Origin of the sequence: Massilia haematophila, assembly GCF_042647645.1 — a bacterium.
Lineage (GTDB): Bacteria > Pseudomonadota > Gammaproteobacteria > Burkholderiales > Burkholderiaceae_D > Telluria > Telluria haematophila.
Genome location: NZ_JBHRVV010000001.1, coordinates 1,297,592 through 1,354,458 on the forward strand (window position 1 = coordinate 1,297,592; position 56,867 = coordinate 1,354,458).

Sequence of the window (56,867 nt, forward strand, 5' to 3'; positions counted from 1 at the left end):
CTGGCCGACCCGGCCGCCCACCTGTACGTGAATACGCGCCGCTGCGTGCTGAACAAGATGAACGTGGTGCTGGAGCCGGGCAGCGCCGAGGCCGGCGACGAAGTGGTGTTCCAGGTGGCCCAGGTGCCGACCGTGCCGCCCCGGGCGCGCGCATTCACGCTGGTGCGCTTCGCGCGCGCCGACCTGGGCTCGCCGCAGGGCATGCTGGACGAGGCGGCGCGCATGCTGGGGTGAAGGAAAGACCGGACCAGGGAAGCAGGAGGACATCATGCCCGGATTCAAGGAAATTCGCACCAAGATCAAGAGCGTCGAGAACACCCGCAAGATCACCAAGGCGATGGAAATGGTGGCGGTGTCGAAGATGCGCAAGGCGCAGGAGCGGATGCGCGCCTCGCGGCCCTATGCCGAGCGGGTGCGCAACATCGCCGGCCACCTGGCCGAAGCGAATCCCGACTACGTCCACCCGTTCATGGTGCGTCACGAAAGCTTGCGCCGCGCCGGCCTGGTCGTGATCTCCACCGACAAGGGCCTGTGCGGCGGCATGAACACCAACGTGCTGCGCCTGGTGACGAACCGGATGCGCGATTACGCGCGTGCCGGCGTCGCGGTCGACGTAGTCGCGGTCGGGGGCAAGGGCGCCGGCTTCCTGAACCGCTTCGGCGCCCACGTCGTCTCCCAGGTGGTCGCGCTGGGCGACACGCCGCACCTGGAGTCGCTGATCGGCCCGGTCAAGGTGCTGACCGACGCCTACCTGGCGGACGAGCTGGACGAAATCCGCATCTGCTACACGCGCTTCGTCAACACCATGGCCCAGGAGCCGGTCGAGGAACTCCTGATCCCGATGGGCAGCGAGACCCTGCGCGCCGACCGCGGCGCGCTGCTGCTCGACTACCTCTGCGAGCCGGACGCCCAGACCGTGATCGACGAACTGGTCGCGAACTACGTCGAGGCGCTGATCTACCGCGCGGTGGCCGAGAACATGGCGTCCGAACAGTCGGCGCGGCGGATGGCGATGAAGGCCGCCACCGACAACGCCGGCAACGTGATCGGCGAGCTGACCCTGCTGTACAACAAGTCGCGCCAGGCCTCGATCACCCAGGAGATCACCGAGATCGTTTCCGGGGCCGCTGCTGTCTGACATCGCGGGCGGTCCCATTTCCGCAGACTCGCCAGGAGAACGCCATGGCAGAACCGAAGACGCTGCAGGTCGACGTCGTATCCCCCGAGGAAGAGATCTTTTCCGGCGTGGCCGAGTTCGTCGCGCTGCCCGGCGAGATGGGCGAGCTCGGGATATTCCCCCTGCATACGCCGCTGCTGACCCGGATTCGGCCGGGGGCGGTGCGCATCAAGCTCGCCGGGCGCGACGAGGAAGAGCTGGTGTTCGTCGCCGGCGGCATCGTCGACGTCCACCCCGACGGGGTGACCGTGCTGGCCGACACCGCGATCCGCGGGCGCGACCTCGACGAGGCGCGCGCCAACGAAGCCAGGAAGCGGGCCCAGGAAATGCTGGACAACAGCACCGCCGAATTCGACCATGCGAAGGCCCAGTCCGAGCTGGCCGTCGCGATCGCCCAGCTGCATGCGCTGGCCCGCCTGCGCGAACGGCGCTAGGAGAATCATTATGATCAGTATCGTCGGGGTATACGACAAGTTCGCGCCCGCCCAGAGCGCGAAAAACGAATTGCTGGTGGCGGGGTTCACGTGGCGGCAGGTGCAGCTCACGCCCGACCACGAGGTCCAGCCCAGGCAGCGCAGCGACAACCGCCAGGCCGACGACCAGTCGATGAGCGCCACCATGGGCAACCTGTTGCGCGGCCTGTTCGGGGTCAACGACCGCGCCGCGCACAGCGACCTGTACGGCGCGCCGGTGCGGCACGGCGACTATGTCCTGATCGCCGATACCGACACCGACCAGCAGCGCGCCAGCGCGGAGGACATCATGCGCCGCTACCAGCCGGTCGACCTGAGCCTGCGCGAGACCTGAGCGTCGCGGCCCGGCGGCGCTGCCAGCTGGCCGCGGTCACGCTACGACCAAAGTCCAATACCTGCACGGTCCCGTTGGGATTAACTTGGTGCCAACCTTGGCCGCACCGGCGCGGTCCCCGCACCCGCGCTCGCCGTAGCCCGTGCGGCGACCCCGGTGGCCCGAAACGATGCGTGAAGGAGCCATCCATGAATCGTCGTCCGTTCCCGCCGCCGGCCGCCCTGGCCATCTGCGTCGCGCTGGCCGGCTGCTCGCGGGAGCAGCAGGCGCCGCCCACGCCGCCGCTGGAGGTGACCGCCGTCAGCGTGACGCCGCGCGACACCCCGGTCCAGTTCGAATTCGTGGCCCAGACCCAGAGTTCGCGCGAGGTCGAGATCCGCGCCCGGGTCGACGGCTTCCTCGACAAGCGGCTATACACCGAAGGTGACATGGTGCGGGCCGGGCAGCCGCTGTTCCAGATGGACCGCAAGCCCTTCGAGGCGACCCTGCAGTCGGCCGAAGGCCAGCTCGAGCAGCAGCGCGCCAAACTGGCAGTGGCCGAAGCGAACTTGCGCCGGGTGCGGCCGCTGGCGGCGCGCAATGCCGTCAGCAAGAAGGAGCTGGACGACGCGATCGGATTCGAACGTTCGTCGCGGGCGGCGGTGCTGGCGGCGGAAGGGGAAGTGCGCACGGCGCGCCTGAACCTGGGCTACACCACTATCGCCTCGCCGCTGCAGGGCCTGTCGAGCTTCGCCAAGAAGCAGGAGGGCAGCTACCTCACGTCCGGCGACCAGGGCTTGCTCACCACGGTATCCCAGGTCGATCCGATCTGGGTCAACTTCAGCATTTCCGAGAACGAGCTGCTCAGCTACCGCGACCAGATCGCCAAGGGTCGCCTGAAATTTCCACAAGGCAATAAGTTCGAGGTCGAGGTCATCCTGGCCGACGGCTCGGTGTTTCCGAAACGCGGGCGGATCAACTTCGCCGAGCCTTCGTTCAATTCGGAAACCGGCACCTTCCTGGTGCGCACCGAACTGCCCAATCCGAACGGACAGTTGCGCCCCGGGCAGTTCGTGCGCGCGCGGGTGTTCGGTGCGAGCCGGCCGGGCGCGATCGAGTTGCCGCAGCGCGCGGTGCAGCAGGGCGCGAAGGGGCATTACGTGTGGGTGATCGGCAATGACGGCAAGGCCAGGCAGCGCGTCGTGGAGGTCGGCGACTGGATCGGCGACGACTGGTTCATCAGCGACGGCCTGAAGGCGGGCGAACGGGTGGTGGTCGACGGCGCCGGCCGGGTCACGCCCACCGCGCCGCTACGCGTGGCCCAGCGCGCCCCGCAGCCGAAACTGGCCCAGGCCACGCAAGACACCGTGCCGCCTCCCGGCGCCGCGGGGCGCCAGGAGGCCCGGCCATGAACGTCTCGCGCTTCTGCATCGACCACCCGATCTTCGCGTCGGTGATCTCGATCGTGATCACGCTCGCCGGCGCGGTGGCGATGTTCAAGTCGCCGGTGGCGCAATACCCCGACATCACGCCGCCGCAGATCACGGTCAGCGCCACCTATCCCGGCGCCGACGCCAACGTGGTGGCCAACAACGTGGCCGCGCCGATCGAGCAGCAGGTCAACGGCGCCGACAACATGATCTACATGAACTCGTCGAGCTCGTCGACCGGCAACCTGACCCTGAACGTGTTCTTCGAGATCGGCACCGACCCCAACCTGGCCCAGGTCGACGTCCAGAACCGCGTCAACCTGGCGCTGCCGCAACTGCCGTCGGCGGTGTCCGCGCAAGGCGTGCAGGTGCAGAAGAAGTCGTCGGCCTTCATGATGGTGATCGCGGTGTACTCGCCGGGCGAGCGCTACGACCCGGTGTACGTCGCGAACTACACCAACATCTATATCCTGGACGCGCTCAAGCGAATCCCCGGCGCCAACCAGACCAGCATCTTCGGCACGCCCGACTACGCGATGCGGATCTGGCTCAAGCCCGACCGCATGGCCCAGCTGGGTGTGACCGCGAGCGAGGTCCAGCAGGCGGTGGCGGCACAGAACCAGCAGTACGCGGTGGGCCGCCTCGGGCAGTCGCCGACCGGGAAGCCGGTCGAGCAGTCGTTTCCGGTCACCACCTCGGGCCGCATGACCGAAGCTTCCGAATTCGACAACATCATCATCCGCGCCGCCAGCGGCGGCGCCGCCATCGTGCGCCTGAAGGACATCGGCCACGCCGCGCTGGGCCAGAAGGACTACTCGATCCGCGGCACCTACCAGGGCCGGCCCGCGACCATGCTGGCGGTCTACCAGCAGCCGGGCGCGAACGCGCTCGACGTCGCCAGGCAGGTGAAGGAGACGCTGGCGACGATGCAGAAGGAATTCCCGGAAGGCCTGGAATACAAGATCGTGATGGACACCACCAACTTCACGCGCGCGTCGATCACCGACGTCGTGCATACCTTCTTCGAGGCGGTGGCGCTGGTGGTGCTGGTGGTCTACCTGTTCCTGCAGAGCCTGCGCGCGACCCTGATCCCGGTGCTGGCGGTGCCGGTGTCGATCGTCGGCACCTTCATCGGCATGCAGGCGCTCGGGTTCTCGATCAACATGCTGACCCTGTTCGGCATGGTGCTGGCGATCGGCATCGTGGTCGACGACGCGATCGTGGTCATCGAGAACGTCGAGCGCAACATGACGGTGCACCACCTGCCGCCCAAGGAGGCGGCCAAGCGCGCCATGGACGAGGTGTCGGGGCCGGTGATCGCGATCGTGCTGGTGCTGTGCGCGGTGTTCGTGCCGGTGGCCTTCCTCGGCGGGATCACCGGCCAGCTGTACAAGCAGTTCGCGATCACCATCGCGATCTCGGTGGTGATCTCGGGGATCGTCGCGCTGACCCTGTCGCCGGCGCTGGCGGCGCTATTGCTGAAACCCGCCCACGGCAAGAAGAACCGTTTCTTCCGCTGGTTCGAGCGCAGCTTCGAGCGCATGACGGCCGGCTACACGCGCGGCGTGGCCCTGGCGATCAAGCGCGCCGGGGTTGCGTTGCTGCTGTTCGGGGGCATGATCGCGCTGTCGGTCGGCATGCTGAGCCGGGTACCGGGCGCCTTCCTGCCGCCCGAGGACCAGGGCTACCTGCTGGGCGCCGTGATCATGCCCGATTCGGCCAGCCTGGACCGCACGAGCGAGGTCGGCAAGCGCGTGACCGAGCATTTCGTCAAGCACCCGGCGGTCGAAGGGGTGGCCGTGATCGACGGCTACAGCCTGCTGGACAACCAGACCAAGAACAACGCCGGCACCTTCTTCGTCGGCTTCAAGGACTTCGACGAGCGCTATACCTCGGCCAACATCCGCACCCAGAATGCGCGCGCGGTGCTGCAGGACGCCGCCGCCAAGCTGGGCGACGACCCGCGTGCGCTGGTGTTGCCGGTCAATCCGCCCTCGATCCCGGGCCTGGGCACGACCGGCGGCCTCGAGGTCTGGATCCAGAGCAAGGGCGACAAGAACACCCAGCAGCTGGGCGCGGCGGTGGCCGACTACCTGGCGCAGCTGAAGAAGGCGCCCGAGATCGGGCGCGCCACGGCCACCTTCAACGCCAGCTCGCAGCAGCTGCTGGTCGACGTCGACCGCGACAAGGCCGAAACGCTCGGGGTGCCGGTGGAGGAAGTGTATGGCACGCTGCAAACCATGTTCGGCTCGCTCTACGTCTCGCAGTTCATCAAGTCGAGCCGGCTGTGGCAGGTGATCTTGCAGGCCGAGCCGAACTACCGCCTGAAGCCGGAAGACCTGGAGCGCCTGTACGTACGCAGCCGCGACAATGCCATGGTGCCGCTGTCGGCGGTGGTGACCAACCGTTACGTCACCGGACCCGACCTGATGACGCGCTTTAACAACTTCCCGGCGGTGAAGGTGACCGCGACCGCGGCGCCGGGCTACAGCTCGGGCCAGACCATCGCGGCACTCGAGCGCGTCGGCGCCCAGGCGCTGCCGTCGGACTTCGGCCTGGCCTGGAGCGGCGAAGCCTTCGAGGAGAAGAAGGCCGGCAGCACTTCGGCCTCGGTGTTCGCCTTCGGCCTGGTGATGGTGTTCCTGATCCTGGCGGCGCAGTACGAAAAATGGTCGCTGCCCTTCGGCGTGCTGCTGGCCGTGCCTTTCGCCCTGTTCGGCGCGGTGCTGGCGGTGGTGCTGCGCGGCCTGTCGAACGACATCTACTTCCAGATCGGCCTGACCATGCTGGTCGCGCTGGCGGCCAAGAACGCGATCCTGATCTTCGAGTTCGCCGTGCTCAACCGCGAGAACGGGGCCTCGTACTACGACGCGGCCATCACCGCCGCCCGCGAACGCCTGCGCCCGATCGTCATGACCTCGGTCGCCTTCATCCTCGGCTGCGTGCCGCTGGCGATCGCGACCGGCGCCTCGGCCAACAGCCGGATCTCGATCGGCACCGGCGTGATCGGCGGGATGCTGGCGGCCACCGTGATCGCCGTGTTCTGGATTCCGATGTTTTACTACGTGATCGAGACGATGGTGGAGCGCTTCGGCCGCCGCAAGGCGAAAGGGCAGCCAACGCCCGAGACCGGGCCGCAACTGCCGGCCAGCGGGGCCAGCGCCGGCCACGTGCCACGTTCGCGGCCACCGGGGGAGTGACATGATGCGTGAGATGAAACGGCTCCACAGCCTGCTGCTGGGCGCCGGCCTGCTGGCCGGTTGCACCGTCGGCCCCGACTACCAGCGCCCCGCGGTCGACACGCCGCAGTCGTTCCGCTTCCAGGGCAACGAAGCGCCCGCGCTGGCGAACAGCCTCTGGTGGGAGCAGTTCGGCGATCCCACCCTGAACGACCTGATCGCCGTCGCCCTGCGCGAAAACCAGGACGTGAAGATCGCCGCCAGCCGCATCGAACTCTTCCTCGGCCAGTACGCGAGCACGCGCGCGCTGGCCTTGCCCCAGGTGGGTGCGAACCTCGGTGGACGCCGCCAGCGCCAGCCCGAGGGCGAGATCGGCCAGGCGGTCGAGCCCATCCTCGAACAATACGAGGGTACGCTGTCGGTGAGCTGGGAGCTAGACCTGTTCGGCAGGCGCCGGCGCGAGACCGAGGCCGCGCGCGCCCAGGTGCTGTCGAGCGAGGAAGGGCGGCGCGCCACCGTGCTGACCCTGGTGTCGTCGGTGGCGCAGACCTACATCGACCTGCGCGAACTGGAGCGCCAGCTGCAGATCGCGCGCGACACGGCCAGCAGCCGGGAACGTTCCTACCTGTTGTTCAAGGACAGGTTCGAGGGCGGCACGGTATCGGAGCTGGAACTCGCCCAGACCCAGTCCCTGTTCGAGGCCTCGCTGGTCGAGATCCCGCGCCTGGAGGCGCTGATCGGCCAGCAGGAAAACGCGCTGTCGGTGCTGTTGGGACGCAATCCGGGACCGATCCGCGCCGGTCAGCCGCTGCAGGCGCTGGCGTTGCCGGTGGTGCCGTCCGGGCTGCCGTCCGAACTGCTGGAGCGCCGGCCCGACCTGCGCCAGGCCGAGCAGGACCTGATCGCCGCCAACGCCCTGATCGGCGCGGCGCGCGCGCAGTATTTTCCGACCATTTCGCTGACCGGGCTGTTCGGCTACATCAGCAAGGATTTTTCCAACCTGTTCTCCGGGCCGAGCAAGGTCTGGTCCTACGGGCTGGCGGCGTCGGCGCCGATCTTTACCGGCGGCGGCATTGCCGGCCAGGTCCAGCAGGCCGAGGCCCAGCAGCAGGAGGCGCTGGCGCGCTACCGGAAAGCGATCCAGGTGGCGTTCCAGGAAGTGTCGGACGCCCTGATCTCCCACACCAAGTCGCGCGAGCAGCTCGGCTTCCAGGACCGCCAGGTGGGTACGCTGCGCAACTACCTGGAGCTGGCGCGGCTGCGCTACGACGAGGGCTACACCAGCTACATCGAAGTGCTCGACGCCGAGCGCACCCTGTTCGAGGCCGAGGTGGCCTATGCCCAGACCCAGTCGCAGGTGTATGTATCGCTGGTAAACCTGTACAAGGCGATGGGGGGCGGCTGGGTCCTCGAGGCCGAACGCATGGCGACGCCGATGGCGGCGCGCTAGCGCTGGCCGCGACAGGGAAGCGCCAGGCAGGCGCCGCGGAGGATGAGCACATGAAAGCGAAGCGATTGTTGGCCTGCGTGCTGTCCGCGCAGTTGTCAGTGCTGGCAGGCCTGCCGGCGCAGGCCCAGGCCCAGGCACCGGCGCAGGACCCGGGCTGGCCGCGCGAACTCACGGTGGAGCGCGCCCGGCTGGTGTACTACGAGCCCCAGGTCGACGCCTGGAAGAATTTCCGCGAGCTCGATTTCCGGCTCGCCTTCGAGCTGACCCCGGCGGACGGCAAGCCAGCGGTCGGCATCGCCAAGATCCACGCCCGCACCGACGTCGACGTCGATACGCGCAACGCCGTGATCCGCAACCTGGACGTGGTCGAGACCCGCTTTCCCGCCGCCCAGCCGGAGGAACAGAAGCGGCTCGACGCGCTGTTCCGGCGCTTCGTGGCGAGCCGCGGCGATATTCCGATCGCGCTCGACCGGCTGGTGGCGCTCGCCGACAAGCCGCAGGCGGCACCGAAGGGCGTGGCGGTGCGTAACGACCCGCCCGCGATCTTCGTGGCCTACCAGCCGGCGGTCCTGCTGCAGACCGACGGCAAGCCGGTCACCGCCCGGACCGCGAAGGGCGACGTCGAATTCATCGTGAACGCCAACTGGCCGGTGCTGCGTCCGCCCGGCGACGGCAGCTACTACCTGTTCGACGATGTGCTGTGGCTGAGCGCCGCGCGGCTGGAGGGCCCCTGGCAACCGGCCGGCCAGCTGCCCGGGGCGCTGACCCAGGCGCTGGACGATCCGCAATGGGCCGACCTCAAGAAGGTATCCAGCAAGGCGCCGGCCAAGCCGAAGGTGGTGCCGGCCGTGTTCTTCAGCAGCGTGCCGGCCGAGGTCATCGTCTTCGACGGCAAGCCGACCTATGCACCGATTCCCGACACCGAACTGGTCTACGCGAAGAACACCGACGCCGACCTGTTCGTCCACACACGAACCAACACCTATTACTTCCTGGCTGCCGGACGCTGGTTCCGTGCCGCCAGCCTGGACGGGCCGTGGCGCTTCGCCTCAGCTGACCTGCCGCCGGATTTCGCCCGCATTCCGCTCGACAGCCCGGCCTCGCGCGTGCTGGTGTCGGTGCCCGGCAGCGAAGCCGCCAAGGACGCGGTGCTGCTGGCCCAGGTGCCGACCCGCGTCACGCTCGACCCGAAGCAGGCCGCCGCGCTGGTCGACGTGCGCTACGACGGCCCGCCCGAGTTCAAGCCGATCGAGGGCACCACGCTCTCGTACGCAGCCAATTCGCCGGACCGGGTGATCAAGGTGAACAACCAGTACTACCTGTGCGAGAACGGCGCCTGGTTCTACTCGAGCGCACCGACCGGGCCCTGGACCACGGCGCCCTCGGTGCCGAGCGAGATCTATACCATTCCGCCCAGCTCGCCGGTGTACAACGTCACCTACGTGACCCAGACCACGTCCCCCAGCGGCTACGTCGACGCCAGCTATACGGCGGGCTACTTCGGCACCTTCGTGCTGGGCCTGGCGGCCGGGGCCATCATCGCCGACGGCTCCGGCTACTGGTATCCACCGTACTACCATTATCCCGCCTACGGCTACCCGGTGTACCGCCCCTATGCCGCCACCTATGGCGTGGGCTCCTTCTACAATCCCTATACCGGGGCCTACGGCGCTTCGCGTGGCGTCTACGGTCCCTACGGCGGCATCACCGGCAGCGCCAGCTACAACCCCTATACCGGCACCTATGCCCGCGCCGGCTCGGCCTACGGACCCTATGGCAGCCGGGCCTCGGCCGCCGCCTACAATCCCTATACCGGTGCATCGGCGCGCGCCGGCGCGGTCTCCGGACCCGGCGGCAGCGCCGCCTGGGCCGGGGCGCGCAACCCGGCCACCGGCGCGGCGGCCGCGACGCGCCAGGCCAGCAGCGTCTACGGCTCCTGGGGCAGCTCGGTGGTACAGCGCGGCGGCACCACCACGGCGACGCGCCATGCCAGCACGGCGAGCGGCCGGGTCGGCGCCGCGCGCTCCTCCACTGGCGCGGCGGCCGTCGCCGGCCAGGGCGCGCGCGGGAGCGGCGGCGTGGCCCGCACCGCGAGCGGCGACCTGTACGCGGGCCGCGACGGCAACGTCTACCGCCGCAGCGAAGGCAGCTGGCAGCGCTACGAGAACGGCAGCTGGAGCAATACCGCGGCCCAGCCGCGCACGGAGGCGCGTACCCAGTCACGCGAAGCGGCCGGACGCGATCCGGTGGAATGGGCTTCGGCGGGGCGCGACGCGGCGGCACGCGATTCGGTGGGAAGGGATTCGGTGGGAAGGGATTCTGTGGGGCGGAGTTCGGCGGGCCGCGAATCGTTCGGCGATCGCGGCGGCGCCCAATCGCGCTCGTTCGAACGGTCCGGGAACCAGGGCGCATCGCTGCAGCAGAACCTGAACCGCGAGTGGCAGGGGCGGGAGCGCGGCGCGGCCCAGACCCAGCGCTATTCGAACTTCCGCAGCAGCGGCTTCAGCAGCCGCAGCAGCGGTGGCTTCCGGGGCGGCGGTATGCGCGGCGGGGGCTTTCGCGGCGGACGGGGGCGCTAGCGGCGCATGCCGTCCGGCAGACTCGCGCGGCGCAGTCGACCACTCAGTTGACCGTATAGCCTCGTCCGCTCATGCAGGCGGCGTAGGCACGATGATAGCCGTCCAGCTGCTGCGCCTGCGCCTGCTGGACGGACTCGTTGCGCGCGGCCTGGTTCTGGCGCGCACGGTGGCCGCCGGCCATGGTGCCCGCGACCGCGCCAATGCCCGCGCCCTGGCCGCTATCGCCGGCGATCGCGCCGATCGCGGCGCCGCCCAGTGCCCCGCGGGCGGCGCCGCGCAGGCGTTCCCCGCCGCCGATGGCCGGACCGCTTTCCCGTGGCGGCGGGCTGGAAGCCAGGGCCGCCGGATCGACCCCGGTCTTGTCCCTGGCCCAGGCCTGGCATTCGCCTTCGTCCCGGTCCTGCCTGGCCTCGCTCTGGCCCTCGGCCGGGTAGGCCACCGGGCGCTGGGCGGCAGCGCCCAGGGACAGGGCCGCCAGCAGCACGCCGGCGGCGGCGTATCGGATCGTTCGCATCGCTGGCTCCTCCGTCATCGGCGCTGTCCATCCGCCGCGGCCGGCGGCGGCGACACGCCGCGCAGCTGGTCGAGCCGTGCGCGGACGTTCCTGGCCCAGTAGTCGGTGATGGGTTGCAGCGACTCCCAGGTGATTTGCTCGCCCTGCGCCAGGCGTTGGTCGCCCTTGCGCGTCGCGGTGGCGGCGACCAGCCGCTTGCCGGCCGGATCCAGCACTTCGACCTCGGCCTGCATCTGCGCCACGCGCGGTCCGGCGCCGGCGGCTTCGCGCCCGACGTTGTAGAGCGCCTTGATCGGGACATAGTCCATGGCGCCGGCCTCGGGCTTCGCGGGCTGGATGCCGGTGATCGCGGTGCGCACCCGCAGCACGTCCGGTCCCGGGGCCATGACCAGCTGGTAGCCCGGCGCCAGTTCGCGCTGCAGCGACTGGTAGAACTGGCCGGCGAGCCGCTGCAGGACTTCCGGCGGCAGTTGCGCCTGGTCCGGCCCGGGCGTTACCAGCACTTGCACCGGATCGAACATCAGCTTGGTGTAGGGCCGCAGGTTGGCCCCCTGGTCGACGTAGAGCATGACGCCCTCGCGGTCGGGGGCCGGCTTCAACTGCGAATAGTCGCCCAGGAACCCGGCCTGGGGAGCCGGGGGCGGCGATAACGCGCACCCGGACAGCAACGCGGCCGTGACGAGCAGTGCGCCTGACGTGAATTTCATGATCGGCTCCTCGGCGGTATCTTCTTTCGCCATCCGCTTTCCGGGAATGCATGACCGGTACTCTGGGCCGGTATGGGCTTGCCTGCCATTGTCCTTTCGTCCCACAGGCGGATCGCCGCCCGGACAGATTTGATATGGCTCAGCAGGATCGGAGACCGAATCGTGCGCTGCCCGGGCGGCCAGTACAGTAGCGCTGTCCACTCCGAACCGACCCCAAGACACCGATGCCGCCACTTCGACGCCTGTTCGCGCTGCTGCTTGTCCTGACCATCGCGGGCGCCGCGGCCGGCACTGCGGGCGCGCAGCCGGCCGCTGCCCGCCCCGCTGCGTCTTCGGTGTCGCCGCCGCCACCCGGCCAGCGGCCCTGCATCGGCCTCGTGCTGGGCGGCGGCGGCGCCCGCGGCACCGCTCACATCGGCGTGCTCGAGGTGCTCGAGCGCCTGCGCATTCCCGTCGATTGCGTGGCCGGCACCAGCATGGGCGCGCTGGTGGCCGGGGCCTGGGCCAGCGGCGTCAGTCCCGGGCTGATGCGCACCCGGCTCGCGGCGGTCGACTGGCGCGACCTGTTCGAGGACAATCCCTCGCACGCCGAGACGAATTACCGCGAGCGCCGGCTCGCCCAAAGCTACTACCCCGGCCTGGAGCTGGGCGTCACCAACGACGGCATACGGGCGGCGCACGGCGTGGTCGGCGGCCAGAAGATCAAGCTGTTTTTCAACACCCTGGTCGGCGCCGACCGTGGCGAACGCAGGATCGAAAACCTGGCCTTGCCGGTCGCCATCGTCGCCACCGACATCGGCACCGGCGACAAGGTCGTGTTTCGCAGCGGCGAACTGTCGACCGCGATGCGCGCCAGCATGTCGGTGCCGGCCTTGCTGTCGCCGGTGCCCTATCAGGGCCGCAGCCTGGTCGATGGCGGCCTGGTCGACAACCTGCCGATCGACGAGGTGATGGCGATCTGCCAGCCGCAGGTCGTGATCGCGGTCGACGTCGGGTCCCCGCTCGCGAAACCGGAAGACGTGACCACCGTGGGGGCGATCACCGGCCAGACCATCGGCGTCCTGACCGAGCAGAACGCCGAACGGTCGCGCGCCATGCTCAAGCCTGGCGACGTATATATCCGGCCGGCGCTGCCGGACATCACGGCGGCCGATTTCAACAAGTTCCGCGCCGGCGCCGAGAGCGGCCGCCAGGCCGCCGAGGCCCAGGCGTCGGCCCTGGCCCGTTACTCACTGCCGCCGGCGCAGTACGAGGCCTGGGCGAACCGGTTCAGGACCCCGCCGGCGCCGCTGCCGCGGGTGGATGAGGTGCAGGTGACCGGCCTGAAGCGGATCAACCCGCAGTTCGTGCTGCGCCACATCCGGGTGCGGCCCGGCGACCAGTTCGATCCGGTCCGGCTCGAGCGCGACCTGGCGCGCGTCTACGGCGACGGCGATGTCGAAAACGTCGACTACAACCTGGTCGGCGACAACGGCCGCACCATCCTGCGCATCGTCGTCACCGAAAAGACCTGGGGCCCGGATTACCTGCGCTCGGGCGTCTTCGTCGAGGCCACCGACAAGGAAACCGAATTCGGCCTGGGCGCCACCTACCACCGGAAATGGGTCAATGCGCTCGGCGCCGAGTGGCTGACCGGCTTCCAGCTCGGGGAACGGTCGACCCTGTACACGGAGTTCTACCAGCCGCTGGAAGCGCGGCAACGCTGGTTCGTCGAGCCGGCCATCGGCATCAGCCGCGACCGCCTGAACATCTACGAGGACAACGAAAGGATCGCGGAGTACCTGATCCGCCAGCAACGCGCTTTCTTCAACCTCGGCGCCAACATCGGCGTGCTCGGCGCCCTGCGCGTGGGCTACCTCTACCGCAAGCTCGACGCATCGGTCGAGACCGGCGCGCCCCGGCTGCCGACCGGCGAGAATACGCGCAAGGGCTGGCAGGCGATCCTCGAGTTCGACCAGTTCAACCGGGCGTTCTTCCCGAGCAGCGGCTGGTATGCCCGGCTGGCCTACTACGACGCCCAGGACGAGGATTACAGCCGGCTCAGTGCCGACCTGCGGCTGGCGCGGTCCTGGGATCCCTATGTCGTGAACGCGCGGTTCGGCTACCTCGGCTCGCCCCGGGGCCGGCTGCCGCTGGCCGATGCGGGCGGGCTGGGCGGATTCCTGTCGCTGTCCGGCTATGTGCGCGACCAGATCCTGGCCGGCGACATCCGCTTCGCCAGCGTCCGCGGCGAACGGGTCATCGGGCGCATGCCGCTCGGACTGAGCGGCGACCTGCGGATCGGCGTCTCGCTCGAGGAGGGCAGGGCGCGCGACCGCCTGACCGAGACCCGCCTGGAAGGCTGGCAACAGGCGGCGGCGCTCTACCTGGGCGGCGAAACGCCTTTCGGCCCGCTGTATCTCGGTTACGGCTACGCGAAGGGTGGGCGTAACTGCCTCTACCTGTTCCTGGGCTTGCCGTAAGGGCCGGCGCGGCGCCGCACACCGCACAGCGCGTGCCCCGCGCTAGCGCCCGGCCGACCTGGTCGCGCGCGCCACCTCCTGCGCCAGCGTATTGCCGATCGCACTGGTGGCGCTGTGGCGGACGAGGATGTCGACCGGCGTCACCTCTCGTCCATAGAAGCCCCGGTTGGCCTTGTCGTCGACCGAGACCACGCTGCCGCTCAGGTTCAGGCCGCCGTACAAGCCCTTGGTCCGGACATACACCACCATGTCGGCGGTGACCGGCGCGCCGGTTCCGGCCCCGACCGGACCGGCGGCCACGCTCACTTCGCCGCCCAGCTTGAAGTCGGTGGACAGGAAGGAGTTCAGGGCCTTGTCGGTCATCACCAGCGCGACCATCTCCGCCGCTTCGGCGCCGGCCTGCAGGCCGATGCTGCCGGTGCCGAGCTTGTAGAAGGCGGGCCCGGTCCAGCCGGGACTGCCCGCGCTGCGGGCGTGGAGAACGGCCTTGCCGCCGGAGCCGCCGACAATGAAGCCGGCTTGCAGGATTTGCGGACTGATCAGGACAGCCTTGGCGCGCGGCAGGTTGTCGTGCAGCCAAGTCATGTCCGGGTCCTGGGCAAAACGCTTGAGCGTGGCCTGCGCGTTTTCGGCAGTGGCGCGGCTATCGTCGAGCGTGCCGGTGGACGCGCAGCCGCCGAGCAGGAATGCCAGGCAGATGGCGAAACGGCCGGCCTGGACGGGCTTTATTTCCAACATGATGACCTCCGAACCAGGAAATTGATCGAGGCCCGAGGCGATGGACATCTCCCCCGGCCAAGGTGTCCAGTCTATGGAACTTGAACGCCGCTCCCCATTGGCCTTTAGGGCATCATGTGGCGTCAAGATAGTGCGGACGATCTGCACAGTCTTTGTGGAGCCTCAAGTCGTCCCGATTCCCCGTCTAGTCCTGCGCAAGCCGTCCTAGAATAAGTCGATGGCGATGGCGGTTTGGGTGCAGTCTTCATGCGCGGACCTGGCATGGTGCCCAACGCCTCGGATTGCGAAGGCGGCGGCGACCGCCCGGGCTTGCGCAGGAGGCGTAGGGGAGGAAAACATGGCCCTCGGTTCGATTCCGGCTAGGGCGCGGCTGCGTTGGGTGAGCCTGCGCATGTCGCACCCGCTGCCACGCCGTCGCGGGCCGGTGGCGGCACCGGGCCGTGTGCGGTGCAAAGCCGACGGCAAGCCGGCCGGGCGCAATCACGGTCGCCATGCCGTCGTCCAGGACGCGGGCGTCGATCGCCGCCGCGAACGCGAATTGCGTATTCAACGTGAACAATTGATACACCTGACGCGCGTCGGCCTGCTGGGCGAACTAAGCGCCGCGTTGGTGCATGAACTGAACCTGCCCCTGGCGGCGATCCTGGCCAATGCCCAGGCCGGTCGGCGCCGCTTGAAAGGTCCGGCTGCCCGCCATGCGGGACTGGGCGAGATCCTGGACGACATCGTCGAGGCGAGCCAGCGGGCGATCGGCGTCATCCGGCGCACGCGTGCGCTGTTCCTGCGGCGCGAGACCCAGCGCCAGGCACTGGACCTGAATGCGGTGGTGCACGACGCCGTGGCCCTGGCGCGCTCGAGCCTGGCCGAGCACGGTGTGCGGCTCGCGCTCGCGCTCGATCCGCGCGGGGTGCCGTTGCGCGGCGACCCGGTCCAGCTGCAACAGGTGTTGCTGAACCTGTTTCTCAACGCTTGCGACGCGATGAGCGCGAACCCGCCCGGCATGCGCCGGCTTGTCGTCGCGACCGTTGCCGATCCCGGGCGGGAAGCACGCCTGACGGTAACGGACAACGGCGCCGGCATCGCATCGAGCCTGCTGGATCGCATTTTCGATTCCTTTTTCACGACCAAGCCGCAAGGTCTCGGCGTCGGCCTTTCGGTTTCGCGCGAGATCGTAGCGGCCCACGGCGGGCGCATCGACGCCATCAACCGGACCGAGGGCGGTGCGGAGTTTCGCATCACGCTGCCGATGCCAAAGGAGAAGCATCATGAGTGAGCAAGCCGTGGTTTACCTGATCGACGACGAGCCCTGCCTGCTGCGCGCCTTGCAGCGGCTGGTGCAGGGCGATGGACACGTGGCCCTGGCCTTCCACTCGGCCGAGGATTTCCTCCGTGTCCACGATCCGTCGCGGCCCGGCTGCGTGGTGAGCGACCTGTGCCTGCCCGGCCTGGACGGCTTGTCGCTCCAGCAAGCGCTGTTCGCGCATGGCGGCGCGCGCGCCGTCATCCTGATGACGGCCTATGGCGACATTGCCACCGGCGTGCACGCGATCAAGGCCGGCGCCGTCGATTTCCTGGTCAAGCCCTTCGACGACAATGCTTTCCTGGCGGCGGTGCGCAGCGCCATCGCCAAGGACCGGCACGATCGCGCGGTGCTGCGCGAGCTGCAGAGCGTTCGTGGAAGGCTGGCCTCGCTGACGCCGCGCGAGCACGAGGTCCTGGAGCACGTGGTGACCGGCCGCCTCAACAAGCAGATCGCGGCCGATCTCGGCATCACCGAAAAGACCATCAAGGTGCACCGGGCCCGGGCGATGGAAAAGATGGGCGTGCGCACGCTGGCCGAACTGGTGCGCAAGACGCTCGAGGTCGAATTGGGGACGGTGATAGACGGCAAGCGAGCCGACCGCTTCGAAGGGCAGGTACTCTGAGCCCGCAGGCCGGCGGCAGGATGGCGTCAGGATGGCGACTGCCCGGCGGGCGCAGGACCCGCCGGGCGGGGCGGGTTAAAAAATATACGAGGCGGCGATGCCGATTGTCCACTGGTTCTTGTTGCCCTGCCGGTCGACGATCGGGCTGTCCTTGGCGTCGCCCACCAGGGCCTCGTAGCGGCCGGCGACCGTGAGCAGCCATTCCGGCGACACCTGGCTGCTCAGCCCGAACGGGATCTTGATCGAGGTGAGGCCGCTATCCGGGCGGTAGTCGAAGCCGCCCCGCTCCGGGAACAGGTTCAGGTCCCTGCCGCGCACCCCGAAATAGCGCTCGTTGAAATCCTTGCTGGCCCAGAACAGCCCGAAGCCGACATGCCCGATCAGTGGCATGCCCATCATCCCCTGCTCGAAGGGATAGATATAGGTGGCGCGCACGTTGCCGGTCGCGCCGTTGTACACGCCGTTAGTGTTGCCGACCACGTCGGCGTAGAAGATCACCTTGTGGAAGGGACGCGAGTCGACCGGCATGTGGTAGGAGGCAAAGACGCCCATCTCCGTGGCCGAGGCCACCGGGTCCATCTGCTTCACGATGTCGTTGTCGACATCGTCGTCGCGGCGGGAGCGGAAGCGGATCAGCGGACCCGCCCGGAAGTCCTCGCGGTCGACCAGGTTCACCAGTGCTTCCGGCCCCAGGATCTGGCCGTACAGCTTGGTGCCCTTGAACTGGTAGCGCAGGATCGGCGCGGCGACGCCCTCGTTCTTGTCGGAACCGTAGAAGTCCGGGACGCTGAAGACGCCGAGGCCGATCAGGTCCGCTTCCTGCGGCAGCTGGATCGGTATCACGTCCTGGGCCCCGGCACAGGACGATGCCAGTAGGGCGGCTGCTGCAAGGCCTCGACCACACAATGTAAGTTTCCTCATGATTTACCCCGTATCGAAGAACATCGAAGGATGTGACACCCGTTCCCGGCATCGGCAACCAAGTGCTGCGAACGCTGGTTTGATTGAGGAGGCATGGCATGGTTCGCCGATCGCCGGCCCTGTGTTGATCAAGGCGGTCGTTCAACAACAAAATGGCGAGGATGTGGTGTGGATCGGACGCTTTTAGCGTGCAATCGGTGCTGGCGCTGGATGACCCTGCGTGTGAGCGCGCGATGGGATGGCGGATGGGCCGGCAAGCGGACAAGCACTTGCCGCCTTGCGTGGAGCGGCGCATGGCGGGCGCCGGCAGCCCGAGCCTGGGCGCCCGGTGCCGGTCCGCGCCGCCGCCAGCGGCCAGCGGCCAGCGGCCAGGGTGTGGCCGCCTGCGCGAGCGGTTTACTTCGCCCTGCGCGACGACCAGTGCACGTGCACGATGGTCCAGCGATCGCCCTGTTTTTCGAGAACGGCGGTTTCGGTGCCCAGCGTGTGCACCGCCTTGCCGCGCCAGGTGCCGCTGGTCTCGGTTTCTTCCCACACCACGGCGGTGTTGCCTTCGATCCGCTCGGACTGCTTCAACACCGTGCGCTTCGCCTCCTTGACGAACTCCATGTCGGCGCCCAGGTGGAAGCCCGCATACTCGTCGCGCGAGCGCTCGACGTTGCCGGCCTCGTAGATGGCAATTTCCGGCGCCAGGAAGGCAAGCGCCTTTTCGCGGTCGCCGCTGGCGAGCGCCTGGTGAAAGGCCGCGACGGTGTCTTTCGGCGAGGCCGCCAGGCTGCTTCCGTGCAGGCCGAACATGGCGCCGCCGAGCAGGCATGCGGCCACTGACTTCTTGAACATGATTTCTCCTTGGTATATTTGTTGTCGAGGAAGCCATCGGCGGCAGGGCCTTCGGACAAGCCACTGCGGCGATCGCCGCGGCCGGGACCGGGCAAGGACGGGGCGGCCGCGCGCCTGGGCGGACCGCTCCCGGCGCGCGCTTGCTGTCCTGGTTGCAACACCGAGCTTAGCAGGGACGGCGCAACAAGGAAACGGTCCACGGCGCCGGGACGCTTACCGCGCCCGCTTGCTGCGTCATTTCCTGCGTCATTTACTGCGTCATTGACTGCGCCTTTTCCATCTGCACGATGGCTACGGCGCCGTTGTCGCGGTCGGCGGCGAACCTGACCTTGTCTCCCACGTTCACCTGATCGAGCATCGCCGCGTCCTTGACGCGAAACACCATGGTCATGGCGGCCATGTTGAGGTTCCTGATCTCGCCGTGACGCAGGGTGATCTTCCCGGTCTCCTTGTCGATCTTCTTCACTTCGCCATCGGTCAGGGCGGGTGCGGTTTCCGACGCATGGCCGGCGTGCCCGGCATGTGCGTCGTAGGCGCCGTGGCCGGCATGGCCGGCATGCGTGCCTTCCTGGGCAAGGGCGAACGGGGTTGCGGCGGCCATCGCAATGGCCAGGGTCAGCGTCGACAGTGTCTTCATTATTGTTCCTCTCTTCGGGTTGGGCGCTTCGGTTGTCGTGCTCGAAATTCGTGGTCGGGCCGCCGGCGTGCGCCGGCGGCACGTTCCAGGGATATTTGCCTGGTGTCAGTGGTGACCCTGGTGGCCGCGCGGTTTGCGGACGGTGACTTCGATTTCCGCCGCTTGTGCCGCGGGCACGGCGTGGCCGCCAGCGTCCGGGCTGCGCACGGCGGCGGGCGCTTCGCCTTTCCACTCGTACGCCACGCTGCCGGCCGGGTGCCGGTACCAGCCCGGGTCGCGGTAGTCGCCCCGCTTCTGGTCCTTGCGCACTTTCAGCAGGGTGAACATGCCGCCCATCTCGATGCCGCCGACGGGGCCCTGGCCGGTCATCATGGGCAGCGTGTTGTCGGGCAGCGGCATTTCCATGTGGCCCATCGAACCGCCTTTCTCGCCCATCACCATGTAGTCCGGAACCAGTTTCGCGATCTTCTCGGCCACGCCGCGGTGGTCGACGCCGATCAGGGTCGGCACGTCGTGCCCCATCGCATTCATCGTGTGGTGCGACTTGTGGCAGTGGAAGGCCCAGTCGCCGGGCTCGCTTGCCACGAATTCGATGGCGCGCATCTGGCCCACCGCGATGTCGGTGGTCACTTCAGGCCAGCGCGACTCGGGCCGGGTCCAGCCGCCGTCGGTGCCGGTCACTTCGAATTCGTGGCCGTGCAGGTGGATCGGGTGATTCGTCATCGTCAGGTTGCCGGCCCGGATGCGCACGCGGTCGCCCTGGCGCACGTTCATCGAGTCGATGCCGGGGAAGACGCGGCTGTTGAAGGTCCAGAGGTTAAAGTCGAGCATCTCGTTGACGCGCGGCGTGTAGCTGCCCGGCTCGATGTCGTAGGCGTTCAGCAGGAAGACGAAATCGCGGTCGACCGCGTGCTGGGCCGGATTCTTCGGGTGCGTGACCCAGAAACCCATCATCCCCATCGCCATCTGCACCATTTCGTCGGCGTGCGGGTGGTACATGAAGGTGCCGGGGCGGCGCGCGACGAATTCGTAGACGAAGGTCTTGCCGGGCGCGATGCCCGGCTGGGTCAGGCCGGTGACGCCGTCCATGCCGTTGGGCAGGCGCTGGCCATGCCAGTGGATGCTGGTGTGCTCGGGCAGGCGGTTGGTCACGAAAATGCGCACCTGGTCGCCCTCGACCACTTCGATCGTGGGACCGGGGCTCTGGCCGTTGTAGCCCCACAAATTCGCCTTCATGCCGGGCGCGATCTCGCGCACCACCGGCTCGGCGATCAGGTGGAATTCCTTGACCCCGTCCTTCATGCGCCAGGGCAGGGACCAGCCGTTCAGGGTGACGACCGGATTGTAGGGACGGCCATTCGGCGGAGGTGGCGGCGGCTGGGTGGCGGCGCTTTGCATGATGGGCGCTTCGGGCAGGGTGGCCGCGCCGGCGCGGCTGACCAGCCCGGCGCCGACCAGGGCGGCGGCGCCAGTGAAGAAATCTCGACGAGAACTCATTACGTTTTTCCTTGATCAGTGTTCGGCGGCGGCTTCGCCCGTGGCGGCCGCGGCCAGGCCGAGCGTGGTGCCGCCAGGGCCGGCACCGGTGATGGCGGCCTGCAGCTCGGTGTCGGCAATCCAGTAGTCGCGCTGCGCTTCGATGGCGGCGTTCACGCCGTTGATCTGCGATCGCGCATCGGCCAGCAGCTCGAAGACGCTCATCAGCATGCCGTTGTAGCGCAGCAGGGTCTCCTCCGAGATCTTTTTGCGTAGCGGAATGACCTTGTCCCGGTAATGCCTGGCCAGGTCGTAACTGGTGCGATAGGCCGACCAGGCTTCGCGCACCTGGGAACGCGCGGCGATGGCGGTGTCGGCGGTACGGTGCACGGACTGCATGTAGAGCGCTTCGGCCTTCGCCACGCGCGCCCCGCCCCAGTCGAACAGCGGCAGCGCCAGCTCGATCTCGTACCCGTTCTCGCGCGGCGAGCCGGTCTTGCTCGAGTTGACGTAGCCGGCGTCGAGCACGTTGACGAAGCCGGTCGCTTTCGACAGGCCGAGCGCGCGCGCGGTCGCTTGCGTATTCAGTGTTGCCAGCTGCACGTCGAGCCGTTGGCGCATCGCCAGCGACTCGATGCCGGCGCCCTCGCGCGGCGCGCCCGGCAAGTCGGGCAGGCGCTCGGGCAGCCCGATGTCGGCGGCGGCGCCCCACAGGCCCAGCAGGCGGATGAGGCGCTCGCGCGCCGCCGTGGCGTTGTGGCGGGCCCGGGCCAGCTGGGCGGTCGCTTCGGCGGAAAATACCTGTTCGCGCGCCTGGTCGAGCGCGCTCAGGTTGCCGACCCTGGCCATGCGCGCGGCCAGCTCGGCGCTGGCTTGCGCCGCCTCGCGCACCTGCTCCGCATAGCCTGCGGACTGCACGGCCGCCACGGCGTTGAAATAGGCCTTGCGGGTGTCGGCGGCAAGGCGCACGGCCTCGGTCGCGGCAACCAGCTTGGCGCCCTCGAAGCGGCGCGCTTCGATGTCGCGCCGCAGGGGGATGGTCAGCAGGCCGACGAGGTCGAACATGACGCTGCGTTCGATCTCGGTTTCGCCGCCTCCCGACATGCGGCTGAAGCCGAGCGACGGGTTGGCCATGCGGCCCGCCTGCACCAGGTCGGCTTCGGCCACGCCCAGGTCCAGCAGCGCGGCGTGCAGGCCGCGGTTGTTGAGCAAGGCCACGCGTACGGCGCTGTCGGCCGACAGGGGTTGCCGCAGGAGTTCGTCCAGTTCGGCCTGGACCGCCGGCGCGGGGGCCGTCGCGCGCTGCAGGCGCACCTGTTGGCCGACGCGCTCGCCCGTCATGACGGAGACGGCGTCCAGGCCGCCGTCGCCCGAAAAGCCCGCACAGCCCGCCAGGGCGAGGACGGCGGAGCCGATCGCGCCCCGGCGCAGGGCCGGCAGCAAATGGTTTGTTTTCATTCTTCGGCCTCGCTTCAGCGATGCGGGTGCTGCTGTGCCGACGCGGGTGCCGGCGTGGCCGGCTGCGGTACAGCCTTCTTGTCTGTCGGTGCGGGGGCATGCTGGCCGGCATGACCAACATGGTCGTTCTGGCCGCCGACGGCAGCGTTCGCCGCGCGCCACGATTTGTCCGGCGCGCCGCCATCCTTGGCAAGCAGCGTATAGCCGGCCAGTGCCGATGCGTACACGGGTGCGGGCACGGCAACGGCGGGATCGGCCGGATCGGCGGGAGCGGCGGGAGCGGCAGCAACGGCAGGTGCAGCGACAGCGGCCACGCGCTGTCCCGGCTGGGCCTGTACGCCAGGCCCGGCGGCGAGCAGGGCGCCAATGGCCACCCAATGCTTGAATCTCATGGTCTATCCTCGAAATCGGTTACAGGTGCGCAGGCGCGCACCGAAGCACGGGACGGACGCCGGCAGCAGTCAGCCGCGGGCGCGCCGGCCCAATCGATCAGGCGGATTTATTGCCGGGGAGGTCGTTGCAGACCGTCGGGGATGAAGCCGGCGACCAGGTCGGCGGGCGGAACGCGCACCGCCTCGGAGCCGTCGAGGAAAGGCAGGGAGAGAGAGAAGGACGGCGGCGCCACCGCGCCGGCACAGAATGCCGAGCAGGCGCTGCAGGACGAATGGGACAGCTTCCCGACCTTGGCCTGGGAGGCCTCGTCCAGGCCGCCGGTGTCGCTGGCGCCGGCATCGGGATGCACCGCGCTGCCGTGGTGGCCGGCATGGGCATCGTGACGGGCATGGCTGTCGGTGGAAGATGCGGGCGCGGCGGAGGCCGCATGTGCGCCGTGCGGGCCGTGTGCGCCCGGCTGTCCGCCGGCCTGCTGCGGAACCGGCGCGCAGGACATGTTGATGGAAACAGCCGCCGCGTGCAGCGGCAGTGCGGCCATCAGGAGCCAGATCAGCAATGTCGTGAGCAGACGGTTCATAGATCAACTCAGTATAGCACGGCAGTTTTCGTGTAGTAACAATTTTATATTTGACCGAAGTCAAGCCGCAATCGGGGCGGGGCCGGGATACTCGCCTTCCGCTCCGGCGGCCGTCAAGCCGACCGGCCTGGACGCCCAATGGGGGCGCGCCGGGAGCAAAACTTGTCCATCGGTTAAACTAGCAGACCCGATAGTACTCTGGACGGGCCGCGCCCCAGGTCTTGCGATAACATTGCCTGGCACCGCCAGCCCGAGGTACTTCTGGATAGCCATATCATTTAAGGAAGCAACATGAGCAGTAACACCAAGCGCGACGACAACGACGATACCCAACTGCGCGCTGACGCGCTCGAATACCACCGCAGCCCGGTGCGCGGCAAGATCGAAGTGGTCGCGACCAAACCCCTGTCGAACCAGCGCGACCTGTCGCTGGCCTACTCGCCGGGCGTCGCCTACGCCTGCGAGGAAATCGCAGCCGACCCGGCAACCGCCGCCGACTACACCTCGCGCGCCAACCTGGTGGCCGTGATCACCAACGGCACCGCCGTGCTCGGCCTGGGCAATATCGGCCCGCTGGCCTCGAAGCCGGTGATGGAAGGGAAAGGCTGCCTGTTCAAGAAATTCGCCGGGGTCGACGTGTTCGACCTGGAACTGGCGGAAAACGACCCGGACAAGCTGGTCGAGGCCATCGCCATGCTCGAGCCCACGGTCGGCGGCATCAACCTCGAGGACATCAAGGCGCCCGAGTGCTTCTACATCGAGAAGAAGCTGCGCGAGCGCATGAACATCCCGGTCTTCCACGACGACCAGCACGGCACCGCGATCATCTCCAGCGCCGCCCTGATCAACGCCCTGAAAGTCGTCGGCAAGGATATCGGTGCAATCAAGCTGGCCGCTTCCGGCGCCGGCGCCGCGGCGATCGCCTGCCTCGACATGATGGTGAGCCTGGGCGTGAAGCAGGAAAACATCTTCGTGACCGACTCGAAGGGCGTGATCTGGCAGGGCCGCGAGGCCAACATGGAAGCCAACAAGGCGCGCTATGCGCAGGATACGTCTGCCCGCACCCTGGCCGACATCGTGAACGGCGCCGACGTCTTCCTCGGCTGCTCGACCGCCGGCGTGCTCAGCGGCGAAATGGTCAAGACCATGGCCGAGCGTCCCGTGATCCTTGCCCTGGCCAATCCGGAACCGGAAATCCGTCCGGAGGTGGCCAAGGCCGCGCGTCCGGACTGCATCGTCGCCACCGGCCGTTCGGACTACCCGAACCAGGTCAACAACGTGCTGTGCTTCCCCTACATCTTCCGCGGCGCCCTGGACTGCGGCGCGACCCGCATCACCGACGAGATGAAGCTGGCCTGCGTGGGCGCGATCGCGCGCCTGGCCGAGGCCGAGGCCAACGACACCGTGGCCGAAGCCTATGCCGGCCAGGACCTGACGTTCGGTCCGGAATACATCATCCCGAAACCCTTCGATCCGCGCCTGATGGCGGCGATCGCGCCGGCCGTCGCCGAAGCTGCAGCAAGCTCGGGCGTCGCCACGCGTCCGATCACGGACATGGACGCCTACCGTGCGCGCCTGGGCGAAATGATCTATCACACCGGCTTCTTCATGAAACCGGTGTTCGCCAAGGCCAAGGCCAATCTGCGCCGCGTCGCCTACGCCGAAGGCACCGACGGGCGCGTGCTGCGCGCGGTGCAGACCGTGGTCGACGAAGGCCTGGCCAAGCCGGTGCTGATCGGCAGCGCGGCAGCCGTGGAGCAGGCAGTGAAGCAGTCCGGCCTGCGCCTGAAGCGCGACGTCGACTACGTCCTGGCCGAGCCGGACGGCAGCGGCGACGCCACCCTGCAAGGCACGCGCCTGCTGCAGTCGGGCGACGTCGACGCGCTCATCTGCGGCATGCAGGGCAGCTACGACAGCCACCTGGTCCACGTGCGCGACGTGATCGGCACCGCCCCCGGCGCCGGCGCGCTGGCGGCGATGAATGCGCTGGTGCTGGACAAGCTGACCCTGTTCATCACCGACACCTACGTCAACGACAACCCGACGGCCCAGGAACTGGCCGACATCACGCGCCTGGCCGCGACCGAACTGCGCCACTTCGGCCTGGAACCGAAGGCTGCGCTGCTGTCGCATTCGATCTTCGGCTCGTCCGAGCGTCCGTCGGCGCGCAAGATGCGCGAAGCGCGCGAGCTGCTGGCTGCAAGCGCGCCGGAGCTGGCCCTGATCGGCGAAGTGCACGGCGACGCCGCGCTGTCCGAGGAGATCCGCCGTCTCTACCAGCCGGACGGCGTGACTGGCTTCGCCGGCAGCGCCAACCTGCTGGTGATGCCATCGCTGGACGCCGCGAACATCCTGTTCAACGTGCTCAAGGTGGCGGCAGGCAAGGGCGTGACCGTCGGCCCCATCCTGCTGGGCGCGGCCAAGCCCGTGCACATCCTCAGCCCGAGCGCGACCGTACGCCGCATCGTCAACATGACGGCGCTGGCCGTCGCCGGCGTGCGCTGACGCGAACAACGCACGCCGGTCATGCCGGCGTGCGTTCCCGGGCAGCGCATGCCCGGGAGTGTCCGGGTAATTTCTTCAAATTCGCCGGCGGCCTTCATGCGCGCCGGCGCATCCGGTACTTCGGCCAACCGATCCCTGTCCGCTCATGTCCCGACGTGGTGGAGCAGGGCGCCGCTATCGATTCGCAAAGGCGCTGTCGTCTCCCCGCCCCCCTGGGAGGCAGGTAAGCAGGTAGCCAAGCATCGAAGCGTCTGCGGGGCTTGGAAGGAATGCTTGCACTCGGCGCGCAAACGGTTTAATGTTCAACATACTTAACATTTTTTAGGACTCGTCATGCGTTTATCCGAGATTGGCGCTCGCATCAGGAAGCAACGGTCGGAGCTCGGACTCACACAGGAACAGCTCGCCAGGCTGACGGAGCTGTCGCGTACGACGATCAACCAGCTGGAGAACGGCACATTGCGTGATCTCGGCTACGCCAAGCTAGCTCACATCTTGGGCGTGTTGGGACTGGACCTCCAGGCTGAGCCGGCAAAAGGCCTGAACCATGCACTTGCCGTAGCTGCAAGGACGGCCAGCACCAGCTACAAGACCCCGCTTTCCCCCGAAATCCTGGCGCAAATGCTGGAGTCGGGCGAAGCTCGTCCCGAATTCCGTCCTCACTTGATGACCTTGCTTGACGAGACGCCGCTTCCTGTCGTCGTGAAGGCTGTTTACGAGGCCGCCCAACACTCGTCGACCGTGACGCCACGAAAAATAATCCAGCATCTCGCAAGCTGGGCTCACGAACTGCATGCGCACCGAACCGTATGGGGATGAACCAGCCGGAAAACTGGAAGGAATTGTTCCGGCATGCGCTGTCGCTGATCGACGATGTACTTGAGCGCGGCACGAAGAACCTCTACTGGACATTTGGCGGCGGGACAGTGCTGATGTTGCGGCATAATCATCGCTTCAGCAAGGATATCGACATTTTCGTTCCAGATCCGCAAGCACTAGGCTATGTCAGTCCGCGTTTGAGTTCACGCGCCGAGAACCTGACTACCGATTACACGGAAGCGGCGAATTTCGTCAAATTGTTTCTAGCTGAAGGCGAGATCGATTTCGTGGCATCGCCCAACCTGACCAAGGATCCCTATGTTCTGCAGGAACTGCTGGGGAGAGAGGTGAAAGTCGAGACCTCCGCCGAGATCATTGCTAAAAAATTCTGGCATCGCGGCAATCGATTGACGGCCCGCGATCTGTTCGATTTTGCTCTGGTGGCCGAGAAGGAGCCAGAGGCGTTGGACGCTGCGGGTCGATTCCTGGTCAAGCACGTCGATACCATTCTGCTGCAGCTCGAAACGAACGCCGAGCAGCTCAAGATGCAGTTTGAGGCAATTGCAACCCTGGATTACACACCAACGTACGAGCATGCCGCGGGTCTGTTAAGAGAGCGGCTGTCGGTTTTTAGCTCAGCACTCCAGGATGGGGCTACGCCCAGTTCCCGGCCGTAGCACGTTGATGCAGTAAATGAAGACGTTGGCGGCGAGCGTGGGCCGCTGCGTAGGTGCGCTCGCCGCGCGTCTACGGCGGACTTCGGCGCCTGGGAGCGGGCTTGCGCCCCGCCGGCAGCCGGGCCGGCCTCAGAGGAAAGACTCGGCCTGGGCCAGCACGGTATCGCAGGCCTTTTTTGTGACCTCGGCCGTCAGGCCGCCGCCCAGGTTCAGCATGTTGCCGTTACTGCCGTGTAGCAGACCCTTCCGGCCGTCGCTGTAGCCCGGGTCCTTGTTCTCGCTGCCGGCGGGGAGCTTGCCCATCAGCTGGTCCTTGACGGAGGACGCACCTTCGCCGCTCAGGTAATTGTTGCCGATGCAGTACTGCAGCAGCCCGGCGACATTCCCCATGCTGCCGGACGTCATGGGGCCGCTCGCCATGCCGGCCAGTCCTTTCAGGCCGCCGCCGTGGCCGCCCTTGTTCAACAGGCCTTCGACCTGGGCGCCTGCACTGTGCGGCAGGAGCGTTGCGGCGAACACCAGGGGCGCCAGCCCCGACATCACAAGTTTCATCATGCACCTCCGCGCAGTCTCGCCGCCATGGTCGGCCCGGAACGGCGTGCGCGCAATGGGGCCTTGGTCCGACTCCCGGCGCCCGCGGTTGGCGGTACGGCTTTGGTCCAATTGCCTGCGGACGGCGGTTTACATAATGCTCGGGTGGAGGGAGGAAAGAGCGGTGTTCAAGAGTACGAACCCAGCTTCCACCGCGGCGTTCACATCGGCTTTCACGGCTGCATTTTTCCTCGTTGGACTGGCAGGGTGCGGGACGACGCCGCTGACGGTGGACGACGGCCGCCCGTTGGACAGCCGGCTCATCGCGAACATGCGGGACTTCAGCGATGCGGCCGTCTCGTTCCGACCAGCCATCGTACGCTCGGCCGCTGCCGCCGACAGCGGCTGCGCCAACGAGTATGAATTGCCGTTCGATGCCATGACCACCTATGGCCTGGACGACGACATCCGCGTGGCCTGGGTGCGCGCACTGGGCCTGGACGAAAACCTGACGGTGATCGCCGCCGACCCGTAGTCCGGCCTGCGCGCCGGCGACGTGCTCGCCGAAGTCGATGGATACAAGAGCGGCGACAAGCTGCGGATGGCGGAACAGCTGGTGCAAGCGCGCGACCGCGGCGTGCCTTTCACGCTCAAGCTCGACTCCGGCGAGGAGCTCACGGTGTCGCCGTTCAGGCTGTGCCGCGGCCGGGTGCTGGTCGCACCGCCGCTCGATCCGGCGCTGCAGCGTTATCACTGGACCGAATCCGTGCATCCGCTCGAGATCGTTCACCAGCCTTTGAGCGCGGACGAAGCGGAATGGATCGTCCTGTGGACGCAGGGACTGTCCGAGGGGGGCGGCGCGCGCATGAAAACCTACGCCTTCATGGTTGGCACGTTCAAATGGCTCTCCGTGCTGGGGCTCGGATTTGCCACCAGCAGCGCGGTCGCGTCAGCGCGCGCAGGCGCCGCCGCCGGGACCTCGGCCACCGGCCAGATCGCGGCGACCGAGCTTGCCGGGCAGGCGGCCTCGCTGATGGCGCGGTCGGCGGCGAACCGGGCCTCGCTGTCCGGCGTCAGCCGCGTGGCGGCGGGCGTGTTCGACCGCGCGGACAAGTGGGCGTTCGAGAATATGCGCAGGCTGGGCATGGATCCGCGTGCGGGGCTCAGCCTGCACCGGAAACTGGTGGCGCAGGGGGCTGCCTCGAACGCGTTCCTGCTCGACGAGAAGCGCTTGCGGGCGATGCAGGCGCTGGTGGCCGGCTTGCCCGGCAGCCGCGCTCAGGCGCGTGCAAGGTAGCCGGCTTACGCGTCTCGATGCGTCAGATCACTTCCAGCGGCACTTTCCGTTCGGGCGGCGGGAAGGCGCGATCCAGCGCGGCCATGTCCTGCGGCGACAGCGGTATGTCGAGCGCCTTGCCGAGCTGCCCGACGTGGCCAGGCGTGCCCGCCTTCGGCAGCGCGATCGTCGCATCGTTGCGCAGCACCCAGCGCAAGGCGATCTGGGCCGGCGTTGCGCCATAGTCCGCGGCAAGGCGCAGCAGCTCGGGGTCGCCGAGCAAGCGCCCCTGTTCGAGCGGGGAATACGCCATGACCGGGAGCGTGCGCTGCCGGCACCAGGGCAGCAGGTCGAACTCGATGCCGCGTCGCGTCAGGTTATACAGCACCTGGTTGGCCGCCACCGCCTCCCCGCCGCGCAGGGCGAGCAGTTCCTCCATGTCCGCCGTGTCGAAGTTGCTGACACCCCAGTAACGGATTTTCCCCGCGCGCAGCAGCGCATCGAAGGCCTCCAGCGTCTCTTCGAGCGGCACCGCGCCAGGCCAGTGCAGCAGGTACATGTCGACGTAGTCGGTGCCAAGCCGGCGCAGGCTGTTCTCGCAGGCGTTGAGCGTTCCACGCCGCGTCGCATGGTGGGGAAGCACCTTGCTGACGATGAAGGCATCGGTCCTGCGGCCGCTGAGCGCCTGGCCGATCAATTCCTCGGCGGCGCCGTCGCCATACATTTCCGCGGTGTCGATGACGTTCATCCCGCTGTCGACGGCGGACCGTATCGCATCGAGTTCGTTCTGCCGGTTTTCGGGACGCTCGCCCATGTGCCAGGTACCCAGGCCGAGCACCGGCACCTGCTCTCCGGAGGGAAGTCGGGTGTAGCGCATGACTCTACCTTTCTGAAAAAACAAGCTGCATGATATGGATCGCCATTCTGGCACGGGCGCACGATGAACGGGTGCGCGCGCCTCCGATCCGGCGCAGGTCGGAACTGAAGCTTTCTGAATGAAAACAAAAAATTGAACTTCGCGCCGCACCGCCCGTCTTACAGGTTGCCGCTCTCACCCTGCCCGTCATTACCTGCGAGTGATGACGGCGCGACAATACGCGCGGCCAACCGGCCACAGACTGCGGAGCGACAGCGTGACCACGGACAACGGATCGGCAAGCGGTGAGCATCCCGGCGTGTTGGACCGGCGGCAGCTCATCGAATGGCAGCTGGCCGAGGTCCAGGGAATCGGTCACGTCGGCACCTGGGAATTCCACCCGCCTTCCGAACAGCTGGCCTGGTCCGCCGAGACCCGCCGCATCATGGGAGTCGACCAAAGCGGCTTCGACGGCAGGATCGAGAGCTATCTGGCGTTGATCCACCCGGACGACCGGCGCGCAGTGGTGGCCGCGATCCGGGAGAACCGGGAGCATCCGCGCCAGACCGAGCTCGAGCACCGTATCGTCCAGCCGGACGGCACGCTGCGCTACGTGCGCGTGCATGGGGTGCCGTACCGCGACGAAGCGGGGCAGCTGATGCTGGCCGGTACCTTGCACGACGTGACGGAGGCACACCAATCGACCGCGGAGCTGCAGGCGCTGTCGCGCAGGCTCCTGGGAACGCTGGAGGCCATGGCCGACGCCTTCTATACGCTGGACAGGCAATGGCGCTTCACCTACCTGAACGCGGCGACCGAGCGGCTGCTGCGGCGCCCGCGCCATGAGTTGCTCGGCAAGGTCATGTGGGACGAGTATCCGGACCTGGTCGGGACGCCCTTCGGGGACCAGTACGAGTTCGCGATGGCGCGCCGGCAGGCGGTCGCATTCGAGGAGTACTACGCGCCGCTGCGGGTGTGGAAGGAGGTACGCCTCGTGCCCACGGATGAAGGCCTGGCCACCTATACCACCGAGATTACCGGGCGCAAGCGCCTGCAGGAGCTGGAGCGCGAAGCTGCCGAGCGCTTCAAGATGGTGGCCCGCGTGACCAGCGACATCATCTGGGATTGGGATGTCCCCAACGACCGCCTCTGGTGGAGCGAAGGGGCCCAATCCGTGTTCGGATACGACGCGGACGCCTTCGGGAACGGGCTCGACGACTGGGTATCGCGGATCGCGCCGGAGGACCGCGAGCGCGTCGTCGATGGCGTGTACGCGGCCATGAACGAGGGGCGGGAAACCTGGACCGGGGAATACCGCTTCCTGCGCGGGGACGGCTCCTACGCCACCGTACGGGACCAGTGCGTGTTCAGGCGCAATGCCGAAGGCGCCACGCTCAACGTGATCGGTTCGATGCTCGACGTCACCGCGCAGATGCAGGCCGAAGCCGCGCGCCGCGAGGCCGAAGCACGCAACCGGCTGCTGGCCTCGCTGCTGGACAAGGCCCACGATGCGATTTCGGTATCCGGCATCGACTTTCGGATCTCCTACTGGAACCAGGGCGCGGAACGGCTGTTCGGCTGGACCGCCGCCGAGGCGCTCGGGAAGACCAAGGTCGAGCTCCTTATGCTGGCCACGGACGACCTGGAACGGGCGCAGCGCGCGGTGTTGCGCAACGGCGAGTGGCGCGGCGAAATCGCCAAGCGGCGCAAGGATGGCCGCCCGGTGCCGGTCGAATCGCACCTGACGCTGGTGCGCGGCGACGATGGCCAGCCGCAGGCGGTGCTGGAGATCGAAACCGACATCACCCAGCGCAAGCAGGACGAGCATGCGATCCTGAGCCTGGCATTCTTCGACCACCTGACGCGCCTGCCGAACCGGCGCCTGCTGCTGGACCGCTTGCGGCACGCGGTCGCGGCGACCAAGCGCGACGGCCATGGCGGCGCGCTGCTCTTCATCGACCTGGATAACTTCAAGACCCTGAACGATACGCTGGGGCACGACAAGGGCGACCAGCTGCTGCAGCAGGTGGCGCGGCGCCTGGAGGCGCGGGTGCCGCGGCGCAGCGATACGGTGGCGCGGCACGGCGGGGACGAATTCGTGATCGTGCTGGAGGACCTGAGCGCGCAGCCGGAAGAAGCGGCGGCCCAGGCCGAGCGCGTCGCCGAAAAGCTGATCGAGGCATTCGACCAGCCGTTCCAGCTCGATGGGCACCAGCACCACGCGAGCCCGAGCATCGGCGTGGCCCTGTTCGACAAGGACATCCGGGACATCGACGAACTGCTCAAGCGCGCCGACCTGGCAATGTACCAGGCCAAGGCGGCCGGGCGGCACACGATCCGGTTTTTCGACCTGCACATGCAAACGGTGGTCAATGCGCGCGTCGAGCTCGAGGCCGACCTGCGCCGCAGCCTGCGCACCCAGGGATTCACCCTGCATTACCAGCGCCAGACCGACAGCAACGGCCAGACCGTGGGCGCGGAGGCGCTGCTGCGCTGGGAGCGCCCGAGCCGCCAGGACGTCTCGCCTTCCGTGTTCATCCCGCTGGCCGAAGAGACCGGGCTGATCCTGCAGCTGGGCGAGTGGGTGCTGGAAGCGGCATGCCGCCAGCTCGTGTCCTGGGGCAGCCGGCAGGACACGGCGCACCTGACGATGGCCGTCAACGTGAGCGCGCGCCAGTTCCGCCAGCAGGCCTTCGTGGACCAGGTCCTGCAGGTCATCGCGCGCACCGGCGCGGATCCGCGCCGGATCAAGCTCGAGCTGACCGAGAGCCTGCTGGTCGCGAACGTCGAGAATACGATCGACACCATGCATGCGCTCAAGGAGAAGGGCATCGGCTTTGCGCTCGACGACTTCGGTACGGGATATTCCTCGCTTGCCTACCTGAAGCGCCTGCCGCTGGACCAGCTGAAGATCGACCAGTCGTTCGTGCGCGACGTGCTCACCGACCCGAACGACGCCGCGATCGCCCGCACCATCCTCGGGCTGGGCCACACCCTGGGCCTGGACGTGATCGCTGAAGGCGTCGAGACGGCCGACCAGCGCAACTTTCTCGCCATGCACGGATGCCGCGCGTTCCAGGGTTACCTGTTCGGGCGGCCGGTGGCGGCGGAGCAATTCTGAGGAGCTGCCCCGAGGAGCCGCCTTTGCGGTGCCGGATCGCCCCGGGTTGCCACTACAGCGGTGTAGTATCGTGTCGATCCGGCTGATCCGGACTTTGTTCCTGTCGCTTTCGCCTTCCGTCCACGCATTCTTTTGGAGATCCAGCATGTTCACAGCAATCCTGCTCGACAAGAACGATGACGGCGCCACCAGTGCCCGGCTTGCCCAGCTCGACGAACGCGCGTTGCCGGCCGACGGCGACGTATTGGTGCGCGCCGACTATTCGACGATCAACTACAAGGATGGCCTGGCCATCACCGGCAAGGCGCCTGTCGTGCGCAGCTGGCCGATGGTGCCGGGCATCGATGGCGCGGGCGAGGTCATCGCGTCGTCGCATCCGGACTGGAAGGCGGGCGACGAATTCATCCTGAACGGTTGGGGTGTCGGTGAATCGTACTGGGGATGCCTGGCGCAGCGCGCCAGGCTGAAGGGCGGCTGGCTGATCGCACGGCCGCCGGGCATGTCGGCCCGGACCGCGATGGCGATCGGGACGGCGGGCTACACCGCGATGCTGTGCGTGATGGCGCTGGAAGAGCAGGGTGTCGCTCCCGACAGCGGCGACATCCTGGTAACTGGGGCATCCGGTGGCGTCGGCGGCATTGCGGTCGCACTCCTCGCGAACCGGGGCTACCGCGTGGTCGCGTCCACCGGCAGGCTGGCCGAGGCCGATTACCTCGCATCCCTGGGCGCGGCCGAGGTCATCGACCGCGCAGCCCTGTCCACGCCGGCCAAGCCACTGCAGAAGGAGCGCTGGGCCGGGGTGGTCGATTCGGTGGGCTCGCACACGCTGGCCAATGCGGTCGCACAGACCCGTTATGGCGGCAGCGTCGCGGCATGCGGACTGGCCCAGGGGATGGATTTTCCGGCCTCGGTGGCGCCGTTCATCCTGCGCGGCGTCAGGCTGATCGGCATCGACAGCGTGATGGCCCCGCCGCCGAAACGCGTGGCGGCATGGGCGCGGCTGGCGAAGGAACTGGACGCCGACAAACTGGCAGCCATCACGCGGGAAATCGGATTGGCCGAGGCGCTCGTCCAGGCGCCGGAGCTGCTCGCCGGCAAGGTGCGTGGGCGGCTGGTGGTGAACGTCAATGCCTGAACGAGACGCACCAGGGCACACCGGGGCACACGGGCCGCGTGCCGGTCGGCAGCATCCGCACGCCAGCCCTATTTTTTCTGGTACACGAACGGCGGCATGGCCTTCAGTGCATCCTTCGTCGCCCCAGGCAAGGTCAGCTGTTTATTCTGGAGCTTCAACTGCTCGGCCGGAATGGCAACGTCCCGTTTGCCGAGGCCCAGGAACCCGCCGACGCCGATGATCGCATACGAGGCGGCAGGTGTATTGCCGGCCTTGCCTGGAGAAATGATCAGGTCGTCGATCGTCCCGATCTTGTCGTTCTTGTCGTTGACCACCGTCTTGCCGAGCAGGTCGCGCTTGGTGCTCCATCCGACGACGACTTCTTCCATCTGGATCACGGTGACCCCCAGCGGCGCCCGGCCGGCAACCGGAGCGGCGGGCGCTTGCGCGGTCGAGTGCGCAGGCGCCTGTGCCGATGCGACGCCTACCCAGAGCGGGGCAAGCGACATCGTCAAGAGTGCGATGAAACGTTTCATGATGCCTCCTTCGCGGCGATCCAGTCCCATTCATCATAGGACCGTCCACCATGGGCGCGAGTGCACAGCGCGCGGGTGAAGGTCAAGCGGCCTTGATCTGGCTCAAGCCTCCCTCGCGCCCGCGCGGCGCAGTCCTGGCACCAGCGGCACTCCACAGGCGCTTGTGTTCTAGGGTGCGAACACCGCGCGCACGCAGCCGTCCTTCTTGTGCTTGAACATGTCGTAGCCGCGCGGCCCGTCCTCGAGCGAGAAGCGGTGCGTGGCGAGGTAGGCCGGGTTCAGCTCGCCCTTCTGGGCGTGCGCCAGCAGGCGGTCCATGTAGGCCTGGCCGTGCTGCTGGGCGCTGCGCACGGTCATGCCCTTGTTCATGATGACGCCCATCGGGAACTTGTCGATCAGGCCGTAGACGCCGAGCACCGACAGCGTGCCGCCCTTGCGGCAGGCCATGATGGCCTCGCGCAGCGCCTGGCCGCGGTCGGTCTCCAGGCGCAGGGCCTGCTTCACGAGGTCATAGGCGTACTGCGGTCCGGTGCCGTGCGCCTCCATCCCCACCGCGTCGATGCAGGCATCTGGGCCGCGCCCGCCGGTCATCTCCTTGAGCACGTCCAGCACGCTGTCGACCTGCGTGTAGTCGATCGTTTCGGAGCCGGCGTGCTCGCGCGCCATCCGCAGGCGCTCGGGGAAGCGGTCGATCCCGATCACCTGCTCGGCGCCCATCAGGCGCGCGCTCTGCTGCACCATCAGGCCGACGCCCCCGCAACCCCAGACCGCGACCGTGTCGCCCGGCTGGATGTCGCAGAAATCGGCCCCCATGTAGCCGGTCGGCGCCGCATCGGACAGGAACAGCGCAGTCTCGTCCGCTACCCCGTCGGGGATCTTGAAGCAGTCGTTGTCGGCAAACGGCACCCGCACGTATTGCGCGTGCGCGCCCGCGTAGCCGCCGAAGGCGTGGGTATAACCGTAAATACCCGCCGTCGGATATCCGCCGAGCAGCGGCTCCTGCAGCTCGGGCTTCGGGTGCGTGTTGTCGCACAGGGAGTAAAGCTTGTGCTCGCAATACCAGCATTGCCCGCATACGATGAACGAGGGCACGACGACGCGGTCGCCCTTCGCCACGCGCTTCACCGCCGGGCCGACTTCCTCGACCACGCCCATGAACTCGTGGCCGATCACGTCGCCGGCCTTCATGGTCGGGATGTAGCCGTCGATGAAGTGCAGGTCCGAGCCGCAGGTCGTCGACAGGCCGACGCGCAGGATGGCGTCGTGGGGGTTCACGATTTCGGGGTCCTTCACCGTGCCGACACGCAGGTCGTTCACGCCGTTCCAGTAGAGTGCTCGCATGTCGTGCTCCTTGGTGTGCTTAGTGGGTGTCGGCGCGGGCGGCAGGCTGGCGCGCGGTGGTCGGGATCTCGCCGGTCTCGACGAGGTTCTTGAAGCGCCGCAGCGCCGCATCGGCAACCATGTCCAGGGGCGTCGCTCCGAGAAGCTTGATGAGCCCGTCGCCGAGCGGGCCGCCGGGCGGGTCGAAGCGGATGCGCAGGGTGGCCACGGTGCCGCGGCCGGCCGGGGCAGGGTGGAAGCGCACCCATCCCTCGTTCGGGATGGCGGCGCCGGGAAGCGTGCGCCAGCCGATGCCCTCGCCGGGCCGGTCGACCGTCTCGGCCTCCCATTTCCAGGCGCGCCCCAGCGGTCCCTCGACCTTCCAGTGCGTGCGGCCGTCGCCGGCCGCACGCACGGCCGCGAAGCTGGCCATGACCTGCGGCAGCGTTCTCGCGTCGAGCCAGGAAGCGCGTAGTTCGTCCACGGTCTTGCCGATCGTGATCGAGCGCTCCACCTCCGGCGCGGCGCCTGCTCCCCCACGTTCCGACTGCGCGTTGCGCATCGCACCGACCGCGCCGGCGACAGCGGTCACGGCGAGCGCCGCGGCGCCTTTCCTGCGGCCGCCGAGACCGGCCAGGATGGCTGCGGCCCCGAGCGCGAGGGGAACCCAGCCAATGTCCTGCACCGGTCCACTGCCCGGGGCACCCGCGGAAGAGCGGCCGTGCCGCGATGACCTGCCTTGTTGCTCATTACCGATACCGCTTGCCATGATCGATCTCCCTTGTGTATTGGACGCCGAACAGGACCTCAATCTCCTGGCCGCCGCAGGCGCCATAGCTGCGTCGGCAGGGCCAGTGGCGCGTCCCGGTTGAAGAAAGCCGAGTCCTGGATGCGCGAGTTGGTCACGTACAGGCTGCCGTCCGGTCCCTGGCTGAAGGTGTCGGGCCAGCGCAGCCGCGGATCCTGCACCACGGTGCGCAGTCCGCCGGCCGGGCCCTGGGCCAGGTCGCGCGCCTTGACGGCGTTGTCCTCGATGGATGTGAGATACAACGTATCGCCGTCGGTTCCCGTGCGACGGTCGATCCAGAGCCCGTCCGTGGGCCCGACCCTGCCGTAGGGCTGAACCTGGGAGGAGACATCCTCCCCGGCCAGGCCCCGCACGAGCGCCGCGGTCCGGATCCGGTACAGGGTGGTGCCGGTGAGCGGCTTCCAGTACAGCCAGGCGCCGTCGGACGAGAGGGCGATGCTGTCGGCGGCGAACAGCACCGGGCGTCCGTCCGGATAGCGCAGCGGTTTGCCGTCGGTGCGCACCACGACGCCTTTTTTCGGCTGGGTCGACGGATGACCGTCCAGCACCCGGCGTGCGCGGCCAGCGGCCAGGTCGACCACGACCAGGGCGCCGCGCTGTCCGGCGTCCGTCAGGTAGGCATATCTGCCGTCCTTCGAGAAGCGCACGTCGTTCAGGTAGGAGCCGGGAATCGCGACATCCTGGTCGAAGCGGATCACCTGGGCCACCCGGTCGGTGGCGAGATCGATGCGCACCAGTTTCGGCCCGCCGGGCACGAGGCCGTCCACGGCCGGGGCGGCGGGGTCGACCACCCAGACACTGCCGCGGCCATCGGCCACCACGCTCTGCACGCAGACCCAGTGATCCGCTGGATCGAGCTCGTCGCGCCGGACGTTGCGCCAGGCATTCCATCGGTCGTCGGGATAAGGACGCAAGCTGCCGTCCTTCATGACTTCGGCGACCGAGACCGGCGAGTCTTCCGTCCAGCGTGGAAAATTCACGAAGATGCGGCCGCGTTCGCTGACGGTCACGCCGGTGACCTGGTGTTCGAACTGGGCCGCCTGCTGCAGCACGTTATCGGCGCGGCGATGCGTCGATTGGACCTCTTGGGCCCCCTGTGCCGTCTGGGTTTGCGCCGGCGCGGGCCCGGAAGACAGGCCGGCTCCCGCAAAGACGAGTGCGAGAAACATGGGTGCGATTCGCATGACGCTTCCTTTCTGACAACGACTGCCCGGACTAGGTGGACGCCCATTCTGGCACGGTAAACGCGATCCATGTGTAGGCGCACATCCCGACCCGGGTAGGCTCCCGGACCGGCGCGTTGCACCCGCGCCGCATGTTCAAGAACGTTGCGGGGAGGGGCGCCGCGCAAGCTATTCGGTTGGCCAGGTCGATAAAGAAAAAGATGTGAACGAGGCCCTTGTTATCTGAAGTCCCGCGATCACTGTGAGTGGATACCTCCTCGGCGCGTCGATGCTCCGGTGGTGGTAGAGGCGGCCACGGGCTTCCCGCGGTTTCATCAACAACTGCCGGGGGCAGGCGTGTCCTGTCACGCGGGGCGGGCTGCATCCAGGTGGATACTAGGAGCAGAATATGAAAGCAGTTGTCTATCGAGGACCCAACCAGGTAGCTGTCGAAGACGTGCCGGATCCCAAGATCGAACGTCCGACAGATGCCATCGTCAAAATTACCAGCACCAATATCTGCGGCTCCGACCTGCACATGTACGAGGGGCGGACCGATTTCGAACTGGGCAGCGTCTTCGGCCACGAGAACCTCGGCGTGGTGGTGGAAGTCGGGCCGGCGGTCGAGCGGCTCAAGCCCGGCGACTGGGTGTGCATGCCCTTCAATGTCAGCTGCGGCCACTGCAAGAACTGCGAGCGCGGCCTGACCAACTACTGCCTGAATGCGAACCAGCCGGGCATGGCCGGCGGCGCCTTCGGCTTTGCCGGCATGGGCCCCTGGCAGGGCGGCCAGGCGGAGTACCTGCGCGTGCCCTGGGCCGACTTCATGTGCCTGAAGCTGCCGCCGGACGCCGAGCAGAAGCAGGCCGACTACGTGATGTGCGCCGACATTTTCCCGACCGGCTGGCACGCGACCGAACTGGCCGGCATGAAGCCCGGGGATGCGGTGGTCATCTATGGCGCCGGGCCGGTGGGCCTGATGGCCGCGCACTCGGCGATGATCAAGGGGGCCTGCAGCGTGATGGTGGTCGATTGCCATGCCGACCGGCTCAAGCTGGCCGAGTCGATCGGCGCGATCGCCATCGATTATTCAAAAGAGGACCCGGTGCAGCGGGTCATGGACCTGACCCATGGGCGGGGCGCGGACGTGGGTTGCGAATGCGTCGGCTACCAGTGCCACGACCACCATCACCACCGCCAGGAGCGCCCGAACCTCACGATGAACAACCTGGTCAACTCCGTCAAGTTCACCGGCGGGATCGGGGTGGTCGGGGTGTTCGTTCCACAGGACCCGAACGGTCCCGACGCATTGGAGAAGGAAGGGAAGATCGCGCTCGACTGGGGCATGCTCTGGTTCAAGGGACAGCGCGTCGGCACCGGCCAGTGCCCGGTCAAGGCCTACAACCGGCAACTGCGAGACCTGATCCACGCCGGCCGCGCCAAGCCCTCGTTCATCGTCTCTCACGAGCTGAAACTGGACCAGGCCCCGGACGCCTACAAGCACTTCGACGGGCGCGAGCACGGTTGGACCAAGGTGATCCTGCATCCGGGTTCCTGAGGGCGCCGCACACTGATTTGCCAGTAAGGCCCGCACTTCGATAACGACCGTAGCGCCATCGGTGGTCTCCTACTTTTTCGGTCCGATGGCGGCCGCTGTCGGAGTGCGGGAGCAATCTTGTCAGGAGGTTTTTATGCTAGCGACTAATTTCCGCGGACCATACCGGATCCGCGCTTCGCAAAAGCCGGACCCAGTGATCGAACACCCGGGCGACGCCATCGTCCGCGTGACACGCGCCTGCATCTGCGGCTCGGACTTGCACCTGTACCACGGCCTGGTGCCCGACACGCGTATCGGGCACACCTTCGGCCATGAATTCGTCGGCATCGTCGAGGAGGTCGGCTCGGCGGTCGAGACGCTCAAGCCGGGCGACCGCGTGCTGGTGCCGTTCAACCTGTTCTGCGGCTCCTGCTTCTTCTGCCAGAAAGAGTTGTACAGCAACTGCCACAACACCAACCCGGAAGCGACGGCGGTGGGCGGCATCTACGGTTACTCGCACACCACCGGCGGCTACGACGGCGGCCAGGCGGAGTTCGTCCGCGTGCCGATGGCCGACGTGGGGCCGTACAAGATCCCGGACGACATCGTGGACGACGACGCCGTGTTGCTGACGGACGCGCTGCCGACCGGCTACCAGGCCGCGGAGATGGGCGACATCCAGCAAGGCGACACCGTGGTGGTGTTCGGCGCCGGGCCAGTCGGCATCTTCGCCGCCAAGTCCGCCTGGCTGTTCGGCGCCGGCCGCGTCATCGTGGTCGACCACATCGACTACCGCCTGGAGTTTGTCAAGCGCTACGCCCGCTGCGAAGTCATCGATTTCCGCGAGGTGGGCGACGTGGCCCTGCACATCAAGAAGATGACCGACTGGCTCGGCGCCGACGTATGCATCGATGCCGTCGGCTGCGAGGCGTCGGGCAGCCTGGCGCAGACCCTCACCGGGCGCTGGACCATGCTGCAGGCGGGCGCGGCGACCGCGCTGTTTTGGGCCATCAACTCGGTGCGCAAGGGCTGCAACGTGTCGATCGTCGGCGTCTACGGGCCGACCTTCAACGCCGTCCCGATCGGTAACGCACTGAACAAGGGCATCACGATGCGCATGAACCAGGCCGCCGTCAAGCGCCACGTGCCGCACCTGATCGAGCACATCCGCCAGGGGCACCTGAACCCGAAGGAAATCATCACCCACCGGGTGCCGTTGGAGGAGGTGTCGGACGCTTACCACATCTTCTCGAGCAAGTACGACAACTGCATCAAACCCGTACTGATCCCTCCGCGCGCAGGCTCGGCGCGAGCGATGGCGACCAGCATCATCCATTGAAGGAGCAGCCATGGACACCGAAATCGCCCGCCGCGACCTGGCCGAGCAGCGGCGCCACCCGCATCACCACGGCCACGTGGACTACGAGCGCCAGCTCGACTACGACCTGAACCGGCACAGTCCGCCCATCGAAACGCTGCGGGCCATCCCCGGCTGGGGCTCGGACCTCGACAAGAAGAACCGGCCGGCCGTGCCGATGGAGCGCACGCCGCCACGCTTCATCCACGTGCCCGAGGGACAGCCGGTGCAGCAGGCGCAGACCGTCGAAGTGTTCTGCTCGCCGGAGCGGCCGGGCATCACCCCGATCTTCGGCACGGCCCAGCCGCCCAAGTGGCTGTCGGGCGCGATCAGGCGCCTGGCCTACAAGCTGCCGGAGAACGATCTGCGCCACTGGCTGATGCTGATCGCCGCCGACCGCGTCAACATGGTCGAGGGCATCGTCGACGACCTGGCGCACGGTCATGTGCCCAACGTGCTCGGAGAAATGGGTATCCGCTCCGAGCTGCGCTACAACCCGGCTGGGCTGGTGCGCAAGGCGCTGATCACCACTGCCTTGGTGGGCGGCATCATGGCCTTGCGCAAGCGCCGCAGGGGTTACTGAGTCCGCCGGGCCGCTCCGTCCGGGCGCGCCCGTCGCCCCGCGTTCGGCAGGCGAGGGCTGCGGACGCGGGGAGGGCGGCGATACATCGCGGACGACACGAACCGAGCGCGCATGTTCCCGGTTCCTTTCCAGATTCAATCTTGTTGATCACCGGAGGCAAACATGAAGCCGGATAGTGCCCAACCCACGGCGCAGGCCGCCCAGGCATCCCAGCCCAGCGCACACGGCGCGATGGCGGGCGCCGCCCACGACCAGGAACTGCCGGAAGTCGACCTGCTCAGCCCGCTGGCCCTGCGCAGCCTCACCCTGCGCAACCGCATCGCCATGGCGCCGATGTGCCAGTACTCGGCCGAGGAAGGCATGGCCAACGACTGGCACCTGGTGCACCTGGGCAGCCGGGCGGTGGGCGGCGCCGGGCTGGTGATCGTCGAGGCGACCGGCGTCACCTGGGACGGCCGCATCACCCCAGGCGACCTGGGCCTCTGGAGCGACGATCACATCGAACCCCTGGCGCGCATCGCCCGCTTCGTGAACGACCAGGGCGCGGTCGCCGGCATCCAGCTCGCGCACGCGGGACGCAAGGCCAGCACCGCTGCACCGTGGACGGGCGGCGCGACGCTGAAAACGCCCGAGGAGGGCGGTTGGCCGGTGGTGGCGCCCAGTCCGATTCCGTTTCACCCGGGCGACCCGACGCCCGTCGCCCTCGGCGAACCCGGCATCGACGCCGTCGTCGACGCCTTCGAGGCCGCGGCCCGGCGCGCCCTTGTGGCCGGGTTCAAGGTGCTGGAGATCCACGCCGCGCACGGTTACCTGCTGCACCAGTTCCTGTCGCCCCACAGTAACCAGCGGGACGACCAGTACGGCGGCAGCCTGGAGAACCGGATGCGCCTGGTGTTGCGCGTGACCGAACGCGTGCGCGCCGTGGTTCCCGGCGAGCTGCCGCTGTTCGTGCGCATTTCCGCCACCGACTGGGCCGCCGGCGGCTGGGACATCGAACAATCCGTGGAATTGTCGCGGCGCCTCAGGGATCAGGGCGTCGACCTCATCGACGTGTCGACCGGCGGCAATCTGCCGACCGCGCGCATTCCCGTGGCCAAGCGCTACCAGGTGCCGTGCAGCCGCCGTATCCGCGAAGACGCCGGCATCCTCACCGGCACGGTCGGGCTGATCACGGATCCGAAGGAGGCCGACGACATCATTACCGGCGGCGACGCCGACCTGGTGCTGCTCGGGCGCGAACTGCTGCGCGAACCGTACTGGGCGTTGAAGGCCCAGCATGCGTTCGAGGAGGAGCCGGCCTGGCCGGTGCAATATGGCTACGCGGTGAAGCGGCGCGCGAAATAACCGCGGTTCGCTGCCTTGAACCGCGCCGGGCGCGCGGCTGAAGCAGGCAAGACATCGTCCGGACCGGATCAGGAACGGAGCCGGCGCAGAGATTCGGTCGGACGGGGCTGCGCGGTACGGTAAACGAACGGCTCGCCGTGGCGCCGTCCATGCAATTCAAAACACCGCATAATCTATATTATGTTAAATACAGGATTGAGCCGGCCGTTTGCACGTCCCTTTCCTGGCGCCTCATGGAGGAGCTCCCGGGCAGTCGATAGTAGCTACCCGACGGCGGTCCGGCACCCGCAAGCGCCGGCAACCGATGCTCCTGCCGAACTCAGACCAGGACCTTTCCCGTCATCCTCGACAAAATCGCCAGCGGACTCGCTTCCACGTCGACCTGTTCCGCCGGCGCCAGCTGCACGGTCATCTCCAGCAGGTATTGCCCGGACATTGCCGCATGCGAGGTCTGGTCCGAGAAGCACACCCACGTCGAGCCCGCCGGGAAGTCGATGCGCTGCTGTGGTGCATTCTGCTGGTAGTCGGGATCGGACTTCATCGCATCGTGCATTTGCAGCATCAGGTGATCGTATTCGCTGCGCAGCGACTTGGTCACGTGGAGCAGTTGCAAGGCCTTGGCCTTCAGCGGCGAATACCTGGCCAGGCGCGGCAGGAAGCGTTCGGCAACCTGCTCGAAGGGCTGTCCCACACGCCAAACGCGCGGCAGGCCTTCCGGATTCACGTTCGAGAACACCCGCAGCAGCCGTTCGCCGCGGTTCGGGCGGGATGGGAATGCATCGATATGCAAGCGCCGGTCGTCCGCGCGCCACGACTGCACGCGCGTTTCGACCTGCGCCGGCCGGAAGCTGACCGGCCCGCGTCGGAGCTTGCCGGCATAGGCAGGAAACAAGGAAGCGAGCAAACCGTCGGCCTGTTGCCGGAACCGGGCCATCATCGCCGCCAGCGCCAGGCTGGTGTCAGCTTCGCCTGCCGCTCCCTTGAGCCTGTCGTTGGCGTCCAGGCTGATATTGCGGCTCTTTGGATCGCGGATGCCAGGCGTGAACAGTACCCACTCTGCGGGCAATGGTTCGAAGGCAAGCGAGGGAAAGTAAAGAACCTTGCCGGCCTCGAGGGCCGCACTCCAGTTGCTGCCGGAAGGTTCATGCGGCAGGCTGCGAATCTCGACAATCTGCGGTTCCATCGCGCCAGTATTCGCCTTCTCAGGCGGGAGCCGCACTCGCACGATTGGGTTGCTTAATCAAGATCAAAGATTCGGGACCTGTTGGCTGCAGGCAGTATCACAGGCGAAGGTGCTTCCATACGCGCCTGGTGGCAACCCCGATCGTCCCGCAGGAGGGGCCTGCCCGTCCCGGACGGCACCTGCGTTCGCCATGATACGAACTCGACATTACAGTAAATAATGTCGAGTTAAAGAAAAAAGATCGCCATGCCCGCAGTGTGCAGCCCTTCGTGTTTGAAGGTCGAGCCGAATTGGCGGAACTGTTTTATTGCGTGGCGTGCATCCGGCGCCTGGCTGCTCAGGCAAGCGCCGGTCGAGGTGCAACCGTTCCCGTCATCCGGACCGTACACGGTCACAAAACGGTCCATCGGACGGTCCAGCATGGCGGCCGTGTCATCGGGGCCCTTCCGACATGCCAACATGGGAAACCAGCTCCCAGGGCGAGCCCGCACAGGATGTGCTTCCCTTCCCTGGCGAGAGACAGGCGGGGACGCTACGCAATCCTGCGCACCGATTCCCTGACCATCAGCCCGAGCTGCGGGATCTCCACTTCCGCCTGCTTCTGCCCGAGCATGGCCAGCATCATGCGGCCGATCCCCTTCCCCACCTCGTACAGCGGCTGCCGCACGGTGGTCAAAGGGGGCGTCGTGTACATCGAGCTGTGCAGATCGTCGAAGCCGATGATCGAGATGTCGTCCGGGACCCGGATGTTGCTGCGATACAGGGCCAGCCTCGCCCCGTAGGCGCTCAGGTCATTGCTGGCGAAGATGGCAGTGAAGCGCTGGTTCGTCGCCAGCAGCTGGTTCACCGCCAACAGCCCGCCGGACTCCTGGAAGTCGCCGGGAACGATGAGGGCCGGGTCCGGGGTGATTTTGTGGCGTGCCAGCGTGTCGCGGTAGCCGGCCAGGCGCGCCTGGGCGTCCTCGTGGTCTTCCGGTCCCATGATGAAGGCAATGCGGCGGTGCCCCTGCTCCACCAGGTGGTCGACCGCGTCGCAGGCGCCTCGGTAATTGTCGAGGCAAAATCCCATCAGGCGCTCGCCTTCGAGCTTGCGGCCGAAGGCCACGATCGGGACGCGTTGCGAGTAGCCCTGGATCTGCCCGTCGCTGAGCTTGCCGGAGAGGATGGCCACCCCGTCGACGCGGCGGCCGATCAGCAGTTCGACGCGTTCGGCTTCTTCGTCGGCATGCCAGTGGCCGCTCATGATCAGCAAGGCATAACCTGCCTGCTTGACTGCGTCCTCGATGCCGATCATGGCCTGGCTGAAGTAGCCGCTTTCGAGCGACTGGGTCAGGACCCCGATGGTGCGCGTGCTGCCCATCTTCAGGCTTTGCGCGAGACGGTTCGGCTTGTAGTTCAGCTCGTCGATGACGCGCTCGATGGTCTTGCGCTTGTCGTCGGAGACCTTGGCGGTACCGTTGAGAAAACGCGACACCGTGGCCGGCGACACGCCCGCGGCGCTGGCGACCTCGTACAAGGTGGCGGTGCTGCTGTCGTCGTTTTTCATGCGTGGTGAATAGTGGCGGCACCGACGGGGGCGGGTTGACTGAAGTATATCATGCGTTTTTTCGTTCTTTCCCAAGGGCTTACGGAACCGGGACGCCGAATGCCGGCGCGGCATATCGGGTCTCGTGAAACGCTTTCATGGCGGTGCCTCTTCACATCCAGGAGACACCCGCGCAAGCCAGTTGCAAAAATTGTTTGACTTCCGGATAACACGTAATCTACCATGAAATCGTTTTCACGGCGGATGAAATCGGTTTCACAACAAAGACGCCGGCTGACGTAAAAATCAATAATTCCAAATTGGAGACACCATGCAAACCTCTGCACCGCAACGCGGGCGGTATGCCCACGCCCAGATCCGCCTCGCCGTCCTCGCCCTGCTGGCCAGCATCGGCAGCGCCCACGCCCAGGACCAGTCCAGCACGCAAACCCCGATCCAGACGCCGGAGGCGAACGCCGCCGCGGCGGTGCCCGCCCAGCCGGCCAACCTCGCCGGCGCCGGCGCCGACGCGAACGTCATTCCCGAGGTGCGCGTCACGGCGACCAAGCGCAATACCTCGCTGCAGAAGACGCCGGTGGCGGTCACCGCCCTCAGCGCGGCGGCACTGGCCGACAACCACGTCCAGACCATGCTCGACGTCGTCGCCCTGGTGCCGGGCTTCCAGGCCACCGCCCAGGGCGACCACGGCGTCACCACGATGACCCTGCGCGGCATCGGCAACGACAGCGCCAAGACCCAGTATGCGGATCCCGAAGTGGCGTCGTTCGTCGACAACGTCTATTCGCCGCGCGCCGAAGGCGCCACCGCCCTGCTGTTCGACGTCGAGGGCATCGAGGTGCTGCGCGGTCCGCAAGGTACGCTGTGGGGCCGCAACTCGACCGTCGGCGCGGTCAACATCCAGACCGTCAAGCCGACCCTGGACAGCCGCTCCGGCTATGTCGAAGGCGGCATCGGCAACTACCACCGCTATGGCGCGCGCGGCGCCTTCAATGTGCCTCTGTCCGAGAATGCCGCCCTGCGCTTCGCGGTGGTGCACGAGCAGCACGACGGTTACGTCGACTACCAGAGCTTCCCGGGCGTGCCGCTCGAATCCCAACGCCAGGCCTTTGTCGCCGACGGCGGCGACCCGGCCGCCTTCCGCCCGATCAATCCGAACAACTACGCGGTCGGCAACCAGAAATACAGCGCCCAGAACCAGACCGCCGCGCGCGTCTCGCTGCTCTGGCAGATCAACCCGGACCTGCGCTGGAACATCGCCTAGGAGAATTTCGCCGATCGCGGCACGCCCAGCGCCAACCTGATGCAGCAACCGCGTCCGGGCCAGAAGCACTGGTCCACCCTGAGCGACAGCGCGCCCTGGATCGACCGCGACAGCCACAACGTCCGCAGCCGCCTTTCCTGGGACCTGAACCAGGACCTGGCCCTGCACTACATTGCCGGCTTCTCGAAGTACCGCGGCTCGATGCGCTTCGACCAGGATGGCGGCGCCGTGGTGCCGACCAGTATTCGCACCGGCGGCGTGTGGCAGGAGCACACCACCGTCGACTCGCACTACCGCAGCCACAGCCACGAGCTGGAACTGCAGTCCCTGGGCAGCAAGACGGTCGACTGGCAGGCCGGCCTCTATTACGCCGCCGAGAAGAACGACATCCGCTTCGACATCCCCGTCTTCAACGGCACCCAGGAAGGCACGGTCTCGTGGCAGGGTTCCTTCATCCAGCCGGAGGAAACGGTGGAATCGGCCGCTGCCTTCGGCCAGGCGACCTGGAACGTGAGCGACGCGCTGCACCTGACCGCGGGCGTGCGCTATACCCACGACAAGCGCGAGAACGTCGGCGGGCGCGCCTACAACTGGACCGGCGGGCCCGGCATCCCGGTGGTGCCGCTGAATCCGTCGATCGACCCGCGCCAGCCGGGCCAGGGCTGTACGCCGGGCGTGCCGGGCAACGACGGCGTCTTCAAGGGCAGCAAGGTCACCGGTCTTCTGCGCGTCAACTATGACCTGGACCGCAACAACATGCTGTACGCCAGCGTCGCCACCGGCTACAAGTCGGGCGGAGTGCAGGATCGCGGCCTGACCTACGAACCCGAGACCCTCACCAACTACGAGATAGGCTCGAAAAGCACCTTCCTGAATGGCGCCCTGCGCATCAACAACGCCCTCTTCTATTCCGACTTCAAGGACTTCCAGTTCAATTCGCCCGTGAATTTCTCGGACGGCAACCGCGGCCTCGCGATCGAGAACGCCGAAGGCGCCGAAGTGTATGGCCTCGAGAGCGAAATCGCGGCCCGCGTCGGGACCAACGGGCGCCTGCAGGTCACCCTGGCCCTGCTCAAGGCCGAGCTTGGCCGCCTGGTGGCCGGTTCCAACGACTATACGCTGCCGACCTGTACGGTCGACACCAGCATCGCCACCTGCCTGGACGTTACCGGCAACAAGATGCCGCACGCGCCGCGCTTCTCGACGACCATCCAATACCAGCACAACTTCCACGTGGGCAGCGACGGCGCGCTGTCGCCGCGCATCACTGCCCACTACGAGACCGACGCCGAGCTGAGCGTGTTCAACCTAGGGCCGGAAGACCGCCAGGAGGCCCATGCGACGGCCGACCTCGGCCTGCGCTACCAGAACGGCAAGGGCTGGTGGATCGACGCCTGGGTCCGCAACGTGAGCGACAGGAAGATCAAGACCAGCGCCTTTAACGGCTTCGGCCCGTGGCTGGCCCAGTACAAGCCGCCGCGCACGTTCGGCCTGAATACCGGCTTCGACTTCTGACTCGCCGTACCGGCGGCGCCAGGCCGGCGCCGTCCTGCGCAAGGCTGGCGTTCCCACGGGGACGCCGGCAAGCGCATCTCTTTGCCCAACGAAAGCTATGTTATGAAACCGATTTCAGTATCCGCGCGCGATTTCCCGGACGACTTCGTCTGGGGCAGCGCCACCAGCGCCTTCCAGATCGAGGGCGCCGCCAGCGCCGACGGCAAGGGGCCGTCGATCTGGGACAGCTTCTGCACCCGCCCCGGCGCCATCAATGACGGCAGCGACGGCAAGGTCGCCTGCGACCATTACCACCGCTACCGGGAAGACGTGGCCTTGTTACGGGCGCTGGGCGTCGACGCCTACCGGTTTTCGATGGCCTGGTCGCGTGTGCAACCCGCCGGCAAGGGTTCCTGGAACGAGGCCGGCTTCGGTTTCTACGACCGCCTGCTCGACGAACTCGCCCGAAACGGCATGGCAAGCCACCTGACCCTGTATCACTGGGACCTGCCCCAGGCCCTGCAGGACGAGGGCGGCTGGCTGAACCGCGACACGGCGCAGCGTTTCGCCGACTACGCCCATGAGGTGAAACGGCGCTTTGGCGACCGGCTGGCGACGATCGCCACCCACAACGAGCCCTGGTGCACCGCGAACCTCGGCTACGGCAACGCCCAGTTCGCGCCGGGCGTGGCCGACCTGAAGCAGAGCGTGCAGGTATCGCACCACCTGCTGCTGTCGCACGGCCTGGCGATGCAGGCAATGCGCGCGGCGCCGGGGGCGGCACGCCTGGGCATCGTGCTGAACCAGTGGACCGCCCATCCGGCCACCGATTCGGATGCCGACCGCGCCCTGGCCTAATGGGAGTACGACCGCTCGGTGCGCTGGTTCATGGACCCGCTCTTCAAGAAACGCTACCCGGCCCTGGCCCTGCGCGCGCACGGCGCGAATGCGCCGCGGATCCAGGAAGGCGACTTCGACATCATCGCCCAGCCGCTCGATTTCCTCGGCTGTAACTACTACTTCCGCTCCTGGTGCAGCGCCGAGGAACCGCCGCGCCCCGCGCCGGCGCCGCATGGCACTACCGACATGGGCTGGGAGATCTATCCTGAAGGCCTGTCGGAACTGTTGCTCAAGCTCAAAGGGGAATATCCGCTGCCGCCGATCTACATCACCGAGAACGGCATGGCGCGCGCCGACCAGGTCGAGGGAGGCCGGGTGCACGACCCGGAACGGATCGCCTTCGTGCAGGGCCACCTTGCCGCCCTGCGCGATGCGATCCGGGCCGGGGTGGACGTGCGCGGCTACTTCCTGTGGAGCCTGCTCGACAACTTCGAATGGAATTCCGGTTACGCCAAGCGCTTCGGCATCGTCCACGTCGACTACGCCACCCAGCAACGTACGATCAAGGACAGCGGTTACTGGTACCGCGATTTCCTGTCCGGCCGCGCGCGCTGACACCCAAAGGAGACCCCATGCAAGCGAACTTCCACCCGGATGGCCCGCGCCTGCTGGCCGACATCGGCGGCACCAACGCCCGTTTCGCGCTCGAGCGCGCGCCCGGCCAGCTCGGCGCCGTGCGCAACCTCGCCTGCGCCGATTACCCGCGCTTCGAGGACGCGGTCGAGGCCTACTTGGCCGGTGTCGGCATCCAGGTCCGCCACGCCGCGGTCGCGATCGCGAACCCGGTCGACGGCGACGCGATCCGCATGACCAACCACGACTGGGCCTTCTCGACCGCGCTGGCGGCGCGCGAACTTGGCCTGGACACCCTGCTGATGGTGAACGACTTCACCGCGCTGGCGATGTCGCTGCCGGCCCTGGGCGCCGATGCGACCGTGCAGGTCGGCGGCGGCGTAGCCCGCCACGGTTGCGCGATCGGCCTGGTCGGCGCAGGCACCGGCCTGGGCGTTTCCGGCCTGGTGCCGACGGCCGACGGATCGTGGACGCCACTGCACAGCGAGGGCGGACACGTGTCCTTTTCGCCGGCGGACGCCCGCGAGGCGGCGGTGCTGCATCATTGCTGGGAACGCTACGAACACGTCTCGGCCGAGCGCCTGGTGTCGGGGCCGGGCATTGCACTCATCCGTGAAGGCCTGGCCGCCAGCCGGCACATGCAGGTCGCCGCCTTGCCGACCGCCGAGATCGTCACACGGGGCCTGGCGGGAGCCGATCCGCTGTGCGTTGAAACCCTCGACTGTTTCGCCGGGATGCTGGGCACGGTCGCGGCCAACCTTGCGGTGACGCTGGGTGCGCGCGGCGGGATATATATAGGTGGGGGCGTGGTGCCGCGGCTCGGCAGCTGGTTCGCGCAGTCCCCGTTCCGCGCACGCTTCGAGAACAAGGGGCGCTTCAGCGGCTTCATGGCGGCGATCCCGACCATCGTGATCACGGCGCCCTGCCCCGCCCTGGCCGGCGCCTCGCGCATGCTGGCGGCGCACCTAGAGGGTCGCGGCGCGGCGCGCGCCAGCGCCGCCGTGCCAAGGGAGAGCGTCCATGTCCACGCCTGAACGGTCGCGCTCGCCCCTGCTGTGGGTCCCCAGCGGCTATTTCACGATGGCCCTCGGATACGTGATGCTCACCAGCGTGACGGCGATCATGTTCAAGAACCTGGGCATGGACAACGGCACGGCCGCCCAGTATTCGAGCCTGCTGATCCTGGCCTACACGGTCAAGCCGCTGTTCGCGCCCTTCGTCGAGATGTACCGCACCAAGAAATTCTTCGTGCTCTGGGCCCAGGCCCTGATCGGCGCCGGTTTCGCCGGCGTGGCGCTGACGATGGCGCTGCCGGGCTACATGACGGTCCTGATGGGGATCTTCTTCGCCCTGTCCTTTATCGGCGCCACCCAGGACATCGCCAGCGACGGCGTGTATGTCACCTCGCTCGACAGCCGCACCCAGTCGCTCTACTGCGGCCTGCAGAGCCTGTCGTGGAATATCGGCCCGATCGTGGCCGCCGGTGGCATGGTCTACCTCAGCGGCTACCTGCACACCCAGGTCTTCGGGCACGACCCGACGGTGTTCGGCCCGGACTGGCTGCAGGCATGGCGCATGATCTTCCTGCTCGTCGGCGGCATCGTGTTGCTGATGGCGCTCTGGCATCTCCGCGTCATGCCGGATGGCGCGCGCGCCGCCGACACCCCGGCCAGCATGCGCGACGCCGGCCGCATCCTGCTCGACGCCTTCGTCACCCTGTTCCAGAAGCGCGGGATCTGGCGCATGCTGGCGTTTGCCTTCCTGTTCCGGCTAAGCATCGGGCTGCTGGAGAAGATCGGGCCCTTCTTCATGGTCGACCCGGCCAGCAAGGGCGGGCTGGGCATGTCGAACGAGATGCTGGGCCTGGTGTACGGCACCTATGGGCTGGCGGCCGTGCTGCTCGGTTCGCTGCTGGGCGGCTGGTACGTGGCGCGGCGCGGACTGAAGGCGACCCTGTTCGTCCTGTGCTGCGCCGTCAACATTCCGAACGTCACCTTCCTGCTGATGAGTATCTACCTGCCCTCCAGCATGCTTCTCATCACGGCGGGCGTGGTGATCGAAAAGTTCTTCTTCGGCTTCGGGGCCGTCGGTTTCATGATCTACCTGATGCACCAGCTGGCGCCGGGCAAGTACACGACCACCCACTACGCCTTCGGTACGGGGGTGATGGGCCTGTGCGGCATGGTGACCGGGGTCGTCAGTGGCCACCTGCAGGAAATGCTGGGCTACGTGCACTATTTCGTCTTCGTGATGATCGCAACGATCCCGTCTTTCCTCGCCACCTGGTTCGCCCCCTTCTACCAGGACGCCGCGGACACACCGGAAAATTGCGCGGCGGACGGCAAGGCGGTGCCGGCATGAGCCCGCTCCAGCTCGCCTCCGTACTGGCCCTCGTGCTGGCCAGCAGCGTCACCCGGGCTGGGCCGGCGCCGGGCATCAAGCTGAACCAGCTCGGCTACCTGCCGCAGTCCAGCAAGCTGGCCATCGTTCCCGCGGGTACGGCCTCGACCTTCGAGGTGCTGTCTTCCGAGGGCAGATTGGTGCTGCGCGGACAGCTGAGCGCACCGGCCGGCTGGGCCCCGGCCGGCGAAACGGTGCGGGTGGCCGATTTCAGCCCGCTGGCGACGCCGGGTACTTACCGCCTGAAGGTGGCCGGCCAGCCGCTGTCGGCCCCGTTCCGGATCCAGCCTTACGCCTACCGTGCGCTCGGCGGCGCCGCGCTGAAGGCTTTCTACATGAACCGCAGCGGCGCCGCCCTGCCCGAGCGTCACGCCGGCCCCTATGCGCGTCCGGCGGGGCATCCGGACGACCGGGTGCTGGTGCATGCCTCGGCGGCCTCGCGCACGCGGCCCGCCGGCTCCGTCCTCGCCGCCGGCAAGGGCTGGTATGACGCCGGCGACTATAACAAGTACATCGCCAGCTCGGCCATCGCCACCTATACGCTGCTGGCGGCCTATGAGCATTTCCCGGACTGGTTCGCCCGGCTGGACGTGAACATCCCCGAGTCGGGCGACGCCGTGCCGGATGTCCTCGACGAGGCGATGTGGAACCTGGAATGGATGCTGGCCATGCAGGACCCGGAGGATGGCGGCGTGTACCACAAGCTGAGCAACCTGCGCTTCGACGGCATGGTGATGCCGCACGAGGCCATGCGCGAGCCGCGCTATGTGGTGCAGAAGAGCACCGCGGCCGCGCTGGGTTTTGCCGCCACCATGGCGACCGCCAGCCGGGTGCTGGCGGGCTACGGCGAGCGCTGGCCCGGCCTGTCGGCCCGGATGCTCGCCGCCGCCGAACGCGCCTGGTCCTGGGCGAAGGCGAGTCCGGAAGTTTACTTCAGGAATCCGCCGGACGTGCTCACCGGGGAGTATGGCGATGCCCGCCTGGACGACGAGTTCGCCTGGGCGGCGGCCGAGCTGTATATCGCCACGGGCAAGGACGACTATTACCTGGCGCTGCAGCCGGAAACGGTGTCGAATACCGTCCCCGCGTGGGACGACGTGCGCGGCCTGGCCTGGATGTCGCTGGCCCACCATCGCGCCCGCCTCACGCCGCTGGCCGACCAGGCGCTGATCGCCAGCCGCATCGACGCCCTGGCGGCGCGCTTCGCGCACGAGGCCCGCAACGGCTACCGGGTCAGCATGAAGGGGGCGGATTTCGTCTGGGGCAGCAATGCCGTGATGCTGAACCAGGCGATGATGCTGGTCCAGGCCTATCGCCTCAACGGCAAGCCCGCGTACCTGGCGGCCGCCCAGTCCAACCTCGACTATGTGCTCGGCCGTAATCCGACCGGGTATTCGTTCGTGACCGGTTTCGGCGCGCGCACGCCCATGCATCCGCATCACCGCCCTTCCCAGGGCGACCGGGTGCAGGCGCCGGTGCCGGGCTTCGTCGTCGGCGGGCCCCAACCCTTCCAGCAGGACAAGGGCGAGTGCCCGCCTTATCCATCGGCGCTCCCCGCGCTGTCCTGGCTCGACCATGCATGCAGCTATGCCAGCAACGAGGTCGCGATCAACTGGAATGCGCCGCTGGTCTACGTCACGGCCGCGGTCTCCTCCCTCACTCCCGAACCAGGACGCGCGAACATGCATGAACAACCCTCCCGCCTGGCGCACATCCTGCGCCAGGAAAGCCTGCTGCAGTTCGACAGCTTCAGCAACGAAGCAGCGCTCGAGATCGGCCTGAAGCTGGTCGACCTGGCGCGCGCCGAAGGCAAGGCGGTGACCGTGGATGTCCGGCGCAACGGCACCCTGCTGTTCGCGCACGGCATGAGCGGCACCACTGCCGACCACGCCGACTGGATCCGGCGCAAGAACAACCTGGTAAACCGCACCGGGCACAGCTCGCATTACATCCATACCGAAGTGAGGGAGAATGGCGGCGACATCGACGCCATGCCGACCTTCGACGTGCGCGAGTATGCCGCCCACGGCGGCGCCTTCCCGGTGGTGGTGCGCGGCACCGGCCTGGTCGGAACGATCACGGTCTCCGGCCTGCCGGGGCCGGACGACCACGCCCTGGTCGTGCGCGCGCTGAAAGCCTACCTGAAGGTCGATGCCGACATCTGAGAGCGAAAGGAGAGACGATGGCAGAGCTCATACGTTGGGGAATCCTCGGCACCGGCGGCATCGCGCGCGCCTTCGCCCATGCGCTGCGGCAGACCCCGGATGCGCGCCTGGTTGCGGTCGGCTCGCGCACGGCCGCAGGCGCCGAGGCCTTTGCGCGCGATTTCGATGCGCGCGCATGCGCTTCGTACGAGGCGCTGGTGGCGGCGCCCGACGTCGACATCGTCTACGTCGCCACGCCCCATCCCATGCATGCCGCCAACGCGCTGCTGGCGCTCGACGCCGGCAAGCCGGTCCTGTGCGAAAAGCCGTTCACGATGAACCTGTGCCAGGCCGAGCAGGTCGTGGCGCTGGCGCGCAGCCGCCAGCTGTTCCTGATGGAAGCGATGTGGAGCCGTTTCATGCCGGCGCTCGCGCAATTGCGGCAAATCGTCGCCAGCGGCGAGATCGGCGAGGTGGGACTGGTACAGGCCGACTTCGGCTTTGCCGCCACCCGCGACCCCGAGCACCGGGTCAACAAGCGCGAGCTGGGCGGCGGGGCGCTGCTCGACCTCGGGATCTATCCGCTGTCGCTTGCCTGCGCACTGCTCGGGCCCGTGCAGGAGGTAAGGGCCCAGGCCGTGATCGGCGACACCGGCGTCGACGTCTGCACGGGCTTCACCATGCTGCACCAGGGCGGCACGATGTCCATCTCGAACTGCACGCTGCGCGCCCGCACACCCTGCGAGCTGACCATTTCCGGCACGCTCGGAAGCGTGCGCATGGACCGCATGTTCCACATGGCGCAGTCGCTGACGGTGACGAACGCCGATGGCGCCACGCGCAGCGTCGCTGCGCCCTTCCTGGGCAACGGCTATGTCCATGAGGCCATCGCCGCAGGCGAAGCGCTGCGCGCCGGGCGCATCGAACACCCCTTGATGACGCACGACGACACCCTGGCCGGGATGCGCATCCTGGACGAGATCCGCGTCCAGATCGGGCTGCGCTACGAAGCCGACCAGGCCGGAGCGGCCTAACCCTCGTCGTTCTCCCTGTCCTTGCCCGACTTGAGGATCTCGTCGTGGCGTTCGTTGTCGCTCTTGTGCAGGTAGGCCGCCGTGGTCGCGATGTTGGCGTGGCCGGCGGTGTCCTGCAGGGTCTTGAGCTGGACCCCGTTGTTGGCGTGGTTGGTCAGCATGCTGTGGCGCAGCCAGTGCACCGAGGCGTGGCGCAAGGACGCCGCCGAATCGCCGTCGCCCTGGCGCGCCGCAAGGTCCGCGGCCTCGGCAAAGACCGCCTTGAGCGCTTCGCCGGCGGCTTCGTCCGAGAGACGGGTGACGGCCCGGCTCCTGCTCGACAGCACCAGCGGCATGCGGTCGGCGCGGCTGGTCTCGGGCGCCAGGTCGAAAGCCTCGCGGTAGCGCCGGAAGGCCTCGAGCATCTGCGGCGGCACCGGCAGCCGGCGCGCCTTGTTGCCCTTGCCGATCACGTCCAGCCACCAGCGTCCTTTTCCTTCGCTGTAGATCGACCCCATCGCGGCGCCGACGATCTCGTTCAGGCGCGCCCCGGTCTGGGCGAACGCGATCAGCAGGAAGCGGTCGCGTTCGCGCCGGCGCAAGGCCGCCGGCGCATCGGCCGGGCGCGCCGAGACGGTGGCGATCGCCAGCGCGATCGCCTGCGGCGTGAGGTAACGGGTGATGCGGCTGCTGGTCGGCGTGCGCACGTTGCGCACCAGGGCGCCGGGATTGCGGCGCAGGTAACCGGTCTGCTCGGCAAAGGCCAGCAGCCCCTTGACTGCGATCATGGCCTGGCGCCGGCTCGGGTCCGACAGCGGCCCGGTAAACGGACGGTAGCGCGGGTCGCTGCGCGGCCACTTGGTGGTCGAGATCCAGTCCGGCGGCGGATTGCGCAGGAACTCCTTGTAGGCGTTGAGGTCGGCCACGTTCAGCTGGGCCAGGGTCTTCTTCGCCTCCTCGCGGCACCAGGTCAGGAAGCGGTACAGCTCCTTTTGCGAATTGGCGATGGATTTCGGCGTCAGCTCGCCGTTGGCGATGAACTCGCGCGCGATCTCGATGTCAGTTTGGGCTTCCGTGATCGGATCGTCGGCCATCCTGAACATCTTGACGTCGAGCCGGCCGCTGGCCGGGCCTGTCTCCTGGTCGGGTGCGCTGGGGCCGAGGTCGAGCGGAATGAATTTCGTCATGGTGAAGCATGTATACTGTATGGATATACAGTATAGCAAACGCATTGCAACTGCGATACGTCCGCAGCCATGCTACCCTCCGCATTGGTCTTTCCATTATGCCAAGGAGCGTAAGCACATGAACCCGATCCAGCTGAACGACAGCGATGCCCTCCTGGTCATCGACATGCAGAACGACTTCCTCCCCGGCGGCAGCCTGGGCGTGCCCCGCGGCGACGAGGTGCTGGCCCCGATCAATGCCCTGATGGCCCTGTTCGCCGCACGCCAGCTCCCGGTGTACGCCTCGCGCGACTGGCACCCGGCCGACCACTGCTCGTTTGCCGCGCGCGGCGGACCGTGGCCGCCGCACTGCGTGGCCGAGACCGAAGGC

The 56,867-nt window shown here is 67.6% G+C and carries 49 protein-coding genes and 1 pseudogene (2 of these 50 running past the window's edge); 30 read left to right on the top strand and 20 right to left on the bottom strand.

Features of this window, described 5'->3' with window-relative positions; genetic code table 11:
* The 8 genes from ACFOPH_RS05835 to ACFOPH_RS05870 all read left to right on the top strand — a co-directional run.
* Positions 1–234 carry the 3' end of a hypothetical protein gene (locus tag ACFOPH_RS05835; RefSeq protein WP_379734113.1) on the top strand. The gene continues 807 nt to the left of window position 1, outside the view, so the window shows 234 of its 1,041 coding nt (coding positions 808–1,041); its start codon lies off the left edge, out of view; it ends in the stop codon at positions 232–234.
* A gap of 34 nt (positions 235–268) precedes the next feature.
* Entirely contained in the window at positions 269–1,138 is an 870-nt protein-coding gene (gene atpG / locus ACFOPH_RS05840) for a F0F1 ATP synthase subunit gamma (RefSeq protein WP_379734115.1), read from the top strand.
* Between the two features lie 44 nt (positions 1,139–1,182).
* A complete protein-coding gene (locus ACFOPH_RS05845; protein WP_312552145.1) occupies positions 1,183–1,611 on the top strand; it encodes a F0F1 ATP synthase subunit epsilon in 429 nt (142 codons plus the stop codon).
* A gap of 10 nt (positions 1,612–1,621) precedes the next feature.
* Positions 1,622–1,984: a hypothetical protein gene (locus ACFOPH_RS05850; protein WP_312552143.1), complete on the top strand. Its 363-nt coding sequence runs from the start codon at positions 1,622–1,624 to the stop codon at positions 1,982–1,984.
* Between the two features lie 188 nt (positions 1,985–2,172).
* Complete coding sequence (locus ACFOPH_RS05855; RefSeq protein ID WP_379734117.1) at positions 2,173–3,375, top strand: efflux RND transporter periplasmic adaptor subunit; 1,203 nt, start codon at positions 2,173–2,175, stop codon at positions 3,373–3,375.
* Positions 3,372–6,593 (top strand): efflux RND transporter permease subunit, encoded by a 3,222-nt coding sequence (locus ACFOPH_RS05860; RefSeq protein ID WP_379734119.1) that lies wholly within the window; start codon positions 3,372–3,374, stop codon positions 6,591–6,593. Before ACFOPH_RS05855 ends, ACFOPH_RS05860 begins: the two co-directional genes overlap by 4 nt.
* Before the next feature lie 13 nt (positions 6,594–6,606).
* Positions 6,607–8,022: an efflux transporter outer membrane subunit gene (locus tag ACFOPH_RS05865; protein ID WP_379734121.1), complete on the top strand. Its 1,416-nt coding sequence runs from the start codon at positions 6,607–6,609 to the stop codon at positions 8,020–8,022.
* Positions 8,023–8,072: 50 nt separating this feature from the next.
* Positions 8,073–10,601 carry a hypothetical protein gene (locus tag ACFOPH_RS05870; RefSeq protein ID WP_379734123.1) on the top strand — a complete coding sequence of 843 codons (2,529 nt, stop codon included), beginning with the start codon at positions 8,073–8,075 and terminating at the stop codon, positions 10,599–10,601.
* Between the two features lie 43 nt (positions 10,602–10,644).
* Here the strand turns inward: ACFOPH_RS05870 and ACFOPH_RS05875 are convergent, their stop codons facing one another.
* Entirely contained in the window at positions 10,645–11,115 is a 471-nt protein-coding gene (locus ACFOPH_RS05875) for a hypothetical protein (protein ID WP_379734125.1), read from the bottom strand.
* Positions 11,116–11,129: 14 nt separating this feature from the next.
* Complete coding sequence (locus ACFOPH_RS05880) at positions 11,130–11,822, bottom strand: DUF3313 domain-containing protein (RefSeq protein ID WP_312551112.1); 693 nt, start codon at positions 11,820–11,822, stop codon at positions 11,130–11,132.
* A 224-nt stretch (positions 11,823–12,046) separates the two neighbouring features.
* Here ACFOPH_RS05880 and ACFOPH_RS05885 point away from each other — a divergent pair, with 224 nt between their 5' ends.
* Entirely contained in the window at positions 12,047–14,284 is a 2,238-nt protein-coding gene (locus ACFOPH_RS05885) for a patatin-like phospholipase family protein (RefSeq protein WP_379734127.1), read from the top strand.
* A 42-nt stretch (positions 14,285–14,326) separates the two neighbouring features.
* Here ACFOPH_RS05885 and ACFOPH_RS05890 read toward each other — a convergent pair whose 3' ends face one another.
* Complete coding sequence (locus ACFOPH_RS05890) at positions 14,327–15,022, bottom strand: lipid-binding SYLF domain-containing protein (protein ID WP_379734129.1); 696 nt, start codon at positions 15,020–15,022, stop codon at positions 14,327–14,329.
* 337 nt (positions 15,023–15,359) lie between these two features.
* Between ACFOPH_RS05890 and ACFOPH_RS05895 the strand changes: the two genes are divergently transcribed.
* Both ACFOPH_RS05895 and ACFOPH_RS05900 read left to right on the top strand, forming a co-directional pair.
* Complete coding sequence (locus tag ACFOPH_RS05895; protein WP_379734131.1) at positions 15,360–16,295, top strand: sensor histidine kinase; 936 nt, start codon at positions 15,360–15,362, stop codon at positions 16,293–16,295.
* On the top strand, positions 16,288–16,947 hold the full coding sequence (locus ACFOPH_RS05900) for a response regulator transcription factor (RefSeq protein WP_312551117.1): 660 nt from the start codon (positions 16,288–16,290) through the stop codon (positions 16,945–16,947). The genes ACFOPH_RS05895 and ACFOPH_RS05900 overlap by 8 nt, the downstream gene beginning before the upstream one ends.
* A gap of 75 nt (positions 16,948–17,022) precedes the next feature.
* Here the strand turns inward: ACFOPH_RS05900 and ACFOPH_RS05905 are convergent, their stop codons facing one another.
* The 7 genes from ACFOPH_RS05905 to ACFOPH_RS05935 form a co-directional block, all read right to left on the bottom strand.
* Positions 17,023–17,790, bottom strand: coding sequence for a MipA/OmpV family protein (locus ACFOPH_RS05905; RefSeq protein WP_379734133.1), 768 nt, complete (start codon positions 17,788–17,790; stop codon positions 17,023–17,025).
* Between the two features lie 474 nt (positions 17,791–18,264).
* A complete protein-coding gene (locus ACFOPH_RS05910) occupies positions 18,265–18,708 on the bottom strand; it encodes a YybH family protein (RefSeq protein ID WP_312551121.1) in 444 nt (147 codons plus the stop codon).
* Between the two features lie 250 nt (positions 18,709–18,958).
* Positions 18,959–19,345 (bottom strand): copper-binding protein, encoded by a 387-nt coding sequence (locus ACFOPH_RS05915; RefSeq protein ID WP_379734135.1) that lies wholly within the window; start codon positions 19,343–19,345, stop codon positions 18,959–18,961.
* A gap of 105 nt (positions 19,346–19,450) precedes the next feature.
* Positions 19,451–20,842 (bottom strand): multicopper oxidase family protein, encoded by a 1,392-nt coding sequence (locus ACFOPH_RS05920; protein WP_379734137.1) that lies wholly within the window; start codon positions 20,840–20,842, stop codon positions 19,451–19,453.
* Positions 20,843–20,857: 15 nt separating this feature from the next.
* Positions 20,858–22,279, bottom strand: a complete 1,422-nt coding sequence (locus tag ACFOPH_RS05925) for a TolC family protein (RefSeq protein WP_379734138.1) — start codon at positions 22,277–22,279, stop codon at positions 20,858–20,860.
* 14 nt (positions 22,280–22,293) lie between these two features.
* On the bottom strand, positions 22,294–22,671 hold the full coding sequence (locus tag ACFOPH_RS05930; RefSeq protein ID WP_312551126.1) for a hypothetical protein: 378 nt from the start codon (positions 22,669–22,671) through the stop codon (positions 22,294–22,296).
* A 107-nt stretch (positions 22,672–22,778) separates the two neighbouring features.
* The gene (locus tag ACFOPH_RS05935; RefSeq protein ID WP_312551128.1) at positions 22,779–23,249 is read right to left on the bottom strand and encodes a hypothetical protein; all 471 of its coding nucleotides are present in this window, start codon (positions 23,247–23,249) and stop codon (positions 22,779–22,781) included.
* Between the two features lie 291 nt (positions 23,250–23,540).
* Here ACFOPH_RS05935 and ACFOPH_RS05940 point away from each other — a divergent pair, with 291 nt between their 5' ends.
* The 3 genes from ACFOPH_RS05940 to ACFOPH_RS05950 all read left to right on the top strand — a co-directional run bounded on the left by ACFOPH_RS05940 (position 23,541) and on the right by ACFOPH_RS05950 (position 27,250).
* A complete protein-coding gene (locus ACFOPH_RS05940; RefSeq protein WP_379734140.1) occupies positions 23,541–25,754 on the top strand; it encodes an NADP-dependent malic enzyme in 2,214 nt (737 codons plus the stop codon).
* 333 nt (positions 25,755–26,087) lie between these two features.
* Positions 26,088–26,573, top strand: a complete 486-nt coding sequence (locus ACFOPH_RS05945; RefSeq protein ID WP_379734142.1) for a helix-turn-helix domain-containing protein — start codon at positions 26,088–26,090, stop codon at positions 26,571–26,573.
* A complete protein-coding gene (locus ACFOPH_RS05950; protein WP_379734144.1) occupies positions 26,570–27,250 on the top strand; it encodes a nucleotidyl transferase AbiEii/AbiGii toxin family protein in 681 nt (226 codons plus the stop codon). Before ACFOPH_RS05945 ends, ACFOPH_RS05950 begins: the two co-directional genes overlap by 4 nt.
* A gap of 129 nt (positions 27,251–27,379) precedes the next feature.
* Here the strand turns inward: ACFOPH_RS05950 and ACFOPH_RS05955 are convergent, their stop codons facing one another.
* Positions 27,380–27,805, bottom strand: a complete 426-nt coding sequence (locus ACFOPH_RS05955; protein ID WP_312551134.1) for a DUF2501 domain-containing protein — start codon at positions 27,803–27,805, stop codon at positions 27,380–27,382.
* Between the two features lie 160 nt (positions 27,806–27,965).
* Between ACFOPH_RS05955 and ACFOPH_RS05960 the strand changes: the two genes are divergently transcribed.
* Positions 27,966–28,316, top strand: coding sequence for a hypothetical protein (locus ACFOPH_RS05960; RefSeq protein ID WP_312551135.1), 351 nt, complete (start codon positions 27,966–27,968; stop codon positions 28,314–28,316).
* Positions 28,317–28,337: 21 nt separating this feature from the next.
* Positions 28,338–29,078, top strand: coding sequence for a hypothetical protein (locus tag ACFOPH_RS05965; RefSeq protein ID WP_379734146.1), 741 nt, complete (start codon positions 28,338–28,340; stop codon positions 29,076–29,078).
* Positions 29,079–29,100: 22 nt separating this feature from the next.
* Here the strand turns inward: ACFOPH_RS05965 and ACFOPH_RS05970 are convergent, their stop codons facing one another.
* Positions 29,101–29,934, bottom strand: coding sequence for an aldo/keto reductase (locus tag ACFOPH_RS05970; RefSeq protein WP_312550290.1), 834 nt, complete (start codon positions 29,932–29,934; stop codon positions 29,101–29,103).
* Positions 29,935–30,190: 256 nt separating this feature from the next.
* On the opposite strand from ACFOPH_RS05970, the gene ACFOPH_RS05975 reads away from it, so the two are divergent.
* Positions 30,191–33,034, top strand: a complete 2,844-nt coding sequence (locus ACFOPH_RS05975) for an EAL domain-containing protein (protein WP_379734148.1) — start codon at positions 30,191–30,193, stop codon at positions 33,032–33,034.
* Positions 33,035–33,179: 145 nt separating this feature from the next.
* Positions 33,180–34,169, top strand: coding sequence for an acrylyl-CoA reductase (NADPH) (acuI, locus tag ACFOPH_RS05980; protein ID WP_379734150.1), 990 nt, complete (start codon positions 33,180–33,182; stop codon positions 34,167–34,169).
* A gap of 68 nt (positions 34,170–34,237) precedes the next feature.
* On the opposite strand, the gene ACFOPH_RS05985 is transcribed toward acuI, so the two are convergent.
* From ACFOPH_RS05985 to ACFOPH_RS06000, 4 genes are all read right to left on the bottom strand, one after another.
* Positions 34,238–34,684, bottom strand: a complete 447-nt coding sequence (locus ACFOPH_RS05985; RefSeq protein ID WP_312550287.1) for a PRC-barrel domain-containing protein — start codon at positions 34,682–34,684, stop codon at positions 34,238–34,240.
* Positions 34,685–34,852: 168 nt separating this feature from the next.
* Positions 34,853–36,025 carry a zinc-dependent alcohol dehydrogenase gene (locus ACFOPH_RS05990; RefSeq protein WP_379734152.1) on the bottom strand — a complete coding sequence of 391 codons (1,173 nt, stop codon included), beginning with the start codon at positions 36,023–36,025 and terminating at the stop codon, positions 34,853–34,855.
* A gap of 19 nt (positions 36,026–36,044) precedes the next feature.
* Positions 36,045–36,596 carry an SRPBCC family protein gene (locus ACFOPH_RS05995; RefSeq protein WP_379734154.1) on the bottom strand — a complete coding sequence of 184 codons (552 nt, stop codon included), beginning with the start codon at positions 36,594–36,596 and terminating at the stop codon, positions 36,045–36,047.
* Positions 36,597–36,811: 215 nt separating this feature from the next.
* Complete coding sequence (locus ACFOPH_RS06000) at positions 36,812–37,996, bottom strand: L-dopachrome tautomerase-related protein (protein WP_379734156.1); 1,185 nt, start codon at positions 37,994–37,996, stop codon at positions 36,812–36,814.
* 388 nt (positions 37,997–38,384) lie between these two features.
* On the opposite strand from ACFOPH_RS06000, the gene ACFOPH_RS06005 reads away from it, so the two are divergent.
* The 4 genes from ACFOPH_RS06005 (at position 38,385) to ACFOPH_RS06020 (ending at position 42,796) form a co-directional block, all read left to right on the top strand.
* The gene (locus ACFOPH_RS06005; RefSeq protein ID WP_379734158.1) at positions 38,385–39,533 is read left to right on the top strand and encodes a glutathione-independent formaldehyde dehydrogenase; all 1,149 of its coding nucleotides are present in this window, start codon (positions 38,385–38,387) and stop codon (positions 39,531–39,533) included.
* Positions 39,534–39,666: 133 nt separating this feature from the next.
* On the top strand, positions 39,667–40,851 hold the full coding sequence (locus ACFOPH_RS06010) for a zinc-dependent alcohol dehydrogenase (RefSeq protein WP_379734160.1): 1,185 nt from the start codon (positions 39,667–39,669) through the stop codon (positions 40,849–40,851).
* A gap of 10 nt (positions 40,852–40,861) precedes the next feature.
* Positions 40,862–41,452: a hypothetical protein gene (locus tag ACFOPH_RS06015; RefSeq protein WP_379734162.1), complete on the top strand. Its 591-nt coding sequence runs from the start codon at positions 40,862–40,864 to the stop codon at positions 41,450–41,452.
* A 231-nt stretch (positions 41,453–41,683) separates the two neighbouring features.
* Positions 41,684–42,796 (top strand): NADH:flavin oxidoreductase/NADH oxidase, encoded by a 1,113-nt coding sequence (locus ACFOPH_RS06020; protein ID WP_379737863.1) that lies wholly within the window; start codon positions 41,684–41,686, stop codon positions 42,794–42,796.
* Between the two features lie 319 nt (positions 42,797–43,115).
* Here the strand turns inward: ACFOPH_RS06020 and ACFOPH_RS06025 are convergent, their stop codons facing one another.
* The 3 genes from ACFOPH_RS06025 to ACFOPH_RS06035 all read right to left on the bottom strand — a co-directional run bounded on the left by ACFOPH_RS06025 (position 43,116) and on the right by ACFOPH_RS06035 (position 45,525).
* Complete coding sequence (locus tag ACFOPH_RS06025; protein ID WP_312550280.1) at positions 43,116–43,979, bottom strand: Kdo hydroxylase family protein; 864 nt, start codon at positions 43,977–43,979, stop codon at positions 43,116–43,118.
* A gap of 227 nt (positions 43,980–44,206) precedes the next feature.
* Complete coding sequence (locus tag ACFOPH_RS06030; RefSeq protein WP_379734164.1) at positions 44,207–44,401, bottom strand: hypothetical protein; 195 nt, start codon at positions 44,399–44,401, stop codon at positions 44,207–44,209.
* 110 nt (positions 44,402–44,511) lie between these two features.
* Complete coding sequence (locus ACFOPH_RS06035; RefSeq protein ID WP_379734166.1) at positions 44,512–45,525, bottom strand: LacI family DNA-binding transcriptional regulator; 1,014 nt, start codon at positions 45,523–45,525, stop codon at positions 44,512–44,514.
* 310 nt (positions 45,526–45,835) lie between these two features.
* Here ACFOPH_RS06035 and ACFOPH_RS06040 point away from each other — a divergent pair, with 310 nt between their 5' ends.
* The 7 genes and pseudogenes from ACFOPH_RS06040 to ACFOPH_RS06070 all read left to right on the top strand — a co-directional run bounded on the left by ACFOPH_RS06040 (position 45,836) and on the right by ACFOPH_RS06070 (position 55,331).
* A complete protein-coding gene (locus ACFOPH_RS06040) occupies positions 45,836–46,786 on the top strand; it encodes a TonB-dependent receptor plug domain-containing protein (RefSeq protein WP_379734168.1) in 951 nt (316 codons plus the stop codon).
* Positions 46,787–46,825: 39 nt separating this feature from the next.
* Entirely contained in the window at positions 46,826–48,301 is a 1,476-nt protein-coding gene (locus ACFOPH_RS06045; RefSeq protein ID WP_379734170.1) for a TonB-dependent receptor, read from the top strand.
* A gap of 102 nt (positions 48,302–48,403) precedes the next feature.
* Positions 48,404–49,735, top strand: a pseudogene (locus tag ACFOPH_RS06050) (GH1 family beta-glucosidase).
* 17 nt (positions 49,736–49,752) lie between these two features.
* Positions 49,753–50,787, top strand: a complete 1,035-nt coding sequence (locus tag ACFOPH_RS06055; RefSeq protein ID WP_379734172.1) for a glucokinase — start codon at positions 49,753–49,755, stop codon at positions 50,785–50,787.
* Positions 50,774–52,114, top strand: coding sequence for an MFS transporter (locus tag ACFOPH_RS06060; protein ID WP_379734174.1), 1,341 nt, complete (start codon positions 50,774–50,776; stop codon positions 52,112–52,114). The genes ACFOPH_RS06055 and ACFOPH_RS06060 overlap by 14 nt, the downstream gene beginning before the upstream one ends.
* Entirely contained in the window at positions 52,111–54,318 is a 2,208-nt protein-coding gene (locus tag ACFOPH_RS06065; protein WP_379734176.1) for a heme-degrading domain-containing protein, read from the top strand. The genes ACFOPH_RS06060 and ACFOPH_RS06065 overlap by 4 nt, the downstream gene beginning before the upstream one ends.
* Positions 54,319–54,335: 17 nt before the next feature.
* Entirely contained in the window at positions 54,336–55,331 is a 996-nt protein-coding gene (locus ACFOPH_RS06070; protein ID WP_312552079.1) for a Gfo/Idh/MocA family protein, read from the top strand.
* Here ACFOPH_RS06070 and ACFOPH_RS06075 read toward each other — a convergent pair.
* Entirely contained in the window at positions 55,328–56,497 is a 1,170-nt protein-coding gene (locus ACFOPH_RS06075) for a tyrosine-type recombinase/integrase (protein WP_312552078.1), read from the bottom strand. The genes ACFOPH_RS06070 and ACFOPH_RS06075 overlap by 4 nt on opposite strands.
* Positions 56,498–56,615: 118 nt before the next feature.
* Here ACFOPH_RS06075 and ACFOPH_RS06080 point away from each other — a divergent pair, with 118 nt between their 5' ends.
* Positions 56,616–56,867, top strand: partial view of a nicotinamidase gene (locus ACFOPH_RS06080; RefSeq protein WP_379734178.1) — the start only. Its footprint extends 378 nt past the window's final position; the window shows 252 of its 630 coding nt (coding positions 1–252); it begins with the start codon at positions 56,616–56,618; its stop codon lies off the right edge, out of view.

Bases quoted from the DNA above. Each gene is read 5' to 3' on its own strand.
- ACFOPH_RS05990 (WP_379734152.1), bottom strand. From the start codon at position 36,025: ATGCGAGCACTCTACTGGAACGGCGTGAACGACCTGCGTGTCGGCACG.
- acuI (WP_379734150.1), top strand. From the start codon at position 33,180: ATGTTCACAGCAATCCTGCTCGACAAGAACGATGACGGCGCCACCAGT.
- ACFOPH_RS06070 (WP_312552079.1), top strand. From the start codon at position 54,336: ATGGCAGAGCTCATACGTTGGGGAATCCTCGGCACCGGCGGCATCGCG.
- ACFOPH_RS05880 (WP_312551112.1), bottom strand. From the start codon at position 11,822: ATGAAATTCACGTCAGGCGCACTGCTCGTCACGGCCGCGTTGCTGTCC.
- ACFOPH_RS06020 (WP_379737863.1), top strand. From the start codon at position 41,684: ATGGCGGGCGCCGCCCACGACCAGGAACTGCCGGAAGTCGACCTGCTC.
- ACFOPH_RS06010 (WP_379734160.1), top strand. From the start codon at position 39,667: ATGCTAGCGACTAATTTCCGCGGACCATACCGGATCCGCGCTTCGCAA.
- ACFOPH_RS05910 (WP_312551121.1), bottom strand. From the start codon at position 18,708: ATGTTCAAGAAGTCAGTGGCCGCATGCCTGCTCGGCGGCGCCATGTTC.
- ACFOPH_RS05970 (WP_312550290.1), bottom strand. From the start codon at position 29,934: ATGCGCTACACCCGACTTCCCTCCGGAGAGCAGGTGCCGGTGCTCGGC.
- ACFOPH_RS06015 (WP_379734162.1), top strand. From the start codon at position 40,862: ATGGACACCGAAATCGCCCGCCGCGACCTGGCCGAGCAGCGGCGCCAC.
- ACFOPH_RS05950 (WP_379734144.1), top strand. From the start codon at position 26,570: ATGAACCAGCCGGAAAACTGGAAGGAATTGTTCCGGCATGCGCTGTCG.
- ACFOPH_RS05940 (WP_379734140.1), top strand. From the start codon at position 23,541: ATGAGCAGTAACACCAAGCGCGACGACAACGACGATACCCAACTGCGC.
- ACFOPH_RS05875 (WP_379734125.1), bottom strand. From the start codon at position 11,115: ATGCGAACGATCCGATACGCCGCCGCCGGCGTGCTGCTGGCGGCCCTG.
- ACFOPH_RS05895 (WP_379734131.1), top strand. From the start codon at position 15,360: ATGGCCCTCGGTTCGATTCCGGCTAGGGCGCGGCTGCGTTGGGTGAGC.
- ACFOPH_RS05935 (WP_312551128.1), bottom strand. From the start codon at position 23,249: ATGAACCGTCTGCTCACGACATTGCTGATCTGGCTCCTGATGGCCGCA.
- ACFOPH_RS05860 (WP_379734119.1), top strand. From the start codon at position 3,372: ATGAACGTCTCGCGCTTCTGCATCGACCACCCGATCTTCGCGTCGGTG.
- ACFOPH_RS05870 (WP_379734123.1), top strand. From the start codon at position 8,073: ATGAAAGCGAAGCGATTGTTGGCCTGCGTGCTGTCCGCGCAGTTGTCA.
- ACFOPH_RS05985 (WP_312550287.1), bottom strand. From the start codon at position 34,684: ATGAAACGTTTCATCGCACTCTTGACGATGTCGCTTGCCCCGCTCTGG.
- ACFOPH_RS06060 (WP_379734174.1), top strand. From the start codon at position 50,774: ATGTCCACGCCTGAACGGTCGCGCTCGCCCCTGCTGTGGGTCCCCAGC.
- ACFOPH_RS06045 (WP_379734170.1), top strand. From the start codon at position 46,826: ATGCAGCAACCGCGTCCGGGCCAGAAGCACTGGTCCACCCTGAGCGAC.
- ACFOPH_RS05930 (WP_312551126.1), bottom strand. From the start codon at position 22,671: ATGAGATTCAAGCATTGGGTGGCCATTGGCGCCCTGCTCGCCGCCGGG.
- ACFOPH_RS06055 (WP_379734172.1), top strand. From the start codon at position 49,753: ATGCAAGCGAACTTCCACCCGGATGGCCCGCGCCTGCTGGCCGACATC.
- ACFOPH_RS05850 (WP_312552143.1), top strand. From the start codon at position 1,622: ATGATCAGTATCGTCGGGGTATACGACAAGTTCGCGCCCGCCCAGAGC.
- ACFOPH_RS06035 (WP_379734166.1), bottom strand. From the start codon at position 45,525: ATGAAAAACGACGACAGCAGCACCGCCACCTTGTACGAGGTCGCCAGC.
- ACFOPH_RS05890 (WP_379734129.1), bottom strand. From the start codon at position 15,022: ATGTTGGAAATAAAGCCCGTCCAGGCCGGCCGTTTCGCCATCTGCCTG.
- ACFOPH_RS05925 (WP_379734138.1), bottom strand. From the start codon at position 22,279: ATGAAAACAAACCATTTGCTGCCGGCCCTGCGCCGGGGCGCGATCGGC.
- ACFOPH_RS06075 (WP_312552078.1), bottom strand. From the start codon at position 56,497: ATGACGAAATTCATTCCGCTCGACCTCGGCCCCAGCGCACCCGACCAG.
- ACFOPH_RS05885 (WP_379734127.1), top strand. From the start codon at position 12,047: ATGCCGCCACTTCGACGCCTGTTCGCGCTGCTGCTTGTCCTGACCATC.
- ACFOPH_RS05865 (WP_379734121.1), top strand. From the start codon at position 6,607: ATGAAACGGCTCCACAGCCTGCTGCTGGGCGCCGGCCTGCTGGCCGGT.
- ACFOPH_RS05855 (WP_379734117.1), top strand. From the start codon at position 2,173: ATGAATCGTCGTCCGTTCCCGCCGCCGGCCGCCCTGGCCATCTGCGTC.
- ACFOPH_RS06005 (WP_379734158.1), top strand. From the start codon at position 38,385: ATGAAAGCAGTTGTCTATCGAGGACCCAACCAGGTAGCTGTCGAAGAC.
- ACFOPH_RS06030 (WP_379734164.1), bottom strand. From the start codon at position 44,401: ATGCTGGACCGTCCGATGGACCGTTTTGTGACCGTGTACGGTCCGGAT.
- ACFOPH_RS06025 (WP_312550280.1), bottom strand. From the start codon at position 43,979: ATGGAACCGCAGATTGTCGAGATTCGCAGCCTGCCGCATGAACCTTCC.
- ACFOPH_RS05945 (WP_379734142.1), top strand. From the start codon at position 26,088: ATGCGTTTATCCGAGATTGGCGCTCGCATCAGGAAGCAACGGTCGGAG.
- ACFOPH_RS05845 (WP_312552145.1), top strand. From the start codon at position 1,183: ATGGCAGAACCGAAGACGCTGCAGGTCGACGTCGTATCCCCCGAGGAA.
- ACFOPH_RS06000 (WP_379734156.1), bottom strand. From the start codon at position 37,996: ATGCGAATCGCACCCATGTTTCTCGCACTCGTCTTTGCGGGAGCCGGC.
- ACFOPH_RS05955 (WP_312551134.1), bottom strand. From the start codon at position 27,805: ATGATGAAACTTGTGATGTCGGGGCTGGCGCCCCTGGTGTTCGCCGCA.
- ACFOPH_RS05900 (WP_312551117.1), top strand. From the start codon at position 16,288: ATGAGTGAGCAAGCCGTGGTTTACCTGATCGACGACGAGCCCTGCCTG.
- ACFOPH_RS05920 (WP_379734137.1), bottom strand. From the start codon at position 20,842: ATGAGTTCTCGTCGAGATTTCTTCACTGGCGCCGCCGCCCTGGTCGGC.
- ACFOPH_RS06040 (WP_379734168.1), top strand. From the start codon at position 45,836: ATGCAAACCTCTGCACCGCAACGCGGGCGGTATGCCCACGCCCAGATC.
- ACFOPH_RS05915 (WP_379734135.1), bottom strand. From the start codon at position 19,345: ATGAAGACACTGTCGACGCTGACCCTGGCCATTGCGATGGCCGCCGCA.
- atpG (WP_379734115.1), top strand. From the start codon at position 269: ATGCCCGGATTCAAGGAAATTCGCACCAAGATCAAGAGCGTCGAGAAC.
- ACFOPH_RS06065 (WP_379734176.1), top strand. From the start codon at position 52,111: ATGAGCCCGCTCCAGCTCGCCTCCGTACTGGCCCTCGTGCTGGCCAGC.